This is a genomic window from Pseudomonas sp. Pseusp49 (genome assembly GCF_059491875.1).
This window is the reverse complement of sequence record NZ_CP168514.1, coordinates 3,105,743-3,163,413: the sequence shown is the minus strand read 5'-3', so window position 1 is coordinate 3,163,413 and position 57,671 is coordinate 3,105,743. Positions and strand designations below refer to the sequence as shown.

Here is a 57,671-nt window from a genome sequence, read left to right as displayed (position 1 = left end):
CGCCGGTTACTTCAACATCGGCATGACCATTGCGGCCACCGACAACCTGACCATCGTACCCAACCTGTCCATTGGCATGACGGACGACGCCCCGGACTTCCAGTTCAGCCTGAAATTCCCTTACTACTTCTGACCAGGCTCTTCACGCAATCCAGGGAAACTGTAGGAGCCAGCTTGCTGGCGATGGACTCCAGTGCGCCGCGTTCATCCAGTTCGCCCGCGTAATCGTTAACGACCATCGCTGGCAAGCCAGCTCCCACAAGGTATCGGATGTGTCTGTAGGAGCTGCCGCAGGCTGCGATCTTTTGATCTCAAGCAAATTCCGAAACCGCCAAAAGATCGCAGGCTGCGCCAGCTCCTACAGGGTATCGGATGTGTCTGTAGGAGCTGCCGCAGGCTGCGATCTTTTGATCTTAAGCAATTCCGAAACCGCCAAAAGATCGCAGGCTGCGCCAGCTCCCAGGGGCCATGCCCACGCTGTAACTGTAGGAGCCAGCTTGCTGGCGATGGACTCAAGCGCGCCGCGCCCCCAATTTTCATTGCTGCATTCTTTTTGTTTGAAGCAGGAATTCAACGAATCTGATGCTTGTGCAACAACCGGTAGAAAGTCGGGCGCGACACGCCCAATACTTTGGCGGCGACACTCAGGTTATCTGAGTGGCGGTTCAATACATCGCACAACGCCTGGCGTTCGGCCCGGGTCTTGTATTCTTCGAGGGTGCCCATCGGCGCGGCAATCGCGTGTTGACTGATCAACCCCAGGTCGCGGGCCTCGATCTGCCGGCCTTCGGCCAATACCAGCCCACGACGAACGCGATTGGCCAGCTCACGAACATTGCCTGGCCAGTCGTGCTTGCCCATGGCAATCAAGGCGTCTTCGCTGAAACTGCGGGGACGACGTCCGGTTTCACGGCTGTAGAAATGGGAGAAGTGATTGGCCAGCATCGACAAGTCGCCATGGCGCTCGCGCAGCGGAACGGTCACCACTTGCAGTACGTTCAGGCGGTAATACAAGTCTTCGCGAAAGCGTTTCTTTGCGATAGCGGCTTCTAGGTCGACATTCGTCGCCGCCAGCACCCGCGCGTCGACCGGAATCGGCTGACTGCCACCCACCCGCTCGATGTGTTTTTCCTGGAGGAACCTCAGCAGATTGGCCTGCAACTCCAGTGGCAGGTCACCGATTTCATCGAGAAACAGGGTGCCGCCGTTAGCGGCTTCTATTCGTCCGACCTTGCGTTGATGTGCGCCGGTAAATGCGCCTTTCTCATGGCCGAACAACTCGGACTGGATCAAGTGTTCGGGAATCGCACCACAATTGATCGCGATGAAGGGTTTGCTGTGACGCTGGGACAGACGATGCAGGGTTCGTGCGACCAACTCCTTGCCGGTGCCGCTTTCACCGCGAATCAATACCGGAGATTCGGTTGGAGCCAGTTTGCTCAAGAGCTTTCGCAGTTCGCGCACAGGTTTGCTGTCGCCGAGCAATTCATGCTCGGGCTGGTCAACATGCACCGTACCCTGTCCACGCAACCGCACCATGCCAAATGCCCGGCCCAGCGTTACCTGAACCCTGGACACATCGAACGGCAAGGTATGAAAGTCAAAAAACCACTCACAGACAAAGTCGCCGACATTTTGCAGTCGCAGCACTTCCTGGTTGAGTACCGCTATCCACTCTGCGCCACTGCGGCTGATCAATTCCTTGACGGCTTCCGGGTGCTCAAGGTGATACGGCTGCAGGCGTATCAAGCCCACGTCGCAGGTTCGGTCAGTGGCGTGTTCCAGCGTGCAGCTGTCAACATCCCAACCGATAGCGCGCAATCCAGGGAGCAGACGATAGCAATCGTCACAGGGGTCCACCACTAATAGACGTCGTGAAGCTGGCACATCGCTCATGACTGTTCCTTGGCGCCAATTTTTAGAAAAATTAGTAAAAACAATCATTTGGCGGACCTGACTGTAACATTAGCAAGAACTTGACAGTTCCTTGTACCGTTTGACTATAGGATTACGATACATCCAGTTATAAGAGGCGACTTTGATAGTTACCTAACGACTCTTTTCTTTCATTCAGCTTTCAAAGCCGGGCTCATTCTTGAGCCTGTGAAATAAAGTCGAAATTAATTTTGATTGTTGTGTGACCCGAACCCCGGTTGCGGGCATCAGTACAAGTAACCAGCCGAACGGTAAGCCCAACCGACGGCACATCACTTGATTGGGCACACAGAGAGAAGACCCTATGAACGCCCCGCTCCGTATCAACGAAGCACTTTTGATTGCCGACCGTGCATTTAAACCATTCAAATGCGTGGCCTGGGCTCCACAGGACGGTAATGGCGAACTCAGCCTGACCGTTATCGACCGCACCAGCACCAGCATTGGCCGCAAGCAGATCCCAAGCAGCGCTTATTCCGATCCCGCACAACTCGAATTGCTGCTGGAACAGGCCCGCGCCGAATTGAGCGAGGAAGGTTACACACTGCAGTCATGGTCGATGCCGCACTAACCGTTTTGCGGATTACTCCGAGGTAATCCGCGCCCTTCCCCGCCTTTTAGTTGGGCCGATCGTTCTCGCCCATACGCACTCGTTGCCCCGTTAGTTTGAACTTTTGTGCACCCTATACTTTGCAGGCTTGCCATTGGTTCGAAAAGACACTGTTGTGGCACACAGCGACTCTCCGTCTGTTAGTTCTTACAGTTGTGCATCTCCCCATTCAGGGATTGAATATTCTTCTTATAAAGTCGCCACCCAAACTTCTGGATCAGGACGACTCGCAAGGAGATGCGGTTCATGTCAATCCAGTCCGCCATTGCCTGCTCCACCGTCCGGAACACTGCCGGCACTCTCGATACGACCTTTGCAGGCAACGGCAAAACCCAGGTGTATTTCGCCGACAGCCTCTCCAGCATGGCCAACGACGTCGCAATCGATGCCCGGGGCCGTATGCTGGTGGCGGCAAAGGTCGCCATGGCCGATGGCAGCCGCTTTGGCCTGGCCCGCTTGCTGGAAGATGGCTCGGCAGACCTTGCCTTCGGCAGGCAAGGCAGCGTCATCGGGCAATTCGAACCCGGGTTCGAAGCCATGGGCGCCAAGGTACTGATCATGCCCGACGGCAATATCCTGCTGGCCGGCCTGCAATACGATAACGCACACCGCACGCTCCCGGGTCTGGCACTGTTCGATCAAGAGGGTCGCGTGGTTCGAAGCTTTGGCGACAATGGCCGCCGCGTCGTGCGCTTGCCTGGCGGTCTGTCCCTCGGTGTGCGCGATATCTGGCTGCCTCCCGGTGTGCCGGGCGCTGAAGCCTGTGATGTGGGCGTACAGCGAGACGGCCGGATCCTGATTCTGGCCAACCATCACTTCGAACTGGCCGATCACGTCGGCCTGTTGATACGGTTGGATGTCGAAGGCTCGCTGGACTGCTCGTTCAATGGCCGTGGCTTTGTGGTGGTCCGGCACCTGCTGATGAATACCTGGCTCAGCAGCCTGACAATACAGGGTGACGGCCGGGTTCTGGTGGGTGGATCGATCAACTTCCCTGAAGAAGGCTTACTGGCGCGCTACCACGCCGACGGCCGCCTCGACGACAGTTTCGCCGTGGACGGATTCCTGACGTTCAAGGCGCAGGGGCATGGCGCCCAGGTCAGTCAGGTGGTCCAGCAAATCAATGGAGACGTCCTGTGTTTTGGTTGCAGTCGCGAGCCGATGCATTGCCTGACGTTCAAGATGCACAGCAACGGCCGCCCCGACAATCACTGCAACGGCGGCCAGCCGCAACGCCTGGTCATTGGCCACAACGGCTGCCAGTGGAATACCGCGCAGCTACAACCCGATGGCGGTGTGCTGACGGCGGGCGCAACCATCGGCGGCATCGAAGCAGACTTCCTGATCGGTCGATACCTGCCTGACGGCCATCCCGATTGCCTCTTTGGCGACGGCCGCGGCTATACGCGTACCCGCCTCGGCCCCAGCCTGGATACTGCCACCTGTGTCGCGGCGCAGACCGATGGAAACATCGTCGTAGGCGGCTATTCACTGCATGGAAACTACAAGGCGGTCATCGCTCGCTATCAGGGGTAAGCACGTGCATTTTTCCTGCGCTTGATCTTCTCCCCCGCTTGCGGCAAGTTGCGCGCTTCTTAAAACAAGGAGCAGCCGATGTCCGGTTCAATGGCCCAGGCGTTCGCGCACAACTTTCTCGGGCATTCGCCCCGTTGGTACAAGGCCTGCATCGTCGGCTTTCTGATTCTCAATGCCCTGGTCCTGTGGACCGTTGGCCCGGTAGCGGCCGGCTGGCTGCTGGTGCTGGAGTTCATCTTCACCCTGGCCATGGCGCTCAAGTGTTATCCGCTGATGCCCGGCGGCCTGTTGTTGATTGAAGCCCTGCTGCTGAAGATGACCACGCCGCAGGCGCTGTATGACGAGTTGCTGCACAATTTCCCGGTGATCCTGCTGCTGATGTTCATGGTGGCCGGTATCTATTTCATGAAGGACTTGTTGCTGTACCTGTTCTCGCGCCTGCTGTTGGGGGTTCGCTCCAAGGCTGCGTTGGCCCTGATGTTCTGCTTTCTGTCGGCCTTTCTGTCGGCGTTCCTCGATGCCTTGACCGTGACCGCCGTGATCATCAGTGCCGCCGTAGGCTTTTACTCGGTGTATCACCGCGTCGCCTCGGGTAACGACCCGCGCCAGGACAGCGAGTACAGCGACGACAAACAATTGCCGACCCTGCATCAGGGCGACCTCGAACAGTTCCGCGCCTTTCTGCGCAGCCTGCTGATGCACGGTGCCGTAGGCACCGCACTGGGCGGCGTGTGTACGCTGGTCGGTGAACCGCAGAACCTGCTGATCGGCCATGAAATGGGTTGGCATTTCTCCGAATTCTTCACCCAGGTTGCGCCGGTATCCCTGCCGGTACTGGTCGCAGGCCTGGTGACTTGCGTCCTGCTGGAAAAGCTGCGCTGGTTCGGATACGGCACGCTGCTGCCGGAGAACGTCCGTGCGGTGCTGGCCAACTACGCCGCCGAAGACAATGCCGAACGCACCGCCCGCCAACGGGCCGCACTGCTGGTACAAGGCGCCGCCGCATTGATTCTGATCGCCGGGCTGGCGTTTCACATCGCCGAAGTGGGCTTGATCGGCTTGATGGTGATCGTGTTGATCACCGCGTTTACCGGCATCACCGACGAACACCGCCTCGGCACCGCGTTCAAGGACGCCATGCCGTTTACCGCCTTGTTGGTGGTGTTTTTCGCCGTGGTCGCGGTGATTCATGACCAGCAATTGTTCTCGCCGCTGATCCACTGGGTACTGGCGCTGCCGGCGGACCAACAACCGGGCATGCTGTTCATTGCCAACGGCCTGCTGTCAGCCATCAGTGACAACGTATTCGTCGCGACCATTTACATCACCGAAGTGAAGCGCGCTTTCATGGCGGGTGAGATGACCCGTGAACATTTCGAAACGCTGGCCATTGCGATCAACACCGGCACCAACCTGCCGAGCGTGGCGACGCCCAACGGCCAGGCGGCGTTCCTGTTCTTGCTGACCTCGGCGATCGCACCACTGGTGCGCCTGTCTTACGGGCGGATGGTCTGGATGGCGTTGCCGTACACCGTGGTCATGGGCTTGCTCGGGTGGTATGCGGTGAGCTACTGGCTGTAACCCCCCAACCCTGTGGGAACGAGCTTGCTCGCGATAGCGGCGGCACATTCACATCCAAGTGCCTGACAGACCGCTATCGCGAGCAAGCTCGCTCCCACATTATCCAAGACGGTGCCAGACGCGACCGTCACGGGTGAGCAATTCTTCGCCGGCCTTCGGGCCATTTTCCCCGGCGGCATAGCTCTGCACGCTGGCGTCCTGTTGCCAGGCATCGAGGAACGGCTGCACGGCGCGCCAGCCGTTTTCGATGTTGTCGGCGCGCTGGAACAACGTCTGATCGCCGGTCAGGCAATCGTAGATCAGGGTTTCGTAGCCCGTGGACGGCTGCATCTCGAAAAAGTCCTTGTAGGCAAACCCCAGCTCGATGTTGTCCATTTTCAGGGCCTGACCGGGACGTTTGGCCAACAGGTCGAACCACATGCCTTCGTTCGGCTGGATCTGGATGCGCAAATAAGTCGGCTGCAGTTCATCGACCTCGGTATCGCGAAACTGCGCATAGGGTGCCGGTTTGAAACAGATGACGATCTCGGTGTCACGCACGCTCATGCGCTTGCCGGTGCGCAGGTAGAACGGCACCCCGACCCAGCGCCAGTTATCGATCATGACCTTGAGGGCCACATAGGTTTCGGTATTGCTGTCGGGTGCGACCTTGTCTTCCTGGCGATAGCCCGGCAGCGCCTTGCCGTCGATTTCACCCGCGGCGTATTGACCTCGTACCGAGTTGGCACGGGCCTCCTCGACCGTCCAGGGCCTGATCGCGCCGACGACCTTGGCTTTCTCGCCGCGCACCGCATCGGCGCCGAACGCGGCGGGAGGTTCCATCGCCACCATTGCCAGCAACTGGAACAGGTGATTGGGCACCATGTCCCGCAGCGCACCCGTGTGCTCATAAAAACTGCCACGGGTTTCCACGCCGACGGTTTCAGCGGCGGTGATCTGTACGTGGTCGATGTAGTGATTATTCCAGAACGCTTCGAACAGGCTGTTGGAGAACCGGCTGACCAGAATGTTCTGCACGGTCTCCTTGCCCAGATAGTGATCGATCCGGTAGATCTGCTTTTCCGTCATCACCTTGAGCAGGCAGGCATTCAAGGCCTCGGCCGTTTGCAGGTCGGAGCCGAAGGGTTTTTCGATCACCACCCTCCTGAAAGCCTCGGGGGTTTCTTCCAGCAATCCGGCGGCACCGAGTCGGCGCGCCACCTCACTGAAGAAACGCGGCGCGGTGGCCAGGTAGAACACCGCATTGCCGGTTCCGCTGTCGGCGATTTTCGCCGCCAGCGCTTGATAAGTGCTGTCGTCCAGGAAATCGCCCTGGACGTAGCTGATGCCTTTGGCAAGTCTGGACCAGACCACTGGATCAAGGGTGTGATCACCCTTGCCAGTCATCTCGTTTCGAATGAAGTCTTCGAGCTTTTGCGCAAAACCTTCATCGCTGATGGCGTTGTGGTCAACGCCGATGATCCGCAGTCCATCCCCGAGCAGCCCGTTGCGCTTGAGGTTATACAGCGCCGGCACCAACAGACGCTTGACCAGGTCGCCATGGGCGCCAAACAGAAACAGCGTCGTCGCGGGTGCAGGCTCAGCCTTGGATTTTCTGCGGATCACGTGGGTCATTTTTTCGAGGTCTCCACATGGCCGCCGAAGCCGAAGCGCTGGGCCGAGAGAACCTTGTCGCCAAAGGTGCCCTGGCCGCGCGAGCGGTAGCGGGAAAACAGCGAGTTCGACAGCACCGGCACCGGCACCGCTTGCTCCATCGCCGCCTCGATGGTCCAGCGGCCTTCACCGCTGTCGGCCACCGACCCGGAGAACCCGTCGAGTTTCGGATCACTGGCCAGGGCGTCTGCCGTCAGGTCGAGCAACCACGAGGACACCACGCTGCCACGACGCCAGACTTCGGCGATGTCGGCCACGTTCAGGTCGAAACGCTGGTCGGCTGGCAGGCTCTCGCTGTTTTTGGTTTGCAGGATGTCGAAGCCTTCGGCGAAGGCCTGCATCATTCCGTATTCGATGCCGTTGTGGATCATCTTCACGAAATGCCCGGCGCCGGCGGGACCGGCGTGAATGTAGCCACGCTCGGCACGGTCGTCGTCGGACTTGCGGTCCTTGGTACGCGGGATGTCACCCATGCCCGGGGCCAGGGTTGCGAACAGCGGGTCGAGACGCTTAACTGTCGCGGCATCGCCGCCGATCATCATGCAGTAGCCACGCTCCAGGCCCCAGACGCCGCCGGATGTACCGACGTCGATGTAATGCAGGCCTTTTTCCGACAGGGTTTTGGCCCGGCGGATATCGTCCTTATAGAAGGTGTTGCCGCCGTCGATGATGGTGTCGCCGGCTTCGAGCAAGGTGCTCAGGGTGTCGATGGTCTCTTCGGTCGGTGCGCCTGCCGGCAGCATGACCCACACCGCACGCGGTTTGGCCAGGCCAGCGACCAGCGCCGGCAGATCGGCGACGCCGGTGGAGCCCTCAGCGGACAAGGCTTCGACAAAGGCGGTATTGCGGTCGTAAACAACGGTGGTGTGCCCGTTGAGCATCAGGCGCCGCGCAATATTGCCGCCCATGCGGCCCAGTCCAATAATCCCGAGTTGCATGTGCTGATGCTCCCTACTACAAATAAAATGTGTGTCAAAGGTTATAGCCCAACGCGACTCATGAGGTTAGTCCAGAGCGTTGGCGTGAAGTTTCCGGGCATTGTGCCCGATCCTGATGGATAACGTCGGGAATCAAGCCGAAGACACAACGACAATGAAAAATAAAAAAGTTCCCTTCGGGAGCAAAAGAAATCAAAATTGGCGCCGATAGTAGATCAGCCGTTGATTTCGAAGCGGCACTACAGTTGAGACACGCCATTTGCGAGGTGAGCAATGGGCACAGTACATACCGCACTGCCAGCACAAACCCTTTACGTCACTATCCGTCGCGATGAATTGCGTCAGTTGAAGGACGAACGCGATCAATTGAAACAGGAGCTGGCGCAGTTGCGACTGCTGCTGCAAACAGGTCAGACGCAGCCCCTGGCTGCGGTGCAACGCGCCCCACTCGCCTGATTCTCCCCGTTTCTAGCGGGAGCAGTCTGCACTGCTTCCGCACCGGCTCACGCCCTGCCGCCTCCGGCAACTCACAAAATTTTCACAATTGTCTCACGATAATTACAAATTCCAGGCCGCCCGGTTCCGTGCGGCCCTTGTTCGTCGTCCGCGATCTCCAAGTCCCGGCGGTGGTAGTGAATTCTCGGCTGGAGCGCTGAATGTCTTTGTTCGAACGCAGCAAAACGACTGCGGCAGGTTTTGATTGGGCCGGATTCGTCTGGCTGTTTGTATTCTTCTGGTACTTTTCCGGCATCACCCAACTACTGATCCAACTGACGGGCACCTCCGGGTTTACCGGATTCCGCCAGGCCTTCGTCATGAGCGCGATCTGGCTGGCGCCGATGCTGCTGTTCCCCAAACAGACCCGTGTCATGGCCGCCGTGATCGGCGTCGTGCTGTGGGCGTGTTCCATGGCGAGCCTGGGCTACTTCTTCATTTACCAGCAGGAATTTTCCCAGAGCGTCATCTTCATCATGTTCGAGTCGAACGTGGCTGAAGCCGGTGAGTACATGACCCAGTACTTTGCCTGGTGGATGATCCCGGCGTTCCTGGCCCACAGCGCATTTGCCTATTTCCTGTGGACTCGCCTGCGCCCGGTGTACCTGCCCCGTGGCAAGGCCATCGCCGCAGCGCTGGCCATTGTCGTGGCGGTGGTCGGATATCCCCTGATCAAGCAAACCTCGCGCACCGGCAGTTTCGCCGAAGGCTTCGACAAGTTCGAAACCCGCATCGAGCCGGCGGTGCCATGGCAGATGGCCGTGGCCTATCACCGTTACCTGGAAACCCTGGCCGGCATGCAGGACATGCTCAACAGTGCCAGCAGGATTGCACCGCTGCGCAACCTCAAGGACGCCATGGCCAATACGCCTGCCACCCTGGTGCTGGTGATCGGCGAGTCCACCAACCGTCAGCGCATGAGCCTGTACGGTTACCCACGGCAAACCACGCCGGAACTGGACAAGCTCAAGGATCAACTGGACGTTTTCGACAACGTCATCACTCCGCGCCCCTACACCATTGAAGCGCTGCAACAGGTCCTGACCTTCGCCGACGAAGAAAACCCGGACCTGTACCTGTCGACGCCATCGCTGGTCAGCATGATGAAACAGGCCGGTTACAAAGCCTTCTGGATCACCAACCAGCAGACCATGACCAAGCGCAACACCATGCTCACGACCTTCTCCGAACAGGCCGACGAACAGGTGTACCTGAACAACAACCGCAACCAGAACGCCGCGCAGTACGACGGCGACGTGATCGAGCCGTTCAACAAGGCCCTGGCCGACGCGGCGCCGCGCAAACTCATCGTCGTGCATCTGCTCGGCACGCACATGAGCTACCAGTACCGCTACCCACAGGCCTTCGACAAGTTCCAGGACCGCAATGGCGTTCCGGCCGGCGTACGTGACGATCAGGTGCCGACGTACAACAGCTATGACAACGCCGTGCTGTACAACGACTTCGTGGTGTCCAGCCTGATCAAGGACTACGCCAGAACCGATCCGAACGGCTTCCTGCTGTACCTCTCCGACCATGGCGAAGACGTGTTCGATTCCGCGGGTCACAGTACCCTGGGGCGCAACGAGAACAAGCCGACGGCTCCGATGTACACCATTCCGTTCATGGCCTGGGCTTCGCCGAAGTGGCGGGCAAGCCATGACTGGAACCTCGCCGGCGATCTGTCGCGTCCTTACAGCAGCTCGCACCTGATCCACACCTGGGCCGATCTGGCAGGCCTGAGCTTCGACGAACTCGATCGCAGCAAGAGTGTGGTCAGCGACAGTTTCAAAGCCCGGCCATTGATGATCGGCAACCCCTATGAGCGTGAGCAGCGCGCGTTGATCGATTTCAGCCTGATGAAGCCGAAAACGCCACCCGCGGTCGTTCAGCAGTAATCCTTTCAGGGGCCGGTTCCGGCCCCTTTTTCATGGCAAGGCCAGCAGTGAAATCAATTCCCATTTAAGCGAATCGGCGGATAATGCCATTTCGACACTGCTTCATTGATTCATGGACGAAAGGCATCCGACAACTTTAGTGGGAGGCATACCATGAAACGCACCGCCGTGATCCTCGTCGGCCTGATGGCGCTGGGTTCGACCAGCGCATTCGCCGAAGGTGGAGCCGAACGCATGCGCTATTACTTCGAAAGTCTGCGACTGGCCCAGCAAGCAGCCCTCGGCCATCCGATCCCGAGCATCGGACTACGGGTGCCTGACGATCAAACCGCACAAATGACTGAAACCTACAGACCGAAATGATCCTCTGACTGCGGCTCTACAGTCGCAGAAGACCGTTTGGGCGTCCTGAAGGACGCCCTTTTTTTGGGTTCTTCACGCATTCCCGGGACACTGACACTGTAGGAGCCAGCCTGCTGGCGATGGCCCCAAGTGCGCCGCGTTCATCCCGCTCGCCCGCGTCATCGTTAACGACCATCGCAGGCTGCGCCAGCTCCTACATTGACCGCGTACACCCGTGATCAAAGCGCGTACACCAATCCCGTAGGAGCTGCCGAAGCCTGCGATCTTTTGACGTTGACGCCAAAGCGACCGCTGAAAATCAAAAGATCGCAGGCTGCGCCAGCTCCTACGCCGACCGCGTACACCCGTGATTAAAGCGCGTACACCAATCCCGTAGGAGCTGCCGAAGCCTGCGATCTTTTGACGTTGACGCCAAAGCGACCGCTGAAGATCAAAAGATCGCAGGCTGCGCCAGCTCCTACACCGACCGCGTACACCCGTGATCAAAGCGCGTACACCAATCCCGTAGGAGCTGCCGAAGGCTGCGATCTTTTGACGTTTGAAGATCAAAAGATCGCAGGCTGCACGCGGAAAGTGAAAAACCCAAAAAAACGTTCTGTCGAGTTAGAGGCTCTTGGTCCAGAACAGCATGCGTCCATGGGCCGGGTAGAACATGCCGGCGGCGAAACCGGCTTTTTCATACGAGCCCTGCGCTACGGCATTGCCTTCCAGCACTTCCAGGGTGAGCTTGCAGCAACCCCGCTGACGGGCGATGTCCTCGACCTTTTGCAGCATCTTCTGGCTCAGGCCCAGGCCGCGAAATTTTTTCACCACCGACACGTCGTGCACATTGACCAACGGCCGGCAGGCAAAGGTCGAGAACCCCTCGAAGCAATTGATCAGCCCCGCCGGCTCGCCCCCGACAAAAGCCAGCACACTGAACGCGTGGGGACGCCTGGCAAGCTCTGCTGGGAGTTGCTCCAGGACATGGGCCGGCAACGGCTGGCCGCCCCCCATCGGGTCCTCGGCGTAGTGGTTCAACACCAGACAAATAGCCTCGGCATGCACCGGATTGGTGTAGCTGGCCTGAAGCACAAGAATTTCTGCGGAGTCCATTTCCATCCTCGATCACACATGAAGTAGCCCCCAGCATGTATTTCACGCTGAAGTGCCGGCGGACCATAGCGCGAGCACCCGGGTATCGACAATCACCACCGCGCAATTCTTTGGCGCTCAAGCGCCCCAGATCAACGCTTCCGTCCACCCCAGCTCGGCAAAATCCTCGGCCCGCAAGTGCGACTCGCCGGCGCAGAAAAACTCGTCGAGTTGCGGTGGCTTGACCGAGGTGCCGCTGAGCATGGCGTGAACCTGACCGCGATGATGGATCTGGTGTTCGAACAAATGGGACAGCAGGCGCAGACGGCTGTCGTGTTGGGGCGTATCGCGGGCGATGGTCACGATTTTGCTGAGGCTGGCGTCACGCAGCTGCTCGCAGTAAGCGATCAATCGACGGTCGACATGGGCCTGTTCACGAACCAGGTCCGACGCGATGAGGCAGGGTTCGTCTTCCTTGAAAAACACCCGGCAGTCGGGATGCGGATCATCGCCGCGCATTTCGCGCTCCAGCGCATCCACATAAAACCAGTCGCAGGTGAGGATGTGGTTGAGGGTCGCGCGGATGCTGGGGAAGAAGCTGACCCGCGCGGCGATCAACTCCTGTGGGCTCAACTGCCTCCAGGCCTTGGCCAGTCGGTGGTTGGCCCAGGCGTTCTGATAAGCCATGGTCAGCAGGTGGTGCGACAGGGGCTGATTCATGTGTGCTGCTCCCGATCAGACTTCGGCAAACCGTTGCAACTGCATTTCCTGCAATCGACTGAGGGTGCGGCGGAACGGAAATTCCAGGTAACCCTCGGTATAAAGCGCTGCCATCGGCACTTGCGCCTCAAGGTACAGCGGCACCTTGCGGTCGTAGCACTCGTCCACTAGCGCGATGAAACGTCTTACGCCGTCGTCATGCACAGACAATTGCGGCAGTTCGCGGTCCCCCGCTTCCACCCGCTCGACACCGTCCTCGGTACCGCGGGCGATGCGCCCGGCACGTTTTTGCGCGCTGAGGTTGGGTACGTCCCCCAACAGAATAGCGCCGTAGGTATCGCACAGGGCGATGAAATCCATGGCCGCGAAGGGTTGCTCGCACAGCGCGGCGTAGCGGGTCCAGAGCACGGTCGGGCTGGCCTTGACCACCTCCAGCGAGCGGTAACCGACCGGGACCGGCTCGCTCGATGCCGACTGGCCGGCGCTCAACGCCTGGAACACTTCGCCCAGCGCACCGGGCGTGCCCGGCTCGGCCACCCAATAGCGCTGCGAAGCGGCCCCCGGATGCAGGCGATGGTCTTCCCCGCCATCCACCGCGATCACCTGCATGTGTTGCTTGATCGCGGCGATGGCGGGCATGAAACGGTCACGATTGAAGCCGTCGGCGTACAACTGGTCCGGCGGCAGGTTGGAGGTGCAGACCACCACGACGCCCTGCTCGAACATCACCTGGAACAGCCGCCCGAGAATGATCGCGTCGCCGATGTCATTGACGAACAACTCATCGAAACACAGCACGCGCACTTCTTCGGACAACTCACGGGCCAACGCCTTGAGCGGGTCGACGGTGCCGGTCAGTTGAAACGAACGCTGGTGCACCCAGCCCATGAAGTGATGAAAGTGCTGGCGCCGCGCCGGTACTCGCAGGCTTTGGTAGAACTGGTCCATCAACCAGGTCTTACCCCGCCCCACCGGCCCCCACAGGTACACGCCGGAAACGGCTGAGCGGCCTTCATGCAGCGCTTCGTGGCATTTTTGCAGCGCCCACACGGCATGCTCCTGGGCCTCGTCCTGGACGAAGCCCTTTTGCTCGATCGCGTGCTGCCAGGCGCTTAAGGGGGATTCGATAGTCATGGGCGGCAGTATGCCATTGCGCATTGATGGCGTGACCGGCGATCGGCGGTTTTATGCAGGAAAGAAAAGCGCCTTGACGATTTAAATGATAGACATCATATTTTATACATGTCATGCATCATCTATAAATCCTGCCATCACCCCTCTGGAGTTATCCCATGCATTACAAAGTTTTCGGCCGTAAAACCGGCTTGCGAGTGTCCGAACTGGCCTTGGGCGCCGGTAATTTCGGTACCGGCTGGGGCCATGGCGCCGAGCGTGACGAAGCCAGGCGCATTTTTGATGGCTACCTGGAAGCCGGCGGCAACTTCATCGACACCGCCAATGGCTATCAGAGCGGGCAGTCCGAGGCCATGCTCAGCGAATTCATCAATGCAGAACGGGATAGCCTGGTCATCGCCACCAAATACACCCTGGGGACTACACCGGCGGCCGGTATTTCCCACACCGGCAACAGCCGCAAGAACATGGTACGCGCCGTCGAAGAGAGCCTGAAACGACTTAAGACCGATCACATCGACCTGTTCTGGGCCCACATGAGCGACGGCGTCACCCCCATGGAAGAGATCCTGCGCGGCTTCGACGACCTGGTCAGTGCCGGCAAGATCCACTACGCCGGGCTGTCGAACTTCCCCGCGTGGCGCATCGCCCGCGCCGACCTGCTGGCCGAAGTACGTGGCTTTGCGCCGATCGCTGCGATCCAGGTCGAGTACAGCCTCGCCGAACGCACCGCCGAGCGCGAACAGCTGCCGATGGCCGAAGCCCTTGGCCTGGCCGCGACGCTGTGGTCGCCGCTGGGTGGCGGCTTCCTGACCGGTAAGTATCGCAACAGCCAAGGCGACAACCGCGCGAACAAGCTCGGCGTGCTGATTCATGCTGAAAAAAGCGCCCGCGAAACCGCCCTGCTCGACACCTTGATCGACATCGCCGCAGAACTCGACGCCAGCCCGACCCACGTGGCCATTGCCTGGTTGCGGGAAAAAGCCAAACGCTCGACCACGGCGCTGATTCCGATCCTCGGTTCGCGGACACGTGAACAGCTGGACGCCACGTTGGGGGCGCTGAATGTGCAGTTGAGTGCTGAGCAGTTGGCGCGGCTGGACGGTGTCAGCGAGGTGGCCAAAGGCGTGCCGCACGAATCCATAGCCGGTTCGTTCGTGCGGTTCAGCGGTGGTCAGGTCCTTGACCTGCCAATCGTTCCAGTCGCTTAAAAGCATCGCGGGCAAGCCCGCTCCCGCAGGTTCTGCGCAACTTCTGTGGGAGCGGGCTTGCCCGCGATGGCGTCAGTGGTGACACCGAGGATCGTTGTTACCTATCGACCTTATGCCTGGCCGCATACAGGCACAACATCTCCATCGCCAATGTCGCCGCCGCCAGTGAGGTGATCTCCGCACTGTCATAGGCCGGCGCCACTTCCACCATGTCCATGCCCACCAGATTGATCCCGCGCAGGCCGCCGAACAGCGGTGTTCCGGTACCCGGAGCGAATACCACAACGATGAATCAGGTGGGACTGGTCAAGGCCCATGGCTCGTGGGTGTATGTTCTGTGCAAAAAACGGCACTTGACTGATGCGATTGTGCAAAGTCTTGTGCGTCCACAATGGAATTGTGGACGCACAAGAAAGGCTCTCTTCAAAAAGTCAATCGATTCGAGAGCAAAGCCGCTTTCACGTACGATCAGTTTTCCCAGCGTTTTAGCGGGTTGTCACCTGTTCCAGATCAGGTTCTGACGCGCGAAACCAGAATCGTCCAGCAACCAATCAGCCAAACGTTCCTTGGCCATGTTCGACTTTTTACCGACCCAGATCACCACACCATCCGGCCTGACAATGACTCCCTCGCCAGCGGACAAGCTGTTATTGCGCGAATCCTCGCTGATAGACGCCGTTTGCAATCCCGGAAAATCACGTCGAAGATCGGCGGCCAGCCCATCGGCACGATGATGCACCAGGACAAACCGCCCCCCTCGCAGTAACTGGGTCAAGCTCTGTCGTGGCAATCGCTCGCCCTCAGGAAGCAGGCTCAGCAGGGGTAGACGTCGGCCCACCAAGCGATGATCGCCTCGGCGTCGCATACTGCCATAGCGCACGCCCTCTCCTGCCAGTGAACTGACCACCTTCTGCGCCACATACGGGGTCCGCGTCGCCTGCAACCCGATCCAGTGAATCAGACGGCCTACCGGGCCGGAAGCCGTATTGAAGCGGAAAAGCAGATCCGTGTTGCGCAATGCCGCCGCCGCGATAGACTTACGCTCGGCCTCGTAACTGTCCAGGATATCCATCGGCAATGTGCCCTGGATCGCACCCGCCAGCTTCCAGGCCAGGTTCGCCGCGTCACCGATCCCCATTTGCAGACCTTGCCCCCCCGCAGGGACATGGGTGTGGGCGGCATCTCCCAGCAGAAATACCCGCCCCTGGCGGTAATGAGCAGCCAGGCGCTGCTGGCTGCGGTAACGTGCGCTCCACAGCACATGCGCCAATCCGAAATCGCTTCCCAGGATGTCCCTCATCCCACAGGCAATTTCCTCGTGGGTGACCGGCTGTTTGACCGGAGTATCCATGCGCTCGTTGTCTTCGATACTGACGCGATAACTGCCATCGGGTAATGGAAACAGGGCGATCAGCCCCCTGGAGACCGACCTTGCATGGACCGCGGGTAAAGGAGGATTTCTCAAGACAATGTCCGCAACCACCAATGAATGCTTGTAGTCCTGTCCGACAAACGAAATATCAAGGAGCTGACGGACAGAGCTGTTGACCCCATCAGCCCCCAGCACCCAGTTGTAGTGACTGTACTGGACACTGCCGGACTCATTGTGTTCTAGGGTCACCTCAACTTGTGCATCGCCAGCAACCAGAGCCTTTAGCGCATACCCGCGCCTCAGATTCACCCCTACGCGATTGACCCAATCGGTGAAAACCGACTCGGTTTGAGACTGCGGGATTATCACCATGTAGGGATACTCACAAGGGAGCTTGGAAAACGAGAGCGACCTGCCCGCCTTGTCACCCAGCGGCGCGCTTGTCCAGACGATCCCCCGGCGTATCATCTCATCTGCCACGCCCCAGGCATTGAGCAGCTCCAGGGTGACGGGCTCCAAGCCAAAGGCCCGGGAATGGGGGGAGGCAACCGGTCTTTTATCGATGAGATCAACCTCTATCCCCAACTCGGCCAGGGCTGCTGCCACAGCCAACCCGACCGGGCCCGCCCCCACGACAAGGACCTGTTCGTTTTTAACGACCATGATCACCCGCCTCTCCACGGTAGGGGCGGAAAGTGGCGACAATGACGTGCTGGTCGGTGATTCTCGTTTCCATACTCTGCAGCCCGGCCGTTTGCGCGAGCTGGATTACCTCATGCTCTGATCGATAATCTGCCAGTGAACCCAGCAGCCAGTTGATCAACGAGGTCAATCCCCAACCCGCGGGCTGGTTCTCCACCAGGCAGAAAAAGCCCTGAGGCTTGAGCACGCGACGGACCTCATTCAGGCCGGCAGGCTTGTCGGCCCAATGGCCGAACGACATCGAGCACACCACCAGATCCATGCTTTGCGAGGGGAATGGCAAGGCTTCAGCAACGCCATTGACGAACGAGGCGAAGGGACGTCGTTTGGCGCCCTCGTCCACCATGCCTTGAGCCGGGTCGACGCCCTCGAAGCGCGCATCGGGCCACTGAGCGAACATGCGTTCGATCAGTGCGCCGGTACCACAACCGATGTCCAGAACACCTTCCGGGCTCGAGCTGCACATCCATCGGCTCAACATTCGCAGACATTCGTCATGGGCCTGACTCAGTTTGGTACCGTACTTCTCTTCATAAGTCGGCGCAATACGACTGAACGTATGCACAAAACCTGGATTTCCATTCCCTTTTCCGTCAGAAAAAACGCTAGGCATTATTGAGTATCCAATTATCAATAGTTATCCATTACGGACCTTAGTAGTGAAACCCATCCCATACAAATAAAAATCAAATAATAAGCCACCAAGCAAATAACACCCACGCCCAACTAGCGTCCTGACTCAAAAATTAATCTCCCATTTGAGCTACTCCTATATAGCCTGGCGCGACCTAGGGAAACTCTGAAAAAACCCACTCTTTTGAAAAAAATTTCTGCAGCCCCCGCATTTCCAGAACTTATGTTTTTGATGTCGCGCTTTTTCCCAGAACACTCCTACAGATCATTCCTAAAAGTTGGCTTCCCACCCCCATTTTTGGGCCATTGCAATATCTTGTTGCTTTCTTATCATTTGATTTTCAATCTAAATAGCCAATCATAAATCCAACTACAGCAACCGCACAGCGCCTAAAACCCAAGACAACAAATTCAACTGCATCTTGTAATCAAGGGCACTTTACTAGCTGCATGAGACATAAAGTTCCGCTGCTTCCCCGTATCAGCACGACAAGTAAAAACGCTTATCCCACTACCAAGGAGATGGTATACGGTGCAAGCTTCATTACGCCAAAAAGTTCTCTGCTTACAGCAGGCTATCGACCCCAGCCTGCCTGGCCTTTTACTTGAAGTCGCTTTTCACGTGGTCACCGATCTTTCCACTTCGCAGTTGGTATCGCGTATCGACAGAGTGGCCGAGCGGCATGCCTCTTTGCGGCAGCGCTTCGTCATGCGCGATGGCACTTACTGGATTGAACAGGCCCCACCGCAACAGCGACGCTACTGCCTGGTGCGCATCTGTAATGAGGCATCAACCAATTCACTGCTGACGCCGAGCCGCGAGCACATCGGGGTTGAGTCTGAGCAACTGTTCCACGCCGAAGTCGTGGAGCGCAGCGACGGACAACGCTACCTGGTCTTCCGAATCCATCACGCCATCGCCGACCTATGGTCTGTCGGCCTGCTGATTCGTGATTTTGCCGAAGACTGTAAAAACCGCTCCAGCGTCACCTTGGTGCCAAGGCCGATTGCCCCGGTGATCGACCGTGAGTTCTGGCGGCGCCAAATGTCGCAGAACACGCTGTTTTCCTTACCCATGGCCTCCCAGGACCAGCGCACGAACCGCCGTATGGTGCTGTCCTCCTTTATCATCGACCAGGAAAGTACCGCTGCCTTGGCCCGACTGGCCACGGCATGCGCGGTGACCCCCTACGCCATTCTGCTCGCCGCACAGGTACTGGCGTTGTCCAGAATCGGCCAGAGTAGCCGTCTGTCGCTCGCGGTGACGTTCCATGGCCGCAATCGGGGCAACAAGGACGCGGTGGGTTACTTCGCCAATACGCTTCCCGTGCCTTTCGATGTCAGCGAAAGCAGCGTGGGCGAGTTTGTCAAACGCACCGCACAGCGCCTGGAAGAGACATCAAAAGCCAGCGTCGGTGCCGGTTATCCCGAACTGGCAGAGTTCATGGCACCACAGGGATGGGCACCGACCGTCCCGTCCAGTGCGGTGATTTTCCAGCAAGATATGCCAGGCATGCCAAGAGGATTGGCGGCAGCCCTGCTGGGACTGGGCACGGTGCAATTAGAGGACCTGGCACTGACCGCGGTACAGGCACCGCCCAGCATCGGCCCCTTTGCCACCGCGCTGTTACTGACGCGCCATGAGGGCCAGTTGCATGGCCGGGTCGAGGTCGATCCTGCGCAGCATCCCGGTTGGCTGGCAGATGCGATAGCCGGTCAGTTCGCCGTGATCCTGAAGGAAATGGTGCGTGATCCACACGCCAGGCTGTCAACCATTCCAGCGTGCCTGTTGCACCTGCCAGAAGCCCAGGGCCAACCGAGGCCGGGGCCCGCAACAGAGACATTGGTTGCAGCCTTTCTCCGGCAAGTCGCCATCGCGCCGGACAATCCCGCGCTGCTTACGCCCCAGGCCACCATCAGCTACGGCGAATTGGCCAGTCGAGTAGCCAGGCTCTCGGCAGCCATGCGCCTGCGTGGATTCGAGCCTCGACAAACCCTGGCGATACTCCTGCCTCGCGATATCTATCTCGTCCCGGCCCTGCTGGCGGTCATGGCCTGCGGCGGCAGTTATGTGCCCATTAGTGAAGCGAACCCTGTCGAGCTCAACCGCTCGATTCTGGCCAAGGCCCGCTGCCGCGCGATCCTCACGGACCAAGAGGGCGTGACCCGTTTCGCCCACTTGGCGCCCTGCTGGTCCTTGAGCGACCTGCTGTCGATGCCCGACGCCCCGCTGCAGGACCACTCCAGGCTTCAAGCCAAGGCCTACATCCTGTTCACCAGCGGCTCCACCGGGGAACCAAAAGGCGTGGCGATCACCCATGCCAATGCTGCCAACTTGCTGCGTTGGGCGGCTCAGGATTGTGGCCCCGAGTACCTGGCGCAAACACTGGCGGCAACCCCGACGACGTTCGATCTTTCGATTTTCGAGATGTTTGCCCCTCTTGTGGTCGGTGGCTGCGTCCGGCCCGTCTCCTCGGCCATGTCGCTGATCGACAATCCGGCGCTGCTGACCGGCACCACACTGGTCAATACGGTGCCGTCGGTGGCCGACGCCTTGTTGCAGCATGATGTGCTGGATCCCTCCCTGTGCATGCTCAACCTCGCGGGAGAACCGCTGAGCCGGGATCTTTACCTGAGGCTTCAGGAAAAACTGCCCGCCACACGCATCGTTAACCTCTACGGCCCGACGGAAACGACAACCTACTCCACCGCCCTGGTGATCGAACCCGCTCAACAGGAAATCACCATCGGTTTTCCACTGCCTGGCACCTGGGTCGATGTCGTGGATGAAAATATGCAGAGCGTCGGTATCGGTGTGCCTGGCGAACTGATCATCCATGGACACGGCGTGGCGCAAGGCTATGTCAGCGACCCCGTGCGTAGCGCCGCTTCTTTTTTGCCAGCACCCGATGGATTGCGTTGCTACCGCACGGGAGACCGTGTCCGCTGGTTGCCCGATGGCCGCCTAGACTTTATCGGCCGACAGGATGATCAGGTCAAAGTCCGCGGTTTCCGGGTCGAGCTGGGGCCCGTTCAGGCCGAACTGCATGCCATTGAAGCCATTCGTGAATCCGCAGTGGTCGTTGTCGCCAAAGGACAGCAGCGCAGCATCGTGGCTTTCGTCTCCCTGAAAGAGCCGAGCGAAGATGAATCGGAGCAGCGCAATGGCATAAAACAACACTTACTTGGCGTACTTCCCTATTACGCAGTACCAGACAAGTTTATTTTTCTTGAAGCACTGCCAAGAAACAAACATGGCAAGATCGATAGAACCCTGCTCTTGAAACATGTGCCCCAAACTGCGCAAGAGCGCAAGATGCGAGAAGCGAGCGACCTCGAACAACGCGTTGCCAACTGCTGGCAAACAATCATCGGCCATCATGTCCAACTCCACGAGAACTTCCTGGAAATTGGAGGCCACTCGCTTTCCCTTACGCATTTAACCGGTCTATTGAGAAAAGAATTCAATATTCATATTTCACTACATGACCTCTGGATCAGGCCAACCATAGAACAACAGGCAAAGTTCATTCACAAGTTGCAAAGTTCGGCACTGGCAAAGTCTGCCGCCGCGCCAATCCCACGACTTGACCGAAAGATCTCTCATCATTAATCAGGAGTACCGCATGAGCATTAATACATGCCGGACTGCAGCTTTCCCTGCGTCATACGGCCAGGAACAGATCTGGTTTCTGAACGAACTGAACCAGAAATCCCAGCTGGCTTATACCATGGCGATGAAAGTATCTATTGTCGGAAAACTGAACACACTACAGTTGCAGCGCGCGGTCAACCAGGTCGTGGGCTCCCAGGAAGTTTTGAGAACCTCCTTTGCCTATAATAATGGGAAGTTGAGCCAAGTCATTTCACCCTCCGCCACACTTCCCATTCGCTGCGTGGAATGCATTGACGATGTACCTGCGATGCAACGCCTGATCAACATGGAAGTCCAGCGTGGCTGGTCGCTGAGCAGCGCGCCGCTGTACCGCCTTTTGCTGATAAAAACCGGCGACCAGCAACATGAGCTGGTCATCTGCACCCACCATATCGTCTGCGATGGCATCTCGCTGCAACTGTTGCTGCAAAAAATAGTCGTCGCCTATCAAGGCCAAGGCCATGAGGGGGCACCCACAATCCCGGATGAAGAGGCCCTGCAATTCGTCGACTATGCGGCTTGGTCAAGACAGCACGAACACGCTGGACTCGAGTACTGGCGCAAGCAGCTGGCCGATGCCCCGACGATACTGGACATTTCGACAAGGCCCGGCCGAAGCGAACAACAGACATTTGTCGGCGCGCGAATTCCCCTCGAGTTCAACCACCACCAATGGCAGGCACTGCGCCAGACGTTCAGACCCCAGGGCATCTCCTGCGCAGCGGTGTTCCTGGCCGCCTACTGCGTCGTCCTGCACCGCTTGGCCGAACAGGACGACATTCTGATCGGGCTGCCAACCTCAAATCGCCTGCGCCCGGAGTTGGCACAAGTAATCGGCTACCTATCCAATATGTGCGTGTTTCGCAGCCGATATGCTCAGGACCAAAGCGTTACGGACTTTCTTCAACAGGTTCAGCTGACCCTTACCCATCTGATCGAACATGGGGAAACCCCTTTCTTGCAAGTGTTACAAAGCGTTGAGCATACACGGCACGCCGGTATGACTCCGTTGTTCCAGGTGCTGTTTGGCTATGAGCAGGACGTTCAACGCACGCTGGATACCGGCGACCTGCAATTTACGGTTTCGGATGTCGATACCGGGGCCGCACGCCTCGATCTGTCACTGTTCCTGTTCGAGGACCACGACCTCAACGTCAACGGCTTTCTGGAATATGCAACGGACCGTATCGACGCCGAGGCTGCCGAAAACATGGTCGGCATGCTCACCAGAGTGCTGCGCGAGTTCGTCACGGCGCCACAGGCCCCGCTGAGCGCCGTACAGCTGGGGGCGGCGGACTCCGAAGAGCAGACACCTGCGATCACGCCGACTTTCCCGAGTGTGCCAGCCCGTCTGTTCGCCTTGGCAGACAGTCACCCCAGTGCGACCGCGCTGCGTGACGAGCAAGGCGAACTGACCTATGCGCAGTTGCGCCAGCAGATCATGCAGGCGGCGGCCACCCTGCACACCCAGGGCGCGAAACCCGGTACCCTGATCGCGGTCATCGGCGAACGCGGCATCCCCTGGGTGGTCACCATGCTGGCCATCTGGCAAGTCGGGGGCATCTACGCTCCGTTGTCCAAGGACCTGCCCGAACAGCGTCTGCAAGGCATCCTGGCGGAACTCGACGGGGCCATGCTGGTTACCGACGACAGCGCGCCGGAACGCTTCGGGCAACCTGTGACGCTGGCTATGGACGCGTTATGGGCCGATGCCGTAACGCAACATGAGCAGCACGCGACGGACGCCAGCCTCCAGTCCGGTTACATGATGTTCACCTCCGGATCGACCGGCAAACCGAAAGGCGTGCACGTCAGCCAGGCCAACTTGGTCGCTACCCTGAGCGCATTCGGCCAACTGCTGCAGGTGAAGCCAAGCGATCGGATGCTCGCGCTGACGACCTTCTCCTTCGACATTTCACTACTGGAATTGCTGCTTCCCCTGGTGCAGGGCGCCAGCGTGCAGATAGCCGTCCCACAGGCTCAGCGGGATGCGGAAAAGCTCGCGGGCTATCTCGCCGATCCCCAGATCACCCTTGTCCAGGCCACGCCAGTGACCTGGAGGCTGCTACTGTCGAGCGGCTGGCAGCCACGGGAAAGCTTGACCCTGCTGTGCGGTGGCGAAGCGCTGCCACAGGATCTGGCGGACAGATTGTGCTTGCCCGGCATGACCCTGTGGAACCTCTACGGCCCGACCGAAACGACGATCTGGTCCACGGCCTGTCACCTGCAACCCGGTGCCCCTGTGCAACTGGGCCATCCCATTCCAGGTACGCATGTGGCCCTGGTAGATCGGGACCTGCGCAGCGTGCCCAGAGGGATAATCGGCGAACTGCTGATCTGCGGTCCCGGCGTCAGCCAGGGCTACTATCGCAACCCGGTTGAAACAGCGAAGCAGTTCGTACCGGACCCAGTTGCTGCAGGTAGGCGCGCCTATCTGACCGGCGACAGGGTGCGCATGCTGCAGGACGGTTCACTGGTCTATATCGGTCGACGTGACGACCAGATCAAGCTACGCGGCCATCGTATTGAGCTGGGAGAGATCGAGGCTGCACTGCGAACGCTGCCCGGGGTACGGGATGCCGCCGCCCAACTCCACGGCCAGGACGCAAGCCGGGGCATACAGGCCTTCGTCCAGCTTTGCGCAACAGTCGATGAAAGCCGGATCGATATCGGACACTGGCTCGAGGTACTGCGCCTGGCACTGCCTGAGGCGTGGCTGCCGACGGAATATTACAGGATCGATGGCATTCCCCTCACCTACAACGGCAAGCGGGACAGGAAGCGCCTCCTGACCCAGGCCGTCAGGTTGCAAACGCCCAGCCAGCGGGTCGCCCCCGGGAGTGACACCGAGGCCCAGGTTCAGCAGATCTGGTGCGAACTGCTCAACCTAGAGGATATCGGCGTTACGGATGATTTTTTCCAGTTAGGCGGCCACTCCATACTGGTGGCGCGCATGGTCGAACGCATCGAAACCACGTTCGGACGACGCATACCTATCGCAGATATCTATTTTTCTCCGACGATCGCCCGTGTGGCGGCGACGCTGAACTCCATGACATTCGCAAGAGGGCTGGCTGCACACAGCATGAAAGGCGATTGGGAGTTCACCGCCATCAGCCTTCAACACAACGCCGACAGCACAGCCGCCGTTCAGGAAAGATAAATCATGCAAAGCCCCAACATCGATTCTTTCGAGGCAGCACTGCGCTCGCTGCCCGCAGCCCGCGATGCACTCGGTGCCTATCCGTTGTCCAGCGAACAAAAGCGCCTCTGGTTACTGGCCCAGCTGGCGGGCACGGCAACGTTGCCGGTGACGGTGCGTTATGAGTTCACCGGCAGGGTGGACCTTGCCGTCGTGCAACAGAACCTGAGCTCATGGGTCTCACACAGCGAGTCCCTGCGCAGCCTGTTCGTCGAAGTGCTGGGACGCCCCGTCAGGCTTCTGATGCCTACGGGCCTGGTGAAATTGGAATTCTTCGGTCACCCGCAGTCTGATGCCGACATGGCCGGGCACCTGGGAGCCGCCTTCGAACTCGACAAGGGGCCGTTGCTGCGTGCGTTCATTACTCGAACCACAGCGCAAAACCATGAATTGCAACTGGTCGGCCATCCTATCGTAGTGGACGAACATGCCTTGCAACGCATTGCCCAGACCCTCTTCCAGGCCGCACCCTATCATCAGCCCCCCGCAGTCGGTGCGCTGGCCGAGGTGTTCCAACGCGAACAGACGCTGGCACGGGATGCGCAGACAACCGAGCAATGGCAGCAATGGGGAATAAGCCTTCAAGCACCTGCCGCCACGGAAATTCCGACAGAAAATCCCCGCCCCGCCATCAAAGGTTCAGATCGTCAGGTATATGAAGTCCTTACCGCATGGGGCGACCGATCAGTATCAGAAGCCGATATCGTCACCAGTTGGCTGGCCGTGCTGATGCGCTGGCAGGGATCGCAATCTGCGCTTTGCGCAATCAAGGTGCGCGACAAGGCGCATGCTAACCTGATCGGCCCGCTGCAAACCTACCTGCCGATCCGCGTCGATATACAGGATGACAGCACCCTGGCACAACTGCGACGCCAGGTGGAGGAACAGCTCAACGGCAACGACCATCCCTCCTTCTCCACGTTGCTGGAAGTTTGCCCGCCGAAGCGGGACCTGAGTCGCACACCCTACTTCCAGACCGGCCTGCACCTCATCGCGGATGATGTTCAACAGCGCTCCACCCGCGCGGGCAACCTGACGCGCCTGTCAACGAAGCAGCCCTGCAGCGACCTTGACCTGTTCATCTCCTGCTGGATGAACGACGGCATCCTTGGTCTGACGCTGGATTATGATTGCGCCGTGCTGAATTCGAGCCAGGTTGGGGTTCTGGCCCAGGCGCTCATCAGCGTATTGTCAGCGCCCGGCAAGCAACCAATCGCAACCGTTGCGCTGATGGGCCAGCAGATGCAGCAAACCGTTCTAGCTCAGGCCCATGGCCCCCATACGACACCGCCACAGCTGACGCTGACCGAACTGGTCGCCGCCAGCACGGAAAAGTCCCCGCAGGGCATTGCGGTTATCGACCACAGCCAGCAACTCAGCTATGGCGAGCTATGGGCAAGGGCAGCACTGGTGGCGGCGAATATCAGCCAGCATGTGCCAAAGCCTGGGAGCATCATCGCCGTGGCACTGCCCAGATCGGCCGAGTTCATTGCCGCGCTGCTGGGGGTACTGCGAGCAGGTCATGCGTTCCTGCCCATCGATCCCCGCCTGCCCACCGACCGCATCCAGTTCCTGATTGAACACAGTGGCTGCGAGCTGGTCATTACCTCCGACCAGCAATCTGTGGAGGGGTGGCCCGAGGTCGCCAGGATACGAATGGAGGCGCTTGATCCAGTCATACGCTGGACGACGCCCCAGGGGCTCAGCCACAGCGATGCCGCCTACCTGATCTATACCTCCGGCAGCACCGGCATTCCCAAGGGTGTCATTGTCGAGCACCGGCAAGTCGTCAACAACATCCTGTGGCGGCAACGAACCTGGCCGCTGACTTCACAGGACAACGTGCTGCATAACCATTCGTTCAGCTTCGACCCCAGTATCTGGGCGTTGTTCTGGCCTCTGCTGAACGGTGGCGCCATCGTGCTGGCGGATGCCAGGACCATGGAGGACAGCACCGGCTTGCTCGATCTGATAATCCGACATCACGTCAGCGTGCTGGGTGGCGTACCGAGCCTGCTCGGCACCCTGATCGACCACCCGTTCGCCAATGACTGCCGGGCGGTCAAGCTGGTGCTCAGTGGCGGCGAAGTCCTCCTCCCCGAACTGGCACGCAAGATTCAAAAGGTCTGGCAGGCGGACGTCGCCAACCTCTATGGCCCCACCGAAGCGACCATCGATGCGCTGTACTTTGCGGTCAAGGAAAACGGCACCGGCGCCATTCCGATTGGCTATCCAATCGACAATACAGAAGCCTACATCGTTGACCCCGATCTCAATCCGGTCCCCCCAGGCGTTCCGGGGGAAATCATGCTCGCCGGCCAGAACCTGGCGCGTGGCTATCTGGGAAAACCTGCGGAGACCGCGCAGCGCTTCCTACCCAACCCATTTGCCAACGGACGCTTGTATGCAACGGGCGATATGGGACGACGCTGGTCATCGGGGGCCATCAGCTACCTGGGTCGACGCGACCACCAGGTGAAGATTCGCGGGCATCGCATTGAGCTCAATGAAGTGGCTCATCTGTTGAGCCAAGTGCTTGAGCTGAAGGAGGCCATCGTATTCGCTCAGCACGCAGGGACCGAACAGGCACGACTAGTGGCGGCCATCGAACAACAGCCCGGCCTGAACAGCGACAGCATCAAACAGGAATTGCTGCGCCACTTGCCGGCCTATCTGATCCCCAGCCAGCTCCTGCTATTGGATGAACTGCCAAGAACCGCCACCGGCAAGGTCGATATGCTCAAGCTGAATCAGTTGGCGGCCCCCCAACTGAACGAAGCCACGGCCACGGAATACCGTGCGCCACGGACCGACCTTGAACAATCGGTCATGGAGGATTTCGCGCAAGTACTCGGCCTCGCGGCTGTAACGCCGGACACGGATTTCTTCGAACAAGGCGGTAACTCGATTCTGCTCACGCGCCTGGCAGGCACCCTGGCGGCCAAATACCAAGTGCAAATCCCACTGCATGAATTTTTCCTGACACCGACCCCGGCCGCGGTGGCGCAAGCGATTGAAATCTACCGTCGTGAAGGCCTCACTGCCCTCCTGTCACGCCAGCATGCACAAACGCTGGAGCAGGACATCTACCTGGAAGAACACATCCGGCCGGACGGCTTACCGCATGCCAACTGGTACCAGCCTTCTGTCGTGTTCCTGACCGGAGCCACCGGCTATTTGGGGCTGTACCTGATTGAACAGTTGCTCAAGCGCACCACGAGCCGGGTCATCTGCCTGTGCCGCGCGAAGAGTGCCGAGCATGCCAAGGCCAGAATTCTGGAAGGCCTGAAAACCTACCGCATCGACCTGGGCAGCGAACTTCACCGGGTGGAGTGCCTCGCGGGCGATCTGGCTTTGCCGCACCTGGGCCTGAGCGAGCATCAATGGCAAACGCTGGCCGAAGAAGTCGATGTGATTTATCACAACGGCGCTCTGGTCAACTTCGTCTATCCCTACAGCGCGCTCAAATCCACTAACGTGGGAGGCACGCAGACCATCCTGGAATTGGCCTGCACCACTCGACTCAAGAGTGTTCAGTATGTCTCCACCGTGGATACTCTCCTGGCGACGCATATCCCCCGCCCCTTCATCGAGGACGACGCCCCCCTGCGTTCCGCCGTCGGCGTGCCAGTGGGCTACACCGGCAGTAAGTGGGTGGCTGAAGGGGTGGCGAATCTTGGCCTCTGCCGCGGTATTCCGGTCAGCATCTTCCGCCCAGGGTTGATCCTGGGTCATACCGAAACTGGCGCCTCGCAGAGCATCGACTACCTGCTGGTGGCGCTACGGGGTTTCCTGCCCATGGGAATCGTGCCGGATTACCCACGCATCTTCGACATCGTGCCTGTGGACTACGTTGCCGCGGCGATCGTGCACATTTCGCTGCAACCGCAAGGCAGGGACAAGTTCTTCCACCTGTTCAACCCGGCGCCGGTCACCATCCGTCAGTTCTGCAACTGGATCCGCGAGTTCGGCTATGAGTTCAAGCTGGTCGACTTCGAACACGGTCGGCAGCAGGCATTGAGCGTACCGCCCGGGCACCTGCTGTACCCGCTAGTGCCCCTGATCAGGGATGCCGATCCGCTGCCTCATCGTGCGCTGGATCCTGACTACATCCATGAAGTGAACCCCGCGCTGGAATGCAAACAGACCTTAGAGCTGCTGGCCTCCTCGGACATCACCTTACCGGAAACGACAAAGGCCTACGCGCACACTATTTTGCGTTACCTGACAGAGACCGGCTTCATGGCCAAGCCTGGCGTGTAGCGGATTGATCAGAGACAGGACGAATATCATGGAATCGATAGCCTTTCCCATTGCACATGCGCCCTTCATCCTGGGCTGCCCTGAAAACCTGCCAGCCACCGAGCGGGAGCTTGCCCCCTCCGCTGCGATGGCATGGCAGGTTTTGGAGTATCTGGAAGCGTGCCCCCAACCGAAAAACCTCGAGCAGTATCTCGGCACGCTCCGTGAAGTCATGGCGCAACTTCCATGCGCTTCCACGGGGCTGATGACCGATGATCCACGGGAAAACCAGGAAAACCGGGACAACGATTTCGCCTTCGGTATCGAACGACACCAGGGCGACACTGTTGCCCTGATGGTCAACGCCGCCCTCGATGCTGTGATTCAAACGGGCGAGTTGGTCCGGCGCAGTGGCACCAGCCTGGATCACTCGGAATGGAGCGACATGATGTCCGTCGCGCAGGTGATCCTGCAGACGATTACCAGCCCCCGGCTCATGTCCGAATCCCGCGTGATTTTCCAGGCACCGAAAAGCAAGGTCGAGGAGGATGAACAAGACCCCCTGAGACGCTGGGTGCGCGGCCACCTGCTGTTCATGGTCCTGTGCCAGGGCATGAGCCTGTGCACCAACCTCCTGATCAGCGCTGCCCGCGATAAGGACCTCGAACTGGCTTGTGCACAGGCCAATCGACTGATTCAACTGATGAATATCTCGCGCATCACGCTCGAGTTTGCCACCGATCTGAACTCGCAACAGTACGTCAGCCAGATTCGACCGACCCTCATGCCACCGATCGCCCCACCCAAGATGAGTGGCATCAACTGGCGTGACCATGTGGTGATGATCCGTTCGATGCGCCAGTCCACCGAGGCCTGGAACTTCATTGAACAGACCTACCCTCAACTGGTTGAACGTATGCGAACCATATTGGCGCAGGTCTACAGCGCTCATCGCGGAGTTTGCGAAAAATTCGTTGGCGAAGAGAACACCAGTTTGTTGGCCAAGGAAAACGCCACGAACACCGCCGGCCAGGTGCTGGAAAACCTGAAGAAATCAAGATTGAAATACCTCAAAACAAAAGGCTGTACCGGTGCGGGATAACGCCTGACTGCACCTCACACCCCAATTAAAACCGGTCCGATATACGGGAAAGCAAAGGAGAGAACCATGCCGACATTCCTGGGGGATGACGACACAGTGCCATGCGTGGTCGTCGTTAACGCTGACAAACAATATTCGATATGGCCAAGCGCAAGAGAGATTCCATCGGGTTGGTCCGAAGCAGGATTCAAGGGGGCACGCGCAGACTGCTTGAAACATATCGCGGAGATCTGGCCAGAGCCGACGGCATAGATACAACGTGATGCAAAAAAGATTGCGTGAAAACATCCATTAGCCAAAGCAAGGAAGAAAAATGACTTTTACCCATCGCACCACCGATCAAGTCAAGCCTGCGGTACTGGATATGCCGGGCCTGTCGGGCATTCTTTTCGGCCACGCCGCTTTCCAATACCTGCGGGCCAGCTGCGAACTGGACCTATTCGAGCATGTCAGCGACCTGCGCGAAGCAACCAAGGACAGCATAGGCAGCCGACTGAAACTACAGGAGCGCGCTACCGATATTCTGCTGCTGGGCGCCACCTCCCTGGGCATGCTAGTCAAGGAAAACGGTATCTACCGCAATGCCGATGTGGTTGAGGACCTGATGGCCACGGACGACTGGCAACGTTTCAAGGATACCGTGGCCTTTGAAAACTACATCGTCTATGAAGGGCAGTTGGACTTTACTGAGGCCCTGCAGAAAAACACCAACGTCGGTCTGCAGCGTTTCCCAGGCGAAGGGCGAGACCTCTATCACCGCCTGCACCAGAATCCCAAACTGGAAAACGTGTTCTATCGCTATATGCGCTCGTGGTCCGAGCTGGCCAACCAGGACCTGGTCAAGCACCTCGACCTGTCGCGCGTGAACAAATTGCTCGACGTGGGGGGTGGGGACGCGGTCAACGCCATCGCCCTGGCCAAACACAACGAGCACCTGAACGTAACGGTACTGGATATCGACAACTCCATTCCGGTCACTCAGGGCAAAATCAATGAATCCGGGCTCAGCAACCGGGTAAAAGCCCAGGCACTGGATATCCTGCACCAGCCCTTCCCCGAGGGTTACGACTGCATTCTCTTCGCCCACCAATTGGTGATATGGACCTTGGAGGAAAACACCCAGATGCTGCGCAAGGCCTACGATGCGCTGCCAGAAGGCGGGCGTGTGGTCATCTTCAACTCCATGTCCAACGATGAAGGCGACGGCCCGGTCATGGCCGCACTGGACAGCGTCTACTTTGCCTGTCTGCCTGCCGAGGGCGGCATGATCTATTCCTGGAAACAGTATGAGGGCTGCCTGGCGGAAGCCGGCTTCAAAAACCCCATGCGTACCGCGATTCCAGGCTGGACCCCACACGGCATCATCATGGCCTACAAGTAATTCTTCCTCCTCCGACTCCACTGGGGCCGGAGGAGTCATTTCCACATTTCCGTATTGACGCCACCTGGCGATAGGGGCACCGACATGGCACGGCCACCCAAGACAAATGTTGCGATGCCGCAACAGATAAGACAGCTTCTATACAGCCAACTTATTTCGCAATCGATTCAAACCTTCTGTGAACTGCGTCTGCCTGATGTTCTGCAAGCAGCCGGCCAGCCCACCTCCATCGAACGGCTGGCTGAGCAGACACACACCCATATCAGCGCCCTGTCACGCTTGTTGAAAGCCTTGAAGCCATTCGGGCTGGTGAATGAAACCGACGAAGGTTTTTCCTTGACCGCTCTCGGCGCCAGTCTGACCCATGACGCCTTTGCTTCCGCTCAGCCCAGTGCCCTGTTGATCAATGGTGAAATGGGCCAAGCCTGGCGTGGCATGGCGCAGACGATCCGAACCGGCGAATCCAGCTTCAAGATGCAATTTGGCATCAGCTTGTTCGAGTATTTTGAACAGCACCCGGAACGCCGGGCCATCTTTGACCGTTCCCAGGACATGGGACTGGACCTGGAGATCCCGGAAATACTGGAGAACATCAACCTGCAGGACGGTGAGATCATTGTCGATGTAGGGGGTGGTTCAGGGCATTTGCTGTTGCACATGCTGGACAAGTGGCCCGAAAGCAAAGGTGTACTCTTCGATTTACCCGTCGCGGCAAAAATCGCGCAGGAACATCTGCACAAGATTGGAAAAGCTGGCTGCTTCGAAATCGTCGCCGGGGACTTCTTCAAGAGCCTGCCAGACAATGGCAGCGCTTACCTGCTGTCCCATGTCTTGCATGACTGGGGCGACGAAGACTGCCAGGCCATATTGGCCACCTGCCGACGGAGCATGCCGGACAATGCGCTGCTGATTGTAGTGGACCTGGTGATTGACCAGGATGAAAGTGCTCAGCCCAATACCACGGGCGCAATGATGGATCTTTACATGCTGTCTTTGTTCGGTATCGCCGGTGGCAAGGAGCGCAATGAGGTTGAATTCAGAACCCTCATTGAAAACAGCGGCTTTATCGTCAAACAGGTAAAGCGCCTGCCAAGTGGGAACGGCATTATCTTCGCCTACCCGAAATAAATGATCACCATCGCCCCTCGCCACTTTCGAGAGGTGCTCTTTATTTACGGGTCATTTCCCACCTGCATGACTACAAGGAAAACACATGTCGACGCTGGTCTATTACGTAGCTGCCACCCTGGATGGTTATATTGCCACTCAACAACACAAACTGGATTGGCTGGAGAACTTTGCGCTGGGGGATGATGCAACGACCTATGAAGATTTTTATCAGACGGTCGGAGCGGTGGTCATGGGGTCGCAGACCTATGACTGGATCATGTCGAACGCTCCCGATGACTGGCCCTACCAGAATGTACCCGCCTTTGTCATGAGCAACCGGAATCGGTCAGTCCCTGCCAATCTGGATATCACCTTCGTACACGGTGATGCCGGTGCCATCGCGGCCAAGGCCAGGCAAGCGGCGAAGGGCAAGAATGTCTGGCTGGTCGGTGGCGGCAAAACGGCAGCCTGTTTTGCCGACGCCGGGGAATTACAGCAGCTGTTCATTACCACCATTCCGATCTTTCTCGGCACCGGCGTTCCCGTACTGCCCGTTGACCGCGCGCTTGAAGTCGTTCCCAGAAAACTGCGTACGCTGCAGAGCGGTGCCATGGAATGCGTCCTGGACGTGAAAGCGGATTAACACCCGCAAGACGATCAGGTATCGAAACTCGCAGCGTCGGCCCCAAAGGGAAAAACCAGTGAAGCGTTTGGTATTAAGTTTATGTTTGCTGGCCGTTGTCGCTCTGGCGAGTGTTCATGGAACAGGGATGGTGAAAACCGCCGCCCTGACAGCCGCCGATGCTAGCGATATCGGATATCTGAATGTACTCAATAACCTGGGCGTCATCGCCGCCGCCCCCCACCCCACCGCATCACCACGCCAGGCCGCTGTCAGGCATTACTTGCAGGAAACGATTGCGGGTATGGGTTACCAGGTGGTTGAGCAACCTTTTCGATTTACCATCGAAAGCATGGTGAACCGGCAGAAAATGCTCTACGCCGAGCTGAACGAGCACCAGCGCCAAGCATTCGATGCCGAGCTGGCTCGGGTGGGCGCGGACAGTTTTGAAAAGGAAGTGCGAATCCGCTCCGGCCTGCTGGAAGGCGACAGCGGCCAGGGTATCAACCTGATAGCCTCACGCCGCGTACCGGGAGCGACTGCGACGATCCTGTTCATGGCGCATTACGACAGCGTTGGCACCGCCCCTGGGGCCAGTGACGATGGCATGGCCGTCGCCTCGATACTCCAGCTGATGCGGGAAACCGTTACCCGTAGCGATGCCAAAAACAATGTTGTCTTTCTATTTACCGATGGCGAAGAACTGGGCCTACTGGGAGCGGAGCACTACGTCTCGCAGCTCAGCACGCCGGAACGTGAAGCCATCCGCCTGGTATTGAACTTCGAAGCCAGGGGTAACCGGGGCATCCCTTTATTATTCGAGACCTCGCAGATGGACTACAGCCTGATCAGGAATCTGAACGCAGGGGTTAGGGACATCATATCCTTCTCATTCACCCCCCTGATTTACAAGATGCTGCAAAACGACACGGACTTTACGGCCTTTAGAAAAAAGAACATCGCGGGGTTGAATTTTGCGATCGTGGAGGGTTTTCAACACTACCACCACATGAGCGACACGGTGGAGAACCTTGCGCCAGAAACCTTGTTTCGCTACCAAAAGACAGTGCGTGAAGTGGGCAACCACTTTATCCAGGGTATCGACCTCTCCTCCCTGAGCGCTGACGAGGACGCAACCTATTTCCCACTGCCAGGCGGCACGCTGCTGGTACTCCCTTTGCCCGCCATGTATGCGCTGGGCATCGCCTCGTTCGTGCTCTGCGGTCTTTGGGCGCAACGCTGCCGCACTCGCCGCCAACATCAGGGCAAGAATTCCGTGCTGCGGCCCATGGCCATTATCCTGTTCGGCATTGCCTGCGCAGTACTTGCATTCTACGTCCCCAGCATTGCCTATCTGTTCGTCATCCCCGGCCTGCTTCTGGCTTGCGCCATGTTGTTGCGAAGCCTCTCCATCTCCTATTCGATCATGCTGCTGGGCGCTTATGCCTTCGGGATACTCTACGCGCCTATCGTCTACCTGATTTCATCAGGTCTTAAGATGCCGCTCATTGCCGGGGTCATTGCACTCCTCCCCCTATGCCTGCTGGCCGTGGGACTGGGCCCAGTTTGGGCGAAGCTACAATCTGAGGACATTTAGCTTTTCTGGGGTTTTTGATCGGTCTCACGCAAAGCGTCGTAGAGCACGGTCTTCCCGATTTTTAGCCGTATTGCCACTTCACGATCGTTGCCCCCCTGTGTCAGCAGTACCCTCGCACTTTGTAATTTACGGATCAATTCGGCCGCACAGCGTTGCCGGAATTGGTCGATAAATTTGGCGGGAATGTCCTGAAACACTGCCGGCGCCAAGCCAATAACGTTGATGCACTTGAGCTTGGCGATGGCGACCAATACGCTGTCCAAACTGGCCTTGCCGGGGTCGGTCTTGAGATTACTGAACGAGATGGCAGTAGCTTGCTCGCTATGCGTGTCGTCCGGGTCGACTTCCTCGTCGCCCAGCAGTCAGTCGAGAGCAGCCTTGTCATCTGCACTCAAGCCCGTGAATGATCGCTTGCTGCCTTGTTTCGTAGCTGCGCACGGAAGAACGGATGACACGATCAAGGTGATCGCCGGCGGGTGGTTCCAGGCGTGGCGCTTCGCCCGCGCCGACCTGCTGGCCGAAGTACGTGGCTTTGCGCCGATCGCTGCGATCCAGGTCGAGTACAGCCTCGCCGAACGCACCGCCGAGCGCGAACAACTGCCGATGGCCGAAGCCCTTGGCCTGGCCGCGACGCTGTGGTCGCCACTGGGTGGTGGCTTCCTGACCGGTAAATATCGCAACAGCGAAGGCGACAACCGCGCGAACAAGCTCGGCGTGCTGATTCATGCTGAAAAAAGCGCCCGCGAAACCGCCCTGCTCGACACCTTGATCGACGTCGCTGCAGAACTCGACGCCAGCCCGACCCACGTGGCCATTGCCTGGTTGCGGGAAAAGGCCAAGCGATCGACTACGGCGCTGATTCCGATCCTCGGTTCACGGACACGTGAACAGTTGGACGCCACGTTGGGGGCGCTGAATGTGCAGTTGAGTGCTGAGCAAATGGCGCGACTGAACGGCGTCAGTGAAGTGGCCAAAGGCGTGCCGCACGAATCCATCTCAGGTTCGTTCGCGCGGTTCAGCGGTGGCCGGATTCTCGACTTGCCAATCGTTCCAGTGGCCTGACACAAATCTGTGGGAGCGGGCTTGCTCGCGAAGGCGTCGTATCAGTCGACATTGTCGTTGAATGACACACCGCTTTCGCGAGCAAGCCCGCTCCCACATTTCGACCCTGTACTACTTATCGACCTTATGTCTGGCCGCATACAGACACAACATCTCCATCGCCAATGTCGCCGCCGCCAGTGAGGTGATCTCCGCACTGTCATAGGCGGGCGCCACTTCCACCACGTCCATGCCCACCAGATTGATTCCGCGCAGGCCGCCGAGGATCTCCAGCGCCTGCACCGTGCTCAGGCCGCCGCATACCGGTGTTCCGGTACCCGGAGCGAATGCCGGATCGAGGCAGTCGATGTCGAAGGTCAGGTACACCGGGTTATCGCCGACCCGCGCGCGAATCGCCTCGACAATCGCTTCGCAGCCACGGCGATGCACCTGTCGCGCATCCAGCACTTGAAAGCCCTGGTGATCGTCATTGGTGGTGCGCAAGCCGATTTGCACCGAGCGCGACGGGTCGACCAGCCCTTCCCTGGCCGCGTGCCAGAACATGGTGCCGTGGTCGATGCGCTTGCCCTCTTCGTCCGGCCAGGTGTCGCTGTGGGCGTCGAAGTGGATCAGCGACAATGCCCCGTGCTTGCGGGCATGGGCCTTGAGCAGCGGATAGGTGATGAAATGGTCGCCGCCAAAGGTCAGCATCGCCGTGCCGGCGTTGAGGATGTGCTCGGCGTGGGCCTCGATGCATTCCGGCGTCGATTGCGGCGAACCGTAATCGAAATTGCAATCGCCGAAATCGATCACCGCCAGATGATCGAACGGATCGAAGGCCCACGGCCAGTGCCGTTCCCAGGCGATCCCGGCGGAGGCGGCGCGAATGCCCCGTGGTCCGAAGCGTGCGCCGGGGCGGTTGCTGGTGGCGGTGTCGAACGGCACACCGCTGACCGCCACGTCGACCCCGCGCAAGTCACGGCTGTAGCGGCGACGCATGAAACTGGTGATGCCGGCGTAGGTACTTTCGGCGGCCGTGCCGTAAAGGCTGTCACGGGTAAGGGCTTGATCGTTTTGCATCGGGACGTCCATTGAAGGCTCCTTGTCTTTTTCTTACTGGCGGCTACGGAAAGTGGTCCACAGGCGAGTGCGCTGACGCAGGTCCTTGAGGTTCATGCTGCGGTCGGCGTACAGCCGTTCGCGCACATCGGTCAACGGATAGATGTCCGGGTCGGTGCGCACCGCTTCATCCACCAGCGGCGTGGCGGCCTGGTTCGCCGTGGCGAAAAACAGGGTGTTGGTCAGTGCCGCCACGGACTCGGGGCGCAACATGAACTCGATAAAGGCACGGGCGGCTTCGGGGTGCGGCGCGTCCTTTGGAATCGCCAGGTTGTCCTGCCAGACGAGGGTGCCCTCCCGGGGAATCCGGTAGGCAATTTCATAGGGTTTGTTGGCCTTGCGCGCCTGGTCGGCAGCCATGCTCGCGTCACCGTTGTAGGTCAACGCCAGGCACACGCTGCCATTGGCCAGGTCGCTGATCTGCCGCCCGGTGGCGACGTACAACACGTTCGGCTGCAGCTGATGCAGCAACGCCTCGGCAGCTGACAGATCGTTCTTGTCTGTGCTGTAGGGATCTTTACCCAGGTAATGCAGAGCGAGCCCGATCACCTCCTGGGGCGAATCGAGAATGGCGATGCCGCAATCCTTCAACTTGCTCGCGTACTCGGGTTTGAACAGCAGATCCAGGCTGTTGAGCGGTACGTCCGGCAAGCGCTGCTTGAGCGCCTCGACGTTCATGCCCAAACCCAGGGTGCCCCAGGTGTAAGGCACTCCGTAGCGGTTGCCGGGATCGACGGCGGCGAGCTTTTCCAGCAAATCCGGATCGAGGTTGGCGTAACCCTTGAGGCCTTCGTGGGGAATCGGTTTCAGCGCCCCGGCGGCAAGGCCCCGGGCCAGCACGCTGGAGGACGGCACCACCACGTCATAACCGCTGCCGCCGGTGAGCAACTTGGTCTCCAGCACTTCCGAAGAATCAAAGGTGTCATAGCGCACATGAATGCCGGTTTCCTGCTCGAACCGTTGCAGGGTTTCGGGGGCGACGTAATCGGCCCAACTGTACAGATTGACCACCTTGTCCTCGGCCTGGGCCGATGCGGCCATGGCAAGGAATAACGCGGGTAAACACAGCTTGAACATGGGAGCCATGACGAACACCTGACCAGAGGAAGTGGTTGCAGGATGCGTCGTCGGATACATTGGTGAAATATCAAGTTAATTAACCTGACTTTATGACGGAGTAATGTTTGATGCTCGGCCAACTGCATGATCTGGACCTGCACCTGTTGCGTCTGTTTGTCAGCGTGGTGGAGTGCGGCGGTTTCAGCGCCGCCCAGGGCCAACTGGGGTTGAGCCAGTCGAGCATCAGCCAGCAAATGGCCAAGCTGGAAACCCGCCTCGGCTATCGGCTGTGCAGTCGCGGCAAAGGCGGGTTCAGGATCACGCCCAAGGGCGAACAACTCCTCAGCGCCACCCGTGGACTGTTCGAGTCCATCGAAGCCTTCCGCCATCAATCCAACGGCGTCGCCGGGCGCTTGATCGGCGAAGTGCGCCTTGGCCTGTCCGAGGCGCTGGATCAATCGGTGCTGCAGCGGGTGGCCGAGGCGATCCGGCGCTTTCGTGAACGGGATGAATCGGTGCGCATCGAGCTGATCAGCGCCATGCCCGGCGAGATGGAGCGCTTGCTGCTGCAACAGCGGCTGGACCTGGCCATCGGCTACTTCTCGCAGGTGCAAAGCGCGTTTGACTACCGCGAACTGTTCATTGAAACCCAGCACCTGTATTGCGCCCCCGGCCATCCACTGTTCACCCACGCGAACCCGGACGATGAGGACCTGCAAGCCTGCGACCGGGTCGGTCACCCCTACCGGTTCCTGCGCAGTGACGAGCCCTTTCAGGGCGAGCGGTGTTCGGCCCGTTCGGAACAGGTCGAAGGTACCCTCGCCTTCATCCTGTCCGGCAAGCATGTCGGTTATCTGCCCAGCCACTTCGCCCGCACCTGGGAAGACAAGGGATTGCTGCGGTCGGTGCGGCGCAGCGACATGAGTTTCGACGTCGCGTTTCACCTGGCCCGGCACCGGGCGCAGGTGGCCGGTGATGCGCAGAAGGCCTTCGAAGAGGATCTGCTCGCGGCGTTTGCCTGAATCCGCCGTGGTCTACGCTGTAACAATGCCGGACATCTACATGCAAAAATGCACAGATAACCTGCACTTATCCGACTTGTACACGGCAAATTTGCACTGATACGATCCGCCATCGCTCGCGCGCGAGCATCTCGATAAAGAACAATAAAAGCAGGGAGTTAGTGATGACTGCTCAGGTTACATCGAAGGGGACGCTGTCCATGGATGCCATGCAAAACGAAGTGCTGGCCGAGGTTCGCAACCACATCGGTCACCTGACCCTCAACCGCCCCGCCGGCCTCAATGCCCTGACCCTGGACATGGTGCGCAACCTGCAGCGCCAGCTCGACGCCTGGGCCCAAGACCCGCACGTGCATGCGGTGGTCCTGCGCGGTGCCGGCGAAAAAGCCTTCTGCGCCGGCGGCGACATTCGTTCGCTGCATGACAGCTTCAAAAACGGCGACACCCTGCACGAAGATTTCTTCGTCGAGGAATACGCCCTCGACCTCGCGATCCACCATTACCGCAAACCGGTGCTGGCGCTGATGGACGGTTTTGTCCTTGGCGGCGGCATGGGTCTGGTGCAAGGCGCAGACTTGCGCGTGGTCACCGAAAAAAGCCGTCTGGCGATGCCGGAAGTCGGCATCGGCTATTTCCCGGACGTCGGCGGCAGTTACTTCCTGCCGCGCATTCCCGGTGAGCTGGGGATTTACCTGGGCGTCAGCGGCGTACAGATTCGTGCCGCCGATGCGCTGTATTGCGGCCTGGCCGACTGGTACCTCGAAAGCGACAAACTGGGCACTCTGGACGAAAAACTCGACCAGCTCGAATGGCACGACACGCCGCTCAAGGACCTGCAAGGCCTGCTGGCAACACTCGCCGTGCAGCAACTGCCCGACGCGCCGTTGAGTGCGTTGCGTCCGGCCATCGACCACTTCTTCGCCCAACCCGACGTGCCGAGTATTGTGGAGCAACTGCGTCAGGTCACGGTCGCCGACAGCCATGCGTGGGCCGTCACTACTGCCGACCTGCTGGAAACCCGTTCGCCGCTGGCCATGGGCGTCACCCTGGAAATGCTCCGTCGCGGACGCGAGCTGCCCCTTGAACAATGTTTCGCCCTTGAGCTGCACCTGGACCGCCAGTGGTTCGAGCGCGGCGACCTGATCGAAGGCGTGCGCGCCTTGCTGATCGACAAAGACAAGACACCACGCTGGAATCCGCCCACTCTTCAGGCGCTGGACGCCGAACACGTGGCGAGCTTCTTCAGCGGGTTTGACCGGAACGAGGGCTGAACCATGCACGATATCGAATTGAGCGAAGAGCAAGTGATGATCCGCGACATGGCCCGGGATTTTGCCCGTGGCGAAATCGCGCCCCATGCCCAGGCCTGGGAAAAGGCCGGCTGGATCGACGACGGCCTGGTGGCGAAGATGGGTGAGCTGGGCCTGCTGGGCATGGTGGTCCCCGAGGAATGGGGCGGCACCTATGTCGACTACGTGGCCTATGCGCTGGCGGTAGAGGAGATTTCCGCCGGCGACGGCGCGACCGGCGCCTTTATGAGCATCCACAACTCCGTGGGCTGCGGGCCGGTGCTCAACTACGGCAGCGAAGAACAGAAACAGACCTGGCTGGCGGACCTGGCCAGCGGAAAGGTCATCGGCTGCTTCTGCCTGACCGAACCCCAGGCCGGCTCCGAAGCGCACAACCTGCGCACCCGCGCCGAACTGCGCGACGGCCAATGGGTGATCAACGGCGCCAAGCAATTCGTCAGCAACGGCAAGCGCGCCAAGCTGGCGATTGTATTTGCCGTGACCGATCCGGACCTGGGCAAACGCGGCATCTCGGCCTTCCTGGTGCCGACCGATACCGCCGGTTTTATCGTTGACCGCACTGAACACAAAATGGGTATCCGCGCGTCCGACACCTGCGCCGTCACCCTGAACAACTGCACCATCCCCGAAGCCAATCTGCTGGGTGAACGCGGCAAAGGCCTGGCCATCGCCCTGTCCAACCTCGAAGGCGGTCGTATCGGCATCGCCGCCCAGGCACTGGGCATCGCCCGCGCGGCGTTCGAAGCGGCGCTGGCCTATTCCCGTGACCGGGTGCAGTTTGGCAAGACGATCAATGAGCACCAGAGCATCGCCAACCTGCTGGCCGACATGCACATGCAGCTGAACGCCGCACGCTTGATGATCCTGCACGCTGCGCGCCTGCGTACGGCCGGCAAGCCCTGCCTGTCGGAGGCGTCACAGGCCAAGCTGTTTGCGTCGGAAATGGCGGAAAAGGTCTGCTCGTCCGCGATTCAGATTCATGGCGGGTATGGGTATCTGGAAGACTATCCGGTGGAGAAGTACTACCGGGATGCGCGGATCACGCAGATCTACGAAGGCTCGAGCGAGATTCAGCGGATGGTGATTGCCCGCGAACTGAAGAACTACCTGGTTTAAAAGCAAAAGATCGCAGCCTTCGGCAGCTCCTACACAAAGCCCTGTAGGAGCTGCCGAAGGCTGCGATCTTTTGGCTGTAAACTGGTTTGAAGCCTTAAAGGCATCGCTGGCAAGCCAGCTCCCACAATGTTCGCGGTTGTTCACACATGTTGTGTACACCCCGGACCCTGTAGGAGCTGCCGAAGGCTGCGATCTTTTAGCGGTAAACGAACTACTTACCGACGAACTCCGCCTCACGCTTGGCAATGAACGCCGCCATGCCTTCCTTCTGATCCTGCGTCGCAAACGCCGCATGGAACACCCGACGCTCAAAGCGCACGCCTTCGGCCAGGCTCACTTCAAAGGCGCGGTTGACGCTTTCCTTGACCATCATCGCAATCGGCAGCGACTTCCTGGCGATCAACGCCGCGACTTTCAGTGCTTCGTCCAGCAGCTCGTCGCTTGGCACGATCCGCGCCACAATGCCGCAACGCTCCGCTTCCACGGCATCGATCAAACGACCGCTCAGGCACATTTCCATGGCCTTGGCCTTGCCCACGGCGCGGGTCAGGCGTTGGGTGCCGCCCATGCCCGGCAGCACGCCGAGGTTGATTTCCGGCTGGCCGAACTTGGCGTTGTCGCCAGCCAGGATGAAATCGCACATCAGCGCCAGCTCACAGCCGCCGCCCAGGGCAAAACCGTTGACTGCCGCGATGATCGGCTTGCGGCGGTTGGCGACGCGGTCGCTGTCGCTGAACAGGTCGTCGAGGTAGATCTGCGGGTAGGTCAGCTCGGCCATTTCCTTGATGTCGGCACCCGCGGCAAACGCCTTTTTCGAACCGGTCAGGACGATACAGCCGATATTCGCATCCGCTTCGAATCCATCGAGGGCCTGGTTCAGTTCGCTGACGATCTGCGCGTTCAACGCGTTCAACGCCTGAGGACGGTTGAGGGTGATCAGACCAACACGGCCGTGGGTTTCCAGCAAAATCGTTTCGTAGCTCATAAACAACTCCTGTTTCACATAAGGCCAGATCCCTTGTAGGAGCTGCCGCAGGCTGCGATCTTTTGACTTTGATTTTAAAGATCAAAAGATCGCAGCCTGCGGCAGCTCCTACACAGGGCCTGCTTTTTTATAGGTTGCGCGAAATGACCATGCGCTGAATGTCGCTGGTGCCTTCGTAGATCTGGCACACCCGCACGTCGCGGTAGATCCGCTCCAGCGGGAAGTCGTTGAGGTAACCATATCCGCCGAGGGTTTGCAGCGCCGAAGAGCATACCTTCTCGGCCATTTCCGAGGCGAACAACTTGGCCATCGATGCCTCGACCAGGGCCGGCTGGCCACTGTCGCGCAGGGCGGCGGCGTAGTGCACCATTTGCCGCGCCACGGCGATCTGGGTGGCCATGTCCGCCAGGCGGAACGCCACGGCCTGATGCTCGATGATCGGCTTGCCGAAGCTCTCGCGCTCACGGGCGTAATCACGGGCCGCTTCAAACGCGGCACGGGCCATGCCCACCGATTGCGAGGCGATGCCGACGCGGCCGCCTTCCAGGTTGGCCAGGGCGATCCTGTAGCCTTCGCCCTCCTCGCCCAAACGGTTGGCCACCGGCACCTTCACGTCTTCGAAGAGGATCTGGCAGGTGTCGGACGCGTGCTGGCCGAGCTTGTCCTCGACCCGCGCGACTTTATAGCCCGGCGAATCGGTCGGTACGATAAACGCGCTGATGCCACGCTTGCCGGCGTTCGGGTCGGTCACCGCAAACACGATCACCACCCCGGCATTCTGCCCGGAGGTGATGAACTGCTTGCAGCCGTTGAGCACGTAGTGGTCGCCTTCCAGGCGCGCACGGGTTTTCAGGCCGCTGGCGTCGGAACCCGCCTGGGGCTCGGTCAGGGCGAAAGCGCCGAGCATCGCGCCGCTGGCCAACGGCTTGAGGAAGCGCTCCTTCTGCTCGTCGTTGCCGTAGTGGAGAATCGGCACACAACCCACGGAGTTGTGCACGCTCATGATGGTCGAACAGGCGCCATCGCCGGCGGCGATTTCTTCCAGTGCCATGGCGTAGGCCAGGTAACCGGTGTCGCATCCGCCCCACTGCTCCGGCACCAACATGCCGAAGAAGCCCAAACCGGCCATCTCACCGATGGCTTCCTTGGGGAAGCGGTGTTCGCGGTCCCACTCGGCGGCGAAGGGTTTGAGCCGTTCCTGGGCAAAGTCCCGGGCCATGTCGCGGATCTGTTGCTGGTCGTCATTGGGGATCATGGTGAATCCTTAGAATTTAATTGCCACCTGTAGGAGCTGGCGAAGCCTGCGATCTTTTGACCTTGATTCTTTAGCGGTTTCGAGACTGCCAAAAAATCAAAAGATCGCAGCCTGCGGCAGCTCCTACAGAGGTCTTAATACAGGCATTCCACGGCCATCGCCGTCGCTTCACCGCCACCGATGCAGATCGCCGCGACGCCGCGTTTCAGGCCTTTCTGGCGCAGGGCCGACAGCAAGGTCACGAGAATCCGCGCACCGGACGCCCCGATCGGGTGGCCCAAGGCGCAAGCGCCGCCGTGCACGTTGAGTTTCTCGTGGGGGATTTCCAGGTGAGTCATCGCGGCCATGCCGACGACGGCGAAGGCTTCGTTGACTTCCACCAGATCGACGTCATTGAGCGACCAGCCGGTTTTCTTCATCAGCTTCTTGATCGCGCCAATCGGCGCCACCGGGAACAGGCCCGGGGTGTCGGCGAACGCGGCGTGGCCATGGATCACCGCCAGCGGCTTCAGTCCTTGTTTCTGTGCCTGGGACTGGCGCATCAGCACCAATGCCGCCGCACCGTCGGAAATCGAACTGGAGTTGGCCGCCGTCACCGTGCCGCCTTCGCGGAACGCCGGTTTCAACGAAGCGATCTTGTCCAGTTTGGCTTTTGGCGGCTGCTCGTCGTTGCTGATCACCACCTGCTCTTTGCCGACTGTCACGGTGAGCGGGACAATTTCGGCCTTGAAGCTGCCGTCCCTGATCGCCTGTTGCGCGCGGGTGGTCGAGGCGATGGCGAACGCGTCCTGGGCCTCACGGCTGAAGCTGTTGGTTTCGGCGCAGTCTTCGGCGAAGGTGCCCATCAGGCGGCCCTTGTCGTAGGCGTCTTCGAGGCCGTCCAGGAACATCGAGTCCTGCACCCGCCCATGGCCCATGCGGTAACCGGCACGGGCGCGGTCCAGCAGGTAAGGCGCGTTGGACATGCTTTCCATGCCACCGGCGACCACCACGTCGGCACTGCCGGCCACCAGCATGTCGTGGGCCAGGATCGCCGCTTCCATGCCCGAACCGCACATCTTGTTCAGCGTGGTGCAGCGGGTCGATTTATCCAGCCCGGCACCCAGTGCCGCCTGGCGCGCAGGGGCCTGGCCAAGGCCTGCCGGCAGTACGCAGCCGAACAGCACTTCGTCGATGCCGTCACTGGAAACGCCGGCACGTTCAACGGCGGCTTTGATCGCGGCAGCACCCAGTTGCGGTGCGGTCAGGCTTTTCAGTTCGCCCTGGAACCCACCCATGGGGGTGCGGACGGCGCTGACGATTACAATCGGATCGTTGGACAGTGTCATGACAAATCCTCCTTATTTGGCGGCCATGCGCAAGGCACCGTCGAGACGGATCACCTCGCCGTTGAGCATGCTGTTTTCAATAATATGCTTCACCAGCCCGGCATACTCGCCCGGTTTGCCCAAACGCGGCGGGAATGGCACGCCAGCGGCCAGGGAATCTCGAACTTCCTGGGTCATGCCGGCCATCATCGGCGTCTCGAAAATGCCCGGGGCGATGGTCATCACGCGGATACCGAAGCGCGCCAGTTCACGGGCCGCCGGCAACGTCAGGCTGACGATGGCCCCTTTGGACGCCGAGTAGGCCGCCTGACCGATCTGCCCGTCGTATGCCGCGGCAGACGCGGTGTTGATGATCACGCCGCGCTCGCCATCGGCATCCGCTTCGGTTTGCGCAATCGCCGCTGCCGCAAGGCGCAGCATGTTGAAGCTGCCGATCAGGTTGACGTTGATCACCTGGCTGAAACTGGACAGCAAGTGCGGACCGTTCTTGCCGAGGATCTTCTCGCCACGCACGATGCCGGCGCAATTGACCAGGCCATTGAGGCCGCCAAAGGCTTCGACCGTCGCCTGCACGGCCGCTTCGGCCGCCGCTTCGTTGCTGATGTCCGCCACCACGCTGTGGGCGCCAAGGCGCTGGGCCTGGGCGGCAACGGCCTCGGCGTTCATGTCCACCAGCATCACTTTCGCGCCCGCGGCGACCAGTACCTCGGCCGTCGCTGCACCGAGGCCGGAAGCGCCACCGGTGACGATAAAAATCTTGTTCTCGATCTGCATCATTGTTTCCCTTTCAAGCTGGAAGGTTCTTCGCCGCAGCCTCTTGAGCCTTGGCGATTTCCTGGTTGCGCAAGATAAAGCGCTGCAATTTGCCGCTTGGGGTTTTCGGCAACTCGCTGACAAATTCGATTTCACGGGGGTAGGAATGCGCCGCCAGGCGCTTGCGCACGTGCTGACGCAGCTCTTCGGCCAACGCAGGTTCTGCGCGGTATTGCGGGCTGAGCACGACGAACGCCTTGACCAGTTCGGTACGCTCCGGATCGGGCTTGCCGACCACGGCGGCCTCGACCACGGCCGGGTGTTCGATCAGCGCACTTTCCACGTCGAACGGGCCGACCCGGTAGCCGGAGGTGGTGATCACGTCATCGCTGCGACCGACGAAGCTGATGCTGCCGTCCGGGTTCCACTCGACGGTGTCGCCACTCAAGTAGTAGTGGCCGACAAAGGCCTTGGTCGGCCCGCCTTCGTAGCCGGCGAACCAGCACATCGGCGACTGGCTGCGGTCAATGGCCAGGATGCCGGGCTGGCCAACACCGAGTTCCTTGTATTCGTCATCGAGGACCGCAATGCGGTGGCCCGGCGAGGCAAAACCGGCGGCGCCCATGTGAATCGGGTGTTCAAGGCCGTGGTGGTTGCACAGCACCATGCCCAGCTCGGTCTGGCCGTAGTGGTCGTGGATGACCACGTCGAGGTTGTCGGCGAACCAGCGGATCACTTCCGGGTTCAGCGGCTCGCCGGCGCTGCTGACGATGCGCAGCTTGCCCTTGATCGACCTGGCGAACTCATTGCCGCCGGCAATCAGCAAACGGTAGGCCGTCGGCGAACCCGTGAGGTTGGTGATCCCGTACTTGTTGATTACCCGGCAGGTGCTTTCGAGGGTGAACGGGCCATCGTAAAAGGTGATCGGATGCCCCATCGACATGGGCCCGGTGACACCGTAGTAAATGCCGTAGGCCCAACCCGGATCGGCGACGTTCCAGAAGGCGTCTTCCGGGCGCAGGTCAACCGCGTCGCGGATGTAGCTCTTGAACGCAACGATGGCCTTGAGCGGCACAGGCAGCGCTTTCGACGGGCCGGTGGTGCCCGAGGTGAACATCATCAGGAACGGATCTTCGCCAGTCAGCAGCACGGGTTCGCAGTGGGCGGAATAGTTGGCCAGTTCGGCCCAGAAACTGCTATCGCCACGCATCAGGCCCTGCCCTTTAGGACCAGTGACAGTAACGATGCTCGGGCAGTCGGGGACTTCGGCGAGTTTCGGCCGGTTCACCGCATCGGTCACCACCACTTTGGCACCAGAGCAGCTCAGGCGGTGCTCGATGGCTTTGGGGCCGAACGCGGTAAACAGCGGTTGATACACCGCGCCGATGCGCCAGGCGGCGAACACGGTGATCAGCAATTCGATGTTGCGTGGCAGCAGGCCGGCGACCTTGTCGCCCTTCTTCACGCCCTGGCCCAGCAGGTAATTGGCGAAACGCGCGGCCTTGTCCTGCAAATCAGTGAAGGTGTAGCTCGCACTGGCGCCGTCGCGCCCCTCCCAGAACAGCGCGATGCGACCCGGCAAGGCATGCCGGTCACAGCATTCGACGCAGGCGTTGAGCGCCGTCAGATCGCCTGCGAGTGCGGCGTCGACGGTGTGCTGATAGTTGAACTGATCTGTAGCAGACAAGTAATCGCGCATTGCCAGAATCCCTGTGTTTCTTATTAGGTTGGGGGGAACCGTAATCAACAGGGAAATACTCGCTCTGCCAGGGGTGGCGGGCAATGGTCAAAGTTATCAAGTTGCCTGACTGGTTTGGCCAAAGCCCTCAGGTATCAGGAAGTGAAGCGCACCCCCGGTTTAGCGCGCTCGTCCACGGTCAGCTCGAACACATCCGGGCGAGCGTAGTGACCGACCACGTCATAGTCGTAGCGGGCGCGCACCAGGTCATCAGTGTCGATCTGCGCGGTCAGCAGACCGGGGCCATCTCGCAACGGTCCGGCAAGGATGTCGCCCATGGGCCCTACGATCACGCTGCCACCGGCGATCAAAGGCCGATCCGCCGGCCAGTTGGCGATGTCCAGGCCCAGGGCCTGGGGCGACGCCTGGACCTGACAGGCGCTGACCACGAAACAACGCCCCTCATGGGCGATGTGGCGCATGCTAACCTGCCACATTTCCCGTTCGTCCACAGTCGGCGCGCACCACACCTCCACGCCCTTGGCGTACATCGCCGTGCGCAGCAGCGGCATCATGTTTTCCCAGCACACCACCGCACCGATGCGCCCGACCTGGCTGTCGATCACCGGCAACGTCGAACCATCGCCCTTGCCCCAGATCAGTCGTTCGGTACCGGTGGGCATCAATTTGCGGTGTTTGGCCAGCAGCCCGGCCTGCGGATCAAAGTGCAAGGCCGTGCAGTACAAAGTACTACCGGCGCGTTCGATGACGCCGATCACCAGATTCGCCCCGGTGCGTGCGGACAGGCCGGCCAGCGCCTCGGTTTCCGCGCCGGGCACGTCGATGGCGTTGGCAAAATAGCGGGCAAAGGCTTCGCGACCTTGCGCCAGCCGAAAACCAAGCTGGGTGCCAAAACCCTCGCCTTTGGGATAACCACCCAGCAGCGCTTCCGGCATGACCACCAGCGCGGCGCCGGATTCGATGATTGCGTGTTCAAAGGACAGGATCTGTTCCAGGGTGTCGGCCTTGCCACCGGGCAAGGCGCCAATCTGCAAGGCCGCAACGATTGATTTGGGCATCACGAAATCTCCATTCGCATCAGGGGTTGCTCATTCTCTGGCGCCACGTGATCATCAATAAAGACCGATTCACTGCTGAATGATATGAACCAGATGAATATCACCAACATCGACCTCAACCTGCTCAAAGTCTTCGAAGCGCTGCACGAAGAGTCCAGCGCCAGCCGTGCCGCCTTGCGCCTGGGCGTGACGCAATCGGCGGTCAGTGCAGCCTTGCGCCGGTTGCGCGAGGTGTATGGCGATCAACTGTTCGTGCGCACCGGGCGCGGCCTGGCGCCTTCGCTCAAGGCCAATCAGCTCAAGCCGGTGGTCAGCGAGGCCCTGAACAAATGCCGGCAGAGCCTGGCGATGGTCGACCCGGCTGCGCAGCAGTACGAAGGTCGCTCGGTCACCGTGGGAATGTCGGACGATTTCGAAATTGCCTACGGCCGACGACTGATCGAGGAAATCGCCCGGAGCGCGCCGAAGTTGCGCCTGATTTTTCGCCAGACCCACAGCCAGATCGTTGCCCAGGCGTTGATGGAGCGCAGCATTGACCTGGCGATCACCGCGGGCGGGTTTGCCGAGCGGCTGCTTAGCCGCCAGGTGCTGGGAGAAGGGGGTTATCTGTGCCTGGCGGACCCGTCGAGCCTGGTCGAGGGCCAGCACAGCATCAGTCTTGAGGAGTTTGTGGCCCGCGAGCACATCCTGGTGTCGTCCGGCGGTTTTATCGGGATTACCGATGAAGGATTGGCGGCGCTGGGCCTGAGTCGACGGGTGTGCGCCTCGACCACGCATTTTGCCGCGCTGCCGCATTTGCTCAAGGGCAGCCAGGCCGTGGCGACCATTCCGGCCCATGCCGCCCGAAGCATCGCGACGCTCAGCGGCCTGGCACTGCTGCCCTGCCCCTTGGCCTTGCCGCGCTACCCGATCGAACTGGGCTGGCGCACCAGCACCCAGCTTGACCCGGTCGTGTTGAAAGTGCGCGAGGCGATTGTCGCCGCTTTCTCGTAGGAGCTGCCGCAGGCTGCGATCTTTTGCTGTTTTCTCTTAGGCGGAGGCTGGACAACAAGATCAAGATCAAAAGATCGCAGCCTTCGGCAGCTCCTACTTGGCCGCCATCAGGCGATTGACTTCACTGCGCACCATGTTGGCGTATTCCGGGGGCGACATGCCGTCCAGTTCGGCGCGCACCCATTCGGCCCACTTGCCTTTGCGCTTGGCCCGTTCACCAAACAACCGTGCGGCCTCGCCCTTGGCTTTGCCCAGGTTGTTTTGCCAGAGTTCGAACAGACGGGATTTCTCGTCTTCAAGCGCAGCGCGCTCGGCGAGGGGTTTGTCGGCCAGATTGAAGCTCATGGGAATTTCCTGCTGCGTAAAATTGGCGACATCTTACACTGTAGGGCGAAATGTCCTGCGCCGGTTTTTCAGCAAGATGACCTTCCCGGGCAAAATAGCTGCAACTTTTCCGACGGCCGCAGACTCCATTGTTCACTGCCCACTTACCCGCAAGGAGTACTTCAATGGCCCGCAAAACCGCCGCGCAAGCTGCCGAAGATCAAATCAAGGATCAAGCGTTCAGCGAACTTCAATCGTTGATCGAAGAGTCGGAAAAACTGCTGAAAAGCAGCGCCTCACTGGTCGGGGAAGAAGCGGACACCCTTCGCGGACAAATCGCCCTGAAACTTCAGCAGGCCAGGGATTCGGTGACCAGCGTGCGCAACCGCACCCTGCCGGCGGTCGAGGCCACTGAAACCTATATCGGCGGGCATCCATGGCAAACCGTGGCGATTTCCGCCGGGTTCGGCCTGGTGGTGGGGTTGTTGCTGGGGCGTCGCTGAGCGTTCCGATCAAAAAACGCAAACCCTGTAGGAGCGAGCCTGCTCGCGATGGACTTGAGGGCACCGCGGGGAATCAGATTTCCCGCGTAATCGTTAACGACCATCGCGAGCAGGCTCGCTCCTACAGGGGTTGCGTTAATTAGACATTATTTGCCAATACCCCGAATCACTCCCCCGCCAGCTCCCGCAGGTTCGCCAGCGTCCGGGCATCCAGTTCAATGCCATTGGCCAGCGACCTGGCGCGCTGATGATGACGCCGGTCACCCGGCAAACGTTTCAGGCCGACACCGTGCATTTGCCGCACCAGTTCCTGGCTGCGTTGGGCAAAACTTTGCCCCGCTGCCTTGTCCGGATCGATCACGATCAGCAATTGGCCCGTCCAGGGCGTCTTGGCGCCTGGGTGGTTGTTCCAGTCGAACTCGAAGGAAAAATTGCCGCCGGTCAGTGCCGCCGCGAGCAACTCGACCATCATCGACAACGCCGAGCCCTTGTGTCCGCCAAAAGGCAGCAACGCGCCGCCCTCAAGAATCGCTTTCGGGTCGGTAGTCGGCTGGCCGAGGCTGTCTACGCCCATCCCCTCCGGCAAGCGTTCGCCCTGGCGTGCGGCAATTTGCACGTCGCCATGGGCAATGGCGCTGGTGGCGAGGTCGAAGACAATCGGTTCACCGTCAGCCCGCGGCGCGGCGAAGGCAATCGGATTGGTACCGAACAGTGGTCGATCGGCACCGTGGGGCACCACGCAGGTCATGCTGTTGACCACGCTCAACGCCACCAGCCCTTCATACGCGAAGGGTTCGACATCCGGCCACAAGGCCGCGAAATGGTGCGAATTACGGATCGCCAGCACCGCAATGCCGGCACTTCGGGCTTTCTGCACCAGTAATTCGCGTGCCGCCGCCAGGGCCGGTTGCGCAAAACCGTTATCGGCATCGACCCGCACAAATCCCGAAGCCACATCTTCGACCACCGGAACGGCCCGGCCATTGACCCAGCCGCTTTGCAGCGTCGAAACATAACCCGGGATCCGGAATACCCCATGACTGTGGGCGCCATCGCGCTCGGCGCCGGCGCAGTTTTGCGCCAGCACCCTGGCAACCTCGGCGGAGGTGCCATGACGCAGAAAAATCTTTTCCAGCAAAGCGCTCAGCGCTTCGAGTGACAGGTGTGACGAGACGGCAGTAGAGGTGTGATCGTGTGGCGCAGACATCTGAAGCTCCAGAATGATTATTGGAGGGAACAACAGCGTACAAAGACCCGCCGATTAACAACGCGCGACGAGCGACCTGTCAACCTTTGGCTGAGGGGGCGATGAGGTATATCCGTGTCACCAATGCCCACGCCCCGTGCGTTATCTATTTACCACCGGCATCAACGCACCGGCTTTTAGTCTCGATGCTCAACCCACAGGCGCCCTTGAGTGGCCCCTTGAACGAGACTCGACGATGTCTACACCAATAACTCCGCTGTTTTTCCCCGAAGCACTGACGATGCCCGGCCTCTGGCGAGAACTGGGCCAAACCCACGGGCTGGCGCAAAAGGATTTCGAATGGTTCCGCCATATCGAACTGGCCAGCCAGGCCCTGCGCGATGAGCAGACGCCGCCCATGCTGGCAAAAAAAATCCTGCTGAAGATCCCTGGCCAGGAACCCGTGGCACTGGCCGGCAGTTTTTTGCTGACCGCGACGCCGGATGACAACGGCGTGATTCTCTACACCCCCTACGCCGGCATACAGAAGTTCACCAGTCGCTCGGTCCTGACCGAACATCTGGCGGCACGCCTCAAAGCAGCCAACGAAGACGATGAACTGCTGGCCTTCATGGCGCTGTCACAACGCAAGACGGTGGTGGCTGCCGACGATATCGGGCTGGAGTTTCAAACCATTGCAGGTGACGTGTTCGAGGACCAGCGCAACACCCTCTCCCGCCATCAGCAACTCAACGACCTGGCCCTGCTCGATGAACTCAAGGCGCTACCGTCCCTGACGTCGCTGCTCGATGCATTGCTGGCTGAACAACTGACGGCGTCTTTTCCCGGCGTGGATCAGAGCCAGACCCGGGTGAATTTCTATCTGGCCGCGACTGCAGGGAACGAGGACGCAAGTCGTCCGGCGCGACCGTGGGTCAATTCCCTGTCGCTGAGTGACGCCGTGCTCCTGCACTATCGCCATCAGCGTTGGCCCTCCGGGCAGGCCCATGAATTTTCCCACCCGAAAAAGTCCCCGGTAAACGCAGACCAGGGACACTGGGAGACGGCGGTCACGACAGTCTCGCGCAAGCTGGTCAGCCTGCTGATCGGGCAGCTCGAGCACTATTGGGACGCAGCGAGCGCCAATGGCGCATCCCGTCGCGCACTCTTCGGCCGTGCCATCGCCGATCAGGCTCGTGTGCAACTGCTGCTCAAGCGCGAAGCCGGGATCATCACCCCGGAGCAAAGCCAGGATCTGCATGCGCTGATCTCGACGGCCAGCCGGACGAACAAATCGATGACGATCGAAACCGTGCGCCTCTGGGAGTACCCGGCCAATTACGTCGAGTTGTCCGGTTCACTGATGGTCAGCGCCAGTCATGCGTTTCTCTACACGCCCACCGAAGGTTTGCAGGTACTCAAGGACTATCAGGACTTGCGCGACACCGTGCGCAGCAAGTTTGGCGTAGCAGGTCACGAGGACGAACTCTATGGCCTGCTGAGCCTGGACGAACGCCAGCGATTCATTGGTTTTGACCGGCCGAATGTGACCGGGGAAGCGATCTCCGGCGCGATCTTCAACAAGCTCTTCGACGCCATCGTCACCAAGCAACTGCAGAACACCGAATACAGCCTGCAGGTGTTCCGCCACAGTGACGGTGCCGTCGACATCCACGCCCTGTTCGACAAGGCGCTGGATATCCGTTCGATGATCAACGAGCGGCTGCTGAAGCTGGAGACTGACGGACGCTGGAGCACGCGGCCGGTGTTGTCCGGTGACCAGCAGCCGTCCATGGTGCTGGCCGATACGGCGGCAGCGTTCGTCAAGAGCTTCAGTGACATCGAAACGCTGATCAACGCCGACTTCGCCGCACAACCGATCACTTCACTGGCGTTGCAGCGGGTCTACCTGGAAAACCTGCAGCCGCGCCTGGCCCATGCGCTTTCCGTCGGCATCCGCGGCGAGGCCAGCCTGCGCACCCTCAGCGCGACATTCACGGATGCGGACCGGGCCATCGTCGATACGGTGTTCAACCCGGATCAGGCCGACAGACATAACCGTCGCTCCTTGAAGGGGTTCCGGCCCGACGCTTATTCGCTGACCCTTGAGCGCTCCGGTGTGCGGGATGTCCTGCCGCTTGCCCATTGCCTGCTCCTGACCGAGCGCGGCGGACTCGACCCCTCGCATTCCGGCCGGACGATCCTGTGGACGCCCGCCGAGGGGCTGGAGGTGTTTGACAACATCAGCCGTGCCAGGCAAGAACTGAACCGGCGCCTGCTCGACCCGCAACAACGCATGGCGCTACTGGAAAACCTCAACCCGAGCCAACGCGTCTTCCACCAACGCTACTCGCTGGGTCCGCTGCGGCTGATTGAAGGCTCAGTACTGGAGCAGGTCGCACGATCATCCATCGATCACTTTCTGGCTCGCTGCGAACACGCGCGCAGCCTGGAACTGAACGACACGAAGCGGAAAAAGGCGCTGAAAGCGCTCACCACCGCCGGGATCAACACCCATTTGCGCAGAGCCTCCTCGATTGCCCGGGCGATCACCCTGCAACAGTCACTGCCCGCATGGCTTGGAATGGCCCCGCTTGAAGATCAGCGGCTGCACGTTGAGCTGCTGGAGCAATACCGCAACAGCGTCGAGGAGGACAAAGACTACCTGCACGGGATCACACCCCTCAGGTCGTATGTGCATGGACGGCTGACGACCTTGCTCGGCAATCGCTTCCCGGCCATTACGCTGGACCCCGACGATATTCAAATCATCCCCGACCTCAACCTGACCGGTCCCGCCCGCAGCCTTACCGAGTTCGCCCTGAACCATGTCAATGTCGCGCAAGGCTCCGGATTCCAGGTTTCCTCGACAACCACCCAGGCACTGCCCGAGGGGCTGGACCAGGCCACAGTCCGTCAACTGCTGCAATCTTTGAACATTGTGCAAAACTACGCAGCACTGGTAACGCAGACGTTGTCCGGTACAACGGCCGACGCCGAAAGCCGGATGCAGCGTTTCGTCAAACAACTGCCCTGGCAACTGCTGCAACACGCCCACGAGCTGAAGCTGCTGCAACGGCTATCCGGCAGCGCGTTCGATTTGCTGCGACAGGTGCTCGACATGCCGGACGCCACCGCCCGGGCAACCGTGCAGGGAGCACAGGCGATTGCCCGGCCACTGGAGCTGATCAAGACCACCGGCGCCGCCGCGGTCAAAGCGTTGGGCCTGTACCTGGTTGGCCCCGGCAACGCAAAGGCCGGGCCGCAGATCCTCTATGCCCCTTACCACCCTGGCGGCTCGCCTTTTATCGAGTTCGACACTGAGGCCAGCCTTGTCTCGGCGCTGAACACCCCGGGCTCCTTGCAGGACATGTTGCTACGGCGCCTGCCGGACAGCGAGCAGTCCGCCTTCCGCAACCTGTTCAGCTCGACCGTTGGGCAATCGAGTGAGATCACCCTCGGGTCCACCCCCATCGACGGCAACTTGCTCACCCAGCTGTTCCACGACAACACCCGACTGCTGTCGCAAATGCTTGGCAGCCAGCTACACGCGGCTAGCCAGGCGGACTGGGAGGCCGTCAAACACCTGTTTGGCTCCGGCATCCAGCGCATCCTCGGCCTGTTACCGGGCAAACTCGCTTATGCGCAGTTTCTCTGGAACGCCTACAAGGATGCCCGCAACTCCGCAGAAGCCCTGCAGGATCATCACTGGAAAGTTGCGCTGGAGGAGTTCATCGCCGGTGCGGCGCAACTCATCTCATTGGGCAGGCTGTCGCTCGAAGGATGGACCGACACGGCCCAGGCAACCCAGCAAAACCCTGGCGCACCGGTCGCCAAACCGGTCATCGCGCCAAAGTGGTCCGAGATCGATTCGACGGCACCGCTGCGTACGCGGCTGCAACCGTTCGAAACCACGGTCGAACTCAAGAACCTGACGAAAAACAACGCTGACGGCACCTACCTCGATGCGACGAGCAAAAAAACCTACGCCCCCATCGCCGGCAAGGTCTACGGCGTAGACAAGACCGGGCCGGCCTGGCGAATGATCAAGGACAAGGAACAAGGCCCGGTATTGCTGACTGCGCCAGACAAGCAACTGGTGATCGACCCGGACATCCATACGGTGCACTTCGGCAAGGCCATGTCGACAATGCACAACCAGTTGGCCTATGCCCATGACGCCAGGGAGGTGCTGAACATCGAGGCCCGGGGGATGGAAGACATTCGCGCCAGGCATCCCGAAAAAGCCCGAATGATCGTGCAGGCCATCGACATGGCACGCTATTACGCGTTCAACAGCCTGCACAACATGACGCAACTGCGCAGATTCGTCCCCGGTACCCGGCTGGACACCTTCCTCAAAGGCTTCTTTGGTGTCGGCCAGGTCAACGCAGCGCTGCTCGACAAGATCAAGGACGCCATCCTCCCCATCTGCAACGCGCTGGTCGACCCCGATGAAGACTGGATGAACTCCCATCGTTTTATCGTGGGTTCAAACCGGGACCCGCAGGACAACCTCATCGCGTTTGTCCTGGACAAGGACCGACAGCGCCACGTGCATTTCACCGAAAGGTTCTTCGATCAACAACTCGACTGGTACAAATCCTGTCTGACCGAGCCCTTCAACGTCGACGGCCACAGCCAGGCCGCCACGCTGATACACGAATTCGCTCACCTGTTTTCCGCGGCCGTGGACATTGCGTACCTTGAAGCCCGGCGCCCTTTCAGCGACCTGGTAGCGCCGATCACGGCCTACGGTGAAGCCATGAAAGAGTCCCAACTGAAATTCCAGCGCGAAGCCTTGTCGCTGAACACGCCGAAGGAGGAACTGTTTGCGCGTTGGAACAGCAGCCTGCAATCGTGGATCAGCCTGGATTCGATCCCGGACTCTTATCACGTCGGCAAGGCCATTCTGAGGTTAACGGGCAGCAGGACCATGGAGAGGGCAAGGGATGCATTCCTGGACGGGCAAAATGCGAATTTCAGGACGGACGTCATTTTGCACAATGCCGATTCGCTCGCGTTCCTGATCTGCGAAATGGGCCGGCAACTGGACCCGGTGCCGGCCACATCGGCCTCCGGAACCTGATCCGCCAATCACAGGGCGCAGATCCCCGGATCTGCGCAGCTCAAAGGCCCTGACCGTACAGGGGTAATCAGTTTGATTGTTTTTACGCCGACAGCAGAGATTCCAGAGGCAAGGCGTTGAAAAAAAGTTACACATTGATAGTTAAATGCCATGACTGATGTTCTCGCAGACTGCCCCCAAGGTTAGAATGCACGAAATCAGGATGAGCCAATGACCGAACACACGCTCTCGGAAGCCGAATACGACGCCATCACCGATGCCGCTGCGCATTGGTGTATGCGTCTGCACGCCAATGACTGCACAACGCAGGAGCGCCAGGCGTTCGAACAATGGCGAAATGCGCATCCGCTCCATGCCTTCGAATACGAAGCGATGCTGGAAATATGGGATGTCGCCGGCGACCTGCCCCGCCCCGCACCCGTCCTGCCGCTGGCTCGCCCGCAACCCGAAGCTCCGTGGCGCCGCCTGGCCATTGCCGCGGCAGTCTGTGCCCTGGCTCTGCCGCTGGCCGGTTATGGCGGCTGGCACCTGGGTTGGGTACCGAACGCGTACCAGCATTTCGAAGCCACCGACAATGTTCGTACGGTCACTTTGAAAGATGGCAGCCAGGTTGAGCTGAACCTGGGCAGCGAGCTGACGTACAGCAACTACAAGGATCAGCGGCAAGTCACGCTGAAGAAAGGCGAAGCCTTTTTCAAGGTCAGCCATGACACCCGCCATCCTTTTGTGGTCAAGGCGGCCGAAGGCAAGATTCGCGTGACCGGCACCCAATTCAACGTCTGGATGTATGAAGACCAGGTCAAGGTCAATCTGATCGAGGGTTCGGTACTGGTCAGCAGCAACACCGACCTGCCCGGCGATGGTTTGCGTCTCGACCCGGCGATGCAGGCCAGTTATCGCGGCGGCGACTTCACTCCCCGCATCAGCCAGACCTACGACAATGACAGTTCGCTGGCCTGGCGCCAGGGCAAGCTGGTGCTCGACGATCTGGCGCTGAGCGATGCGCTGCCATTGATCAATCGCTACCTGGACAAACCGCTGATGGTCGCCGACAACAGCACCGGT

The 57,671-nt window shown here is 59.7% G+C and carries 43 protein-coding genes and 2 pseudogenes (2 of these 45 running past the window's edge); 25 read left to right on the top strand and 20 right to left on the bottom strand.

Going from position 1 to position 57,671, the window contains the following annotated elements; translation table 11 throughout:
- Positions 1-133: the final stretch of a fibril amyloid transporter FapF gene (gene fapF / locus ACEN83_RS14270; protein WP_116580680.1), read on the top strand. Its footprint begins 1,175 nt before the window's first position; the window shows 133 of its 1,308 coding nt (coding positions 1,176-1,308); its start codon lies beyond the left edge, outside the window; the stop codon is at positions 131-133.
- Between the two features lie 437 nt (positions 134-570).
- On the opposite strand, the gene ACEN83_RS14265 is transcribed toward fapF, so the two are convergent.
- Positions 571-1,896 (bottom strand): sigma-54 dependent transcriptional regulator, encoded by a 1,326-nt coding sequence (locus ACEN83_RS14265; RefSeq protein ID WP_495580682.1) that lies wholly within the window; start codon positions 1,894-1,896, stop codon positions 571-573.
- 343 nt (positions 1,897-2,239) lie between these two features.
- On the opposite strand from ACEN83_RS14265, the gene ACEN83_RS14260 reads away from it, so the two are divergent.
- From ACEN83_RS14260 to nhaB, 3 genes are all read left to right on the top strand, one after another.
- The gene (locus ACEN83_RS14260; RefSeq protein WP_007970062.1) at positions 2,240-2,506 is read left to right on the top strand and encodes a hypothetical protein; all 267 of its coding nucleotides are present in this window, start codon (positions 2,240-2,242) and stop codon (positions 2,504-2,506) included.
- 285 nt (positions 2,507-2,791) lie between these two features.
- On the top strand, positions 2,792-4,081 hold the full coding sequence (locus ACEN83_RS14255) for an NHL repeat-containing protein (protein ID WP_495580681.1): 1,290 nt from the start codon (positions 2,792-2,794) through the stop codon (positions 4,079-4,081).
- Positions 4,082-4,159: 78 nt separating this feature from the next.
- The gene (gene nhaB, locus ACEN83_RS14250) at positions 4,160-5,662 is read left to right on the top strand and encodes a sodium/proton antiporter NhaB (protein WP_495580680.1); all 1,503 of its coding nucleotides are present in this window, start codon (positions 4,160-4,162) and stop codon (positions 5,660-5,662) included.
- A gap of 99 nt (positions 5,663-5,761) precedes the next feature.
- On the opposite strand, the gene zwf is transcribed toward nhaB, so the two are convergent.
- Positions 5,762-7,276 (bottom strand): glucose-6-phosphate dehydrogenase, encoded by a 1,515-nt coding sequence (zwf, locus tag ACEN83_RS14245; RefSeq protein WP_495580679.1) that lies wholly within the window; start codon positions 7,274-7,276, stop codon positions 5,762-5,764.
- Entirely contained in the window at positions 7,273-8,277 is a 1,005-nt protein-coding gene (gnd, locus tag ACEN83_RS14240) for a phosphogluconate dehydrogenase (NAD(+)-dependent, decarboxylating) (protein WP_371321732.1), read from the bottom strand. The genes zwf and gnd overlap by 4 nt, the downstream gene beginning before the upstream one ends.
- 249 nt (positions 8,278-8,526) lie before the next feature.
- Here gnd and ACEN83_RS14235 point away from each other — a divergent pair, with 249 nt between their 5' ends.
- The 3 genes from ACEN83_RS14235 to ACEN83_RS14225 all read left to right on the top strand — a co-directional run bounded on the left by ACEN83_RS14235 (position 8,527) and on the right by ACEN83_RS14225 (position 11,009).
- Positions 8,527-8,709 carry a DUF6026 family protein gene (locus tag ACEN83_RS14235; RefSeq protein WP_007970071.1) on the top strand — a complete coding sequence of 61 codons (183 nt, stop codon included), beginning with the start codon at positions 8,527-8,529 and terminating at the stop codon, positions 8,707-8,709.
- Positions 8,710-8,909: 200 nt separating this feature from the next.
- Positions 8,910-10,646 (top strand): phosphoethanolamine transferase CptA, encoded by a 1,737-nt coding sequence (locus ACEN83_RS14230; protein ID WP_495580678.1) that lies wholly within the window; start codon positions 8,910-8,912, stop codon positions 10,644-10,646.
- Positions 10,647-10,799: 153 nt separating this feature from the next.
- Positions 10,800-11,009 (top strand): hypothetical protein, encoded by a 210-nt coding sequence (locus ACEN83_RS14225; protein ID WP_495580677.1) that lies wholly within the window; start codon positions 10,800-10,802, stop codon positions 11,007-11,009.
- Positions 11,010-11,612: 603 nt separating this feature from the next.
- On the opposite strand, the gene ACEN83_RS14220 is transcribed toward ACEN83_RS14225, so the two are convergent.
- The 3 genes from ACEN83_RS14220 to zapE all read right to left on the bottom strand — a co-directional run bounded on the left by ACEN83_RS14220 (position 11,613) and on the right by zapE (position 13,937).
- Positions 11,613-12,104, bottom strand: coding sequence for a GNAT family N-acetyltransferase (locus tag ACEN83_RS14220; protein ID WP_495580676.1), 492 nt, complete (start codon positions 12,102-12,104; stop codon positions 11,613-11,615).
- A gap of 117 nt (positions 12,105-12,221) precedes the next feature.
- Positions 12,222-12,803 (bottom strand): DinB family protein, encoded by a 582-nt coding sequence (locus tag ACEN83_RS14215; RefSeq protein WP_495580675.1) that lies wholly within the window; start codon positions 12,801-12,803, stop codon positions 12,222-12,224.
- Between the two features lie 15 nt (positions 12,804-12,818).
- Positions 12,819-13,937 carry a cell division protein ZapE gene (zapE, locus tag ACEN83_RS14210; RefSeq protein ID WP_495580674.1) on the bottom strand — a complete coding sequence of 373 codons (1,119 nt, stop codon included), beginning with the start codon at positions 13,935-13,937 and terminating at the stop codon, positions 12,819-12,821.
- Positions 13,938-14,095: 158 nt separating this feature from the next.
- Here zapE and ACEN83_RS14205 point away from each other — a divergent pair, with 158 nt between their 5' ends.
- On the top strand, positions 14,096-15,148 hold the full coding sequence (locus ACEN83_RS14205) for an aldo/keto reductase (protein WP_495580673.1): 1,053 nt from the start codon (positions 14,096-14,098) through the stop codon (positions 15,146-15,148).
- A gap of 97 nt (positions 15,149-15,245) precedes the next feature.
- Here ACEN83_RS14205 and ACEN83_RS14200 read toward each other — a convergent pair.
- The 3 genes and pseudogenes from ACEN83_RS14200 to ACEN83_RS14190 all read right to left on the bottom strand — a co-directional run.
- A pseudogene (locus ACEN83_RS14200) lies at positions 15,246-15,425 on the bottom strand (arginase family protein); the annotation flags it as partial.
- 219 nt (positions 15,426-15,644) lie between these two features.
- Positions 15,645-17,183, bottom strand: coding sequence for an FAD-dependent monooxygenase (locus ACEN83_RS14195; protein WP_495580672.1), 1,539 nt, complete (start codon positions 17,181-17,183; stop codon positions 15,645-15,647).
- Positions 17,173-17,787 (bottom strand): class I SAM-dependent methyltransferase, encoded by a 615-nt coding sequence (locus tag ACEN83_RS14190; RefSeq protein ID WP_165824735.1) that lies wholly within the window; start codon positions 17,785-17,787, stop codon positions 17,173-17,175. The genes ACEN83_RS14195 and ACEN83_RS14190 overlap by 11 nt, the downstream gene beginning before the upstream one ends.
- Positions 17,788-18,387: 600 nt before the next feature.
- On the opposite strand from ACEN83_RS14190, the gene ACEN83_RS14185 reads away from it, so the two are divergent.
- The 9 genes from ACEN83_RS14185 (at position 18,388) to ACEN83_RS14145 (ending at position 34,766) form a co-directional block, all read left to right on the top strand.
- On the top strand, positions 18,388-21,468 hold the full coding sequence (locus tag ACEN83_RS14185; RefSeq protein ID WP_495580671.1) for an amino acid adenylation domain-containing protein: 3,081 nt from the start codon (positions 18,388-18,390) through the stop codon (positions 21,466-21,468).
- Positions 21,469-21,481: 13 nt separating this feature from the next.
- Positions 21,482-24,673 (top strand): non-ribosomal peptide synthetase, encoded by a 3,192-nt coding sequence (locus ACEN83_RS14180; RefSeq protein ID WP_495580670.1) that lies wholly within the window; start codon positions 21,482-21,484, stop codon positions 24,671-24,673.
- A 3-nt stretch (positions 24,674-24,676) separates the two neighbouring features.
- Entirely contained in the window at positions 24,677-28,975 is a 4,299-nt protein-coding gene (locus ACEN83_RS14175) for an amino acid adenylation domain-containing protein (protein WP_495580669.1), read from the top strand.
- Positions 28,976-29,003: 28 nt separating this feature from the next.
- Positions 29,004-30,056 carry a 3-methyl-L-tyrosine peroxygenase-related protein gene (locus tag ACEN83_RS14170; RefSeq protein WP_495580668.1) on the top strand — a complete coding sequence of 351 codons (1,053 nt, stop codon included), beginning with the start codon at positions 29,004-29,006 and terminating at the stop codon, positions 30,054-30,056.
- Between the two features lie 66 nt (positions 30,057-30,122).
- Positions 30,123-30,308: an MbtH family NRPS accessory protein gene (locus ACEN83_RS14165; protein WP_495580667.1), complete on the top strand. Its 186-nt coding sequence runs from the start codon at positions 30,123-30,125 to the stop codon at positions 30,306-30,308.
- A 61-nt stretch (positions 30,309-30,369) separates the two neighbouring features.
- Positions 30,370-31,437, top strand: coding sequence for a methyltransferase (locus tag ACEN83_RS14160; protein WP_495580666.1), 1,068 nt, complete (start codon positions 30,370-30,372; stop codon positions 31,435-31,437).
- Positions 31,438-31,521: 84 nt separating this feature from the next.
- The gene (locus ACEN83_RS14155; protein WP_495580665.1) at positions 31,522-32,565 is read left to right on the top strand and encodes a methyltransferase; all 1,044 of its coding nucleotides are present in this window, start codon (positions 31,522-31,524) and stop codon (positions 32,563-32,565) included.
- Between the two features lie 85 nt (positions 32,566-32,650).
- Positions 32,651-33,190 carry a dihydrofolate reductase family protein gene (locus tag ACEN83_RS14150; RefSeq protein ID WP_495580664.1) on the top strand — a complete coding sequence of 180 codons (540 nt, stop codon included), beginning with the start codon at positions 32,651-32,653 and terminating at the stop codon, positions 33,188-33,190.
- A gap of 58 nt (positions 33,191-33,248) precedes the next feature.
- Positions 33,249-34,766, top strand: coding sequence for a M28 family metallopeptidase (locus ACEN83_RS14145; RefSeq protein WP_495580663.1), 1,518 nt, complete (start codon positions 33,249-33,251; stop codon positions 34,764-34,766).
- Here ACEN83_RS14145 and ACEN83_RS14140 read toward each other — a convergent pair.
- A complete protein-coding gene (locus tag ACEN83_RS14140; RefSeq protein WP_495580662.1) occupies positions 34,763-35,029 on the bottom strand; it encodes a hypothetical protein in 267 nt (88 codons plus the stop codon). The two genes, ACEN83_RS14145 and ACEN83_RS14140, sit on opposite strands and share 4 nt — an antisense overlap.
- A 217-nt stretch (positions 35,030-35,246) precedes the next feature.
- Between ACEN83_RS14140 and ACEN83_RS14135 the strand changes: the two are divergent.
- Positions 35,247-35,828: pseudogene (locus ACEN83_RS14135) on the top strand (aldo/keto reductase); the annotation flags it as partial.
- Positions 35,829-35,939: 111 nt separating this feature from the next.
- On the opposite strand, the gene speB reads toward ACEN83_RS14135, so the two are convergent.
- On the bottom strand, positions 35,940-36,899 hold the full coding sequence (gene speB, locus ACEN83_RS14130; protein WP_495580661.1) for an agmatinase: 960 nt from the start codon (positions 36,897-36,899) through the stop codon (positions 35,940-35,942).
- 21 nt (positions 36,900-36,920) lie between these two features.
- Complete coding sequence (locus ACEN83_RS14125) at positions 36,921-38,012, bottom strand: polyamine ABC transporter substrate-binding protein (protein WP_495580660.1); 1,092 nt, start codon at positions 38,010-38,012, stop codon at positions 36,921-36,923.
- 101 nt (positions 38,013-38,113) lie between these two features.
- Here ACEN83_RS14125 and ACEN83_RS14120 point away from each other — a divergent pair, with 101 nt between their 5' ends.
- From ACEN83_RS14120 to ACEN83_RS14110, 3 genes are all read left to right on the top strand, one after another.
- Positions 38,114-39,007: a LysR family transcriptional regulator gene (locus ACEN83_RS14120; RefSeq protein WP_495580659.1), complete on the top strand. Its 894-nt coding sequence runs from the start codon at positions 38,114-38,116 to the stop codon at positions 39,005-39,007.
- Positions 39,008-39,171: 164 nt separating this feature from the next.
- The gene (locus ACEN83_RS14115) at positions 39,172-40,278 is read left to right on the top strand and encodes an enoyl-CoA hydratase/isomerase family protein (protein ID WP_495580658.1); all 1,107 of its coding nucleotides are present in this window, start codon (positions 39,172-39,174) and stop codon (positions 40,276-40,278) included.
- Positions 40,279-40,281: 3 nt separating this feature from the next.
- The gene (locus ACEN83_RS14110) at positions 40,282-41,433 is read left to right on the top strand and encodes an acyl-CoA dehydrogenase family protein (RefSeq protein WP_007970104.1); all 1,152 of its coding nucleotides are present in this window, start codon (positions 40,282-40,284) and stop codon (positions 41,431-41,433) included.
- Between the two features lie 211 nt (positions 41,434-41,644).
- Here the strand turns inward: ACEN83_RS14110 and ACEN83_RS14105 are convergent, their stop codons facing one another.
- From ACEN83_RS14105 to ACEN83_RS14080, 6 genes are all read right to left on the bottom strand, one after another.
- Complete coding sequence (locus tag ACEN83_RS14105) at positions 41,645-42,418, bottom strand: enoyl-CoA hydratase (RefSeq protein WP_495580657.1); 774 nt, start codon at positions 42,416-42,418, stop codon at positions 41,645-41,647.
- Between the two features lie 127 nt (positions 42,419-42,545).
- Positions 42,546-43,673, bottom strand: a complete 1,128-nt coding sequence (locus ACEN83_RS14100; RefSeq protein ID WP_495580656.1) for an acyl-CoA dehydrogenase — start codon at positions 43,671-43,673, stop codon at positions 42,546-42,548.
- A 134-nt stretch (positions 43,674-43,807) separates the two neighbouring features.
- Positions 43,808-45,001 (bottom strand): acetyl-CoA C-acyltransferase, encoded by a 1,194-nt coding sequence (locus ACEN83_RS14095; protein ID WP_495580655.1) that lies wholly within the window; start codon positions 44,999-45,001, stop codon positions 43,808-43,810.
- Between the two features lie 12 nt (positions 45,002-45,013).
- The gene (locus ACEN83_RS14090; RefSeq protein WP_033047337.1) at positions 45,014-45,775 is read right to left on the bottom strand and encodes an SDR family NAD(P)-dependent oxidoreductase; all 762 of its coding nucleotides are present in this window, start codon (positions 45,773-45,775) and stop codon (positions 45,014-45,016) included.
- 13 nt (positions 45,776-45,788) lie between these two features.
- Entirely contained in the window at positions 45,789-47,453 is a 1,665-nt protein-coding gene (locus tag ACEN83_RS14085) for an AMP-binding protein (RefSeq protein ID WP_495580654.1), read from the bottom strand.
- Positions 47,454-47,587: 134 nt separating this feature from the next.
- Positions 47,588-48,511 (bottom strand): carbon-nitrogen hydrolase family protein, encoded by a 924-nt coding sequence (locus ACEN83_RS14080; protein WP_495580653.1) that lies wholly within the window; start codon positions 48,509-48,511, stop codon positions 47,588-47,590.
- 84 nt (positions 48,512-48,595) lie between these two features.
- Between ACEN83_RS14080 and ACEN83_RS14075 the strand changes: the two genes are divergently transcribed.
- Positions 48,596-49,504 (top strand): LysR family transcriptional regulator, encoded by a 909-nt coding sequence (locus ACEN83_RS14075; RefSeq protein ID WP_495580652.1) that lies wholly within the window; start codon positions 48,596-48,598, stop codon positions 49,502-49,504.
- Positions 49,505-49,597: 93 nt separating this feature from the next.
- Here the strand turns inward: ACEN83_RS14075 and ACEN83_RS14070 are convergent, their stop codons facing one another.
- Complete coding sequence (locus ACEN83_RS14070; protein ID WP_008054139.1) at positions 49,598-49,849, bottom strand: hypothetical protein; 252 nt, start codon at positions 49,847-49,849, stop codon at positions 49,598-49,600.
- 164 nt (positions 49,850-50,013) lie between these two features.
- Here ACEN83_RS14070 and ACEN83_RS14065 point away from each other — a divergent pair, with 164 nt between their 5' ends.
- Positions 50,014-50,331 carry an ElaB/YgaM/YqjD family protein gene (locus tag ACEN83_RS14065; protein ID WP_015094973.1) on the top strand — a complete coding sequence of 106 codons (318 nt, stop codon included), beginning with the start codon at positions 50,014-50,016 and terminating at the stop codon, positions 50,329-50,331.
- Between the two features lie 166 nt (positions 50,332-50,497).
- Here ACEN83_RS14065 and ACEN83_RS14060 read toward each other — a convergent pair whose 3' ends face one another.
- The gene (locus ACEN83_RS14060; RefSeq protein ID WP_495580651.1) at positions 50,498-51,538 is read right to left on the bottom strand and encodes an Ldh family oxidoreductase; all 1,041 of its coding nucleotides are present in this window, start codon (positions 51,536-51,538) and stop codon (positions 50,498-50,500) included.
- 235 nt (positions 51,539-51,773) lie between these two features.
- Here ACEN83_RS14060 and ACEN83_RS14055 point away from each other — a divergent pair, with 235 nt between their 5' ends.
- Positions 51,774-56,606, top strand: coding sequence for a hypothetical protein (locus ACEN83_RS14055; protein ID WP_495580650.1), 4,833 nt, complete (start codon positions 51,774-51,776; stop codon positions 56,604-56,606).
- Between the two features lie 210 nt (positions 56,607-56,816).
- A protein-coding gene (locus tag ACEN83_RS14050; protein WP_495580649.1) for a FecR family protein crosses the window boundary here: on the top strand, positions 56,817-57,671 show its 5' portion. Its footprint extends 147 nt past the window's final position; 855 of the gene's 1,002 nt are visible here — the first part of the coding sequence; its start codon is at positions 56,817-56,819; the stop codon falls past the right edge of the window.

Coding starts and splice junctions, on each gene's coding strand:
- ACEN83_RS14175 (WP_495580669.1), top strand. CDS start 24,677: ATGCAAAGCCCCAACATCGATTCTTTCGAGGCAGCACTGCGCTCGCTG.
- ACEN83_RS14085 (WP_495580654.1), bottom strand. CDS start 47,453: ATGCGCGATTACTTGTCTGCTACAGATCAGTTCAACTATCAGCACACC.
- ACEN83_RS14265 (WP_495580682.1), bottom strand. CDS start 1,896: ATGAGCGATGTGCCAGCTTCACGACGTCTATTAGTGGTGGACCCCTGT.
- ACEN83_RS14115 (WP_495580658.1), top strand. CDS start 39,172: ATGACTGCTCAGGTTACATCGAAGGGGACGCTGTCCATGGATGCCATG.
- ACEN83_RS14155 (WP_495580665.1), top strand. CDS start 31,522: ATGGCACGGCCACCCAAGACAAATGTTGCGATGCCGCAACAGATAAGA.
- ACEN83_RS14080 (WP_495580653.1), bottom strand. CDS start 48,511: ATGCCCAAATCAATCGTTGCGGCCTTGCAGATTGGCGCCTTGCCCGGT.
- ACEN83_RS14095 (WP_495580655.1), bottom strand. CDS start 45,001: ATGACACTGTCCAACGATCCGATTGTAATCGTCAGCGCCGTCCGCACC.
- ACEN83_RS14205 (WP_495580673.1), top strand. CDS start 14,096: ATGCATTACAAAGTTTTCGGCCGTAAAACCGGCTTGCGAGTGTCCGAA.
- ACEN83_RS14215 (WP_495580675.1), bottom strand. CDS start 12,803: ATGAATCAGCCCCTGTCGCACCACCTGCTGACCATGGCTTATCAGAAC.
- ACEN83_RS14195 (WP_495580672.1), bottom strand. CDS start 17,183: ATGGTCGTTAAAAACGAACAGGTCCTTGTCGTGGGGGCGGGCCCGGTC.
- ACEN83_RS14150 (WP_495580664.1), top strand. CDS start 32,651: ATGTCGACGCTGGTCTATTACGTAGCTGCCACCCTGGATGGTTATATT.
- ACEN83_RS14090 (WP_033047337.1), bottom strand. CDS start 45,775: ATGCAGATCGAGAACAAGATTTTTATCGTCACCGGTGGCGCTTCCGGC.
- ACEN83_RS14225 (WP_495580677.1), top strand. CDS start 10,800: ATGAAACGCACCGCCGTGATCCTCGTCGGCCTGATGGCGCTGGGTTCG.
- ACEN83_RS14070 (WP_008054139.1), bottom strand. CDS start 49,849: ATGAGCTTCAATCTGGCCGACAAACCCCTCGCCGAGCGCGCTGCGCTT.
- ACEN83_RS14220 (WP_495580676.1), bottom strand. CDS start 12,104: ATGGACTCCGCAGAAATTCTTGTGCTTCAGGCCAGCTACACCAATCCG.
- ACEN83_RS14105 (WP_495580657.1), bottom strand. CDS start 42,418: ATGAGCTACGAAACGATTTTGCTGGAAACCCACGGCCGTGTTGGTCTG.
- ACEN83_RS14235 (WP_007970071.1), top strand. CDS start 8,527: ATGGGCACAGTACATACCGCACTGCCAGCACAAACCCTTTACGTCACT.
- ACEN83_RS14255 (WP_495580681.1), top strand. CDS start 2,792: ATGTCAATCCAGTCCGCCATTGCCTGCTCCACCGTCCGGAACACTGCC.
- ACEN83_RS14180 (WP_495580670.1), top strand. CDS start 21,482: ATGAGCATTAATACATGCCGGACTGCAGCTTTCCCTGCGTCATACGGC.
- zapE (WP_495580674.1), bottom strand. CDS start 13,937: ATGACTATCGAATCCCCCTTAAGCGCCTGGCAGCACGCGATCGAGCAA.
- ACEN83_RS14230 (WP_495580678.1), top strand. CDS start 8,910: ATGTCTTTGTTCGAACGCAGCAAAACGACTGCGGCAGGTTTTGATTGG.
- ACEN83_RS14125 (WP_495580660.1), bottom strand. CDS start 38,012: ATGGCTCCCATGTTCAAGCTGTGTTTACCCGCGTTATTCCTTGCCATG.
- ACEN83_RS14055 (WP_495580650.1), top strand. CDS start 51,774: ATGTCTACACCAATAACTCCGCTGTTTTTCCCCGAAGCACTGACGATG.
- zwf (WP_495580679.1), bottom strand. CDS start 7,276: ATGACCCACGTGATCCGCAGAAAATCCAAGGCTGAGCCTGCACCCGCG.
- ACEN83_RS14110 (WP_007970104.1), top strand. CDS start 40,282: ATGCACGATATCGAATTGAGCGAAGAGCAAGTGATGATCCGCGACATG.
- ACEN83_RS14120 (WP_495580659.1), top strand. CDS start 38,114: ATGCTCGGCCAACTGCATGATCTGGACCTGCACCTGTTGCGTCTGTTT.
- nhaB (WP_495580680.1), top strand. CDS start 4,160: ATGTCCGGTTCAATGGCCCAGGCGTTCGCGCACAACTTTCTCGGGCAT.
- speB (WP_495580661.1), bottom strand. CDS start 36,899: ATGGACGTCCCGATGCAAAACGATCAAGCCCTTACCCGTGACAGCCTT.
- ACEN83_RS14065 (WP_015094973.1), top strand. CDS start 50,014: ATGGCCCGCAAAACCGCCGCGCAAGCTGCCGAAGATCAAATCAAGGAT.
- ACEN83_RS14100 (WP_495580656.1), bottom strand. CDS start 43,673: ATGATCCCCAATGACGACCAGCAACAGATCCGCGACATGGCCCGGGAC.
- ACEN83_RS14060 (WP_495580651.1), bottom strand. CDS start 51,538: ATGTCTGCGCCACACGATCACACCTCTACTGCCGTCTCGTCACACCTG.
- ACEN83_RS14160 (WP_495580666.1), top strand. CDS start 30,370: ATGACTTTTACCCATCGCACCACCGATCAAGTCAAGCCTGCGGTACTG.
- ACEN83_RS14170 (WP_495580668.1), top strand. CDS start 29,004: ATGGAATCGATAGCCTTTCCCATTGCACATGCGCCCTTCATCCTGGGC.
- ACEN83_RS14075 (WP_495580652.1), top strand. CDS start 48,596: ATGAACCAGATGAATATCACCAACATCGACCTCAACCTGCTCAAAGTC.
- ACEN83_RS14165 (WP_495580667.1), top strand. CDS start 30,123: ATGCCGACATTCCTGGGGGATGACGACACAGTGCCATGCGTGGTCGTC.
- ACEN83_RS14260 (WP_007970062.1), top strand. CDS start 2,240: ATGAACGCCCCGCTCCGTATCAACGAAGCACTTTTGATTGCCGACCGT.